The sequence below is a fragment of the Paraburkholderia sp. BR13439 genome, assembly GCF_040948805.1.
Taxonomy (GTDB): domain Bacteria; phylum Pseudomonadota; class Gammaproteobacteria; order Burkholderiales; family Burkholderiaceae; genus Paraburkholderia; species Paraburkholderia youngii.
This window is the reverse complement of the sequence record NZ_JBFPKN010000008.1, coordinates 1-57,671: the sequence shown is the minus strand read 5'-3', so window position 1 is coordinate 57,671 and position 57,671 is coordinate 1. Positions and strand designations below refer to the sequence as shown.

At 65.9% G+C, this 57,671-nt stretch carries 45 protein-coding genes and 1 pseudogene; 16 read left to right on the top strand and 30 right to left on the bottom strand.

Going from position 1 to position 57,671, the window contains the following annotated elements:
* Positions 1-176 precede the first annotated feature (176 nt).
* The 8 genes from hutG to AB3X96_RS17495 form a co-directional block, all read right to left on the bottom strand.
* Positions 177-989 (bottom strand): N-formylglutamate deformylase, encoded by an 813-nt coding sequence (gene hutG / locus AB3X96_RS17530; protein WP_368590670.1) that lies wholly within the window; start codon positions 987-989, stop codon positions 177-179.
* Between the two features lie 49 nt (positions 990-1,038).
* A complete protein-coding gene (locus AB3X96_RS17525; RefSeq protein ID WP_368590669.1) occupies positions 1,039-2,424 on the bottom strand; it encodes a formimidoylglutamate deiminase in 1,386 nt (461 codons plus the stop codon).
* Between the two features lie 20 nt (positions 2,425-2,444).
* Complete coding sequence (hutI, locus tag AB3X96_RS17520; protein WP_368590668.1) at positions 2,445-3,674, bottom strand: imidazolonepropionase; 1,230 nt, start codon at positions 3,672-3,674, stop codon at positions 2,445-2,447.
* An 84-nt stretch (positions 3,675-3,758) separates the two neighbouring features.
* Positions 3,759-4,385: a HutD family protein gene (locus AB3X96_RS17515; RefSeq protein WP_368590841.1), complete on the bottom strand. Its 627-nt coding sequence runs from the start codon at positions 4,383-4,385 to the stop codon at positions 3,759-3,761.
* A gap of 29 nt (positions 4,386-4,414) precedes the next feature.
* The gene (gene hutU / locus AB3X96_RS17510) at positions 4,415-6,103 is read right to left on the bottom strand and encodes a urocanate hydratase (protein ID WP_368590667.1); all 1,689 of its coding nucleotides are present in this window, start codon (positions 6,101-6,103) and stop codon (positions 4,415-4,417) included.
* Positions 6,104-6,193: 90 nt separating this feature from the next.
* Positions 6,194-6,889: a histidine utilization repressor gene (gene hutC / locus AB3X96_RS17505; RefSeq protein ID WP_176108985.1), complete on the bottom strand. Its 696-nt coding sequence runs from the start codon at positions 6,887-6,889 to the stop codon at positions 6,194-6,196.
* A 25-nt stretch (positions 6,890-6,914) separates the two neighbouring features.
* Positions 6,915-8,435 (bottom strand): histidine ammonia-lyase, encoded by a 1,521-nt coding sequence (gene hutH, locus AB3X96_RS17500; protein WP_176108986.1) that lies wholly within the window; start codon positions 8,433-8,435, stop codon positions 6,915-6,917.
* Between the two features lie 273 nt (positions 8,436-8,708).
* Complete coding sequence (locus AB3X96_RS17495; protein ID WP_368590666.1) at positions 8,709-9,632, bottom strand: LysR substrate-binding domain-containing protein; 924 nt, start codon at positions 9,630-9,632, stop codon at positions 8,709-8,711.
* Positions 9,633-9,736: 104 nt separating this feature from the next.
* On the opposite strand from AB3X96_RS17495, the gene AB3X96_RS17490 reads away from it, so the two are divergent.
* The gene (locus tag AB3X96_RS17490; protein ID WP_368590665.1) at positions 9,737-10,639 is read left to right on the top strand and encodes an NAD-dependent epimerase/dehydratase family protein; all 903 of its coding nucleotides are present in this window, start codon (positions 9,737-9,739) and stop codon (positions 10,637-10,639) included.
* Positions 10,640-10,783: 144 nt separating this feature from the next.
* Entirely contained in the window at positions 10,784-10,966 is a 183-nt protein-coding gene (locus AB3X96_RS17485) for a hypothetical protein (RefSeq protein WP_176108988.1), read from the top strand.
* A gap of 91 nt (positions 10,967-11,057) precedes the next feature.
* Here the strand turns inward: AB3X96_RS17485 and AB3X96_RS17480 are convergent, their stop codons facing one another.
* On the bottom strand, positions 11,058-11,804 hold the full coding sequence (locus tag AB3X96_RS17480) for a DUF899 domain-containing protein (protein ID WP_368590664.1): 747 nt from the start codon (positions 11,802-11,804) through the stop codon (positions 11,058-11,060).
* A 179-nt stretch (positions 11,805-11,983) separates the two neighbouring features.
* On the bottom strand, positions 11,984-13,381 hold the full coding sequence (locus AB3X96_RS17475; protein WP_368590663.1) for an NCS2 family permease: 1,398 nt from the start codon (positions 13,379-13,381) through the stop codon (positions 11,984-11,986).
* A gap of 540 nt (positions 13,382-13,921) precedes the next feature.
* Here AB3X96_RS17475 and AB3X96_RS17470 point away from each other — a divergent pair.
* The gene (locus AB3X96_RS17470; RefSeq protein WP_368590840.1) at positions 13,922-14,902 is read left to right on the top strand and encodes a PRC-barrel domain containing protein; all 981 of its coding nucleotides are present in this window, start codon (positions 13,922-13,924) and stop codon (positions 14,900-14,902) included.
* The gene (locus tag AB3X96_RS17465) at positions 14,899-16,164 is read left to right on the top strand and encodes an MFS transporter (RefSeq protein ID WP_368590662.1); all 1,266 of its coding nucleotides are present in this window, start codon (positions 14,899-14,901) and stop codon (positions 16,162-16,164) included. The genes AB3X96_RS17470 and AB3X96_RS17465 overlap by 4 nt, the downstream gene beginning before the upstream one ends.
* A 163-nt stretch (positions 16,165-16,327) precedes the next feature.
* On the opposite strand, the gene AB3X96_RS17460 is transcribed toward AB3X96_RS17465, so the two are convergent.
* On the bottom strand, positions 16,328-16,837 hold the full coding sequence (locus tag AB3X96_RS17460) for a hypothetical protein (RefSeq protein WP_013089052.1): 510 nt from the start codon (positions 16,835-16,837) through the stop codon (positions 16,328-16,330).
* 332 nt (positions 16,838-17,169) lie between these two features.
* On the opposite strand from AB3X96_RS17460, the gene AB3X96_RS17455 reads away from it, so the two are divergent.
* The 5 genes from AB3X96_RS17455 to AB3X96_RS17435 are packed head-to-tail and all read left to right on the top strand — an operon-like array spanning position 17,170 to position 21,751.
* Positions 17,170-18,315, top strand: a complete 1,146-nt coding sequence (locus AB3X96_RS17455; RefSeq protein WP_368590661.1) for a c-type cytochrome — start codon at positions 17,170-17,172, stop codon at positions 18,313-18,315.
* A gap of 13 nt (positions 18,316-18,328) precedes the next feature.
* The gene (ctaD, locus tag AB3X96_RS17450; protein ID WP_368590660.1) at positions 18,329-20,089 is read left to right on the top strand and encodes a cytochrome c oxidase subunit I; all 1,761 of its coding nucleotides are present in this window, start codon (positions 18,329-18,331) and stop codon (positions 20,087-20,089) included.
* Entirely contained in the window at positions 20,086-20,697 is a 612-nt protein-coding gene (locus tag AB3X96_RS17445; protein WP_368590659.1) for a cytochrome c oxidase subunit 3, read from the top strand. Before ctaD ends, AB3X96_RS17445 begins: the two co-directional genes overlap by 4 nt.
* Positions 20,694-21,401, top strand: coding sequence for a heme-copper oxidase subunit III family protein (locus AB3X96_RS17440; protein WP_368590658.1), 708 nt, complete (start codon positions 20,694-20,696; stop codon positions 21,399-21,401). Before AB3X96_RS17445 ends, AB3X96_RS17440 begins: the two co-directional genes overlap by 4 nt.
* An 8-nt stretch (positions 21,402-21,409) precedes the next feature.
* Entirely contained in the window at positions 21,410-21,751 is a 342-nt protein-coding gene (locus tag AB3X96_RS17435; protein ID WP_013089047.1) for a cytochrome C oxidase subunit IV family protein, read from the top strand.
* A 375-nt stretch (positions 21,752-22,126) separates the two neighbouring features.
* On the opposite strand, the gene AB3X96_RS17430 is transcribed toward AB3X96_RS17435, so the two are convergent.
* A complete protein-coding gene (locus tag AB3X96_RS17430; protein ID WP_368590657.1) occupies positions 22,127-22,684 on the bottom strand; it encodes a hypothetical protein in 558 nt (185 codons plus the stop codon).
* Between the two features lie 418 nt (positions 22,685-23,102).
* Here AB3X96_RS17430 and AB3X96_RS17425 point away from each other — a divergent pair, with 418 nt between their 5' ends.
* A complete protein-coding gene (locus AB3X96_RS17425) occupies positions 23,103-23,627 on the top strand; it encodes a hypothetical protein (protein WP_368590656.1) in 525 nt (174 codons plus the stop codon).
* Between the two features lie 141 nt (positions 23,628-23,768).
* Here AB3X96_RS17425 and AB3X96_RS17420 read toward each other — a convergent pair whose 3' ends face one another.
* Together AB3X96_RS17420 and AB3X96_RS17415 are read right to left on the bottom strand one after the other, a co-directional pair.
* Complete coding sequence (locus AB3X96_RS17420; protein WP_368590655.1) at positions 23,769-25,151, bottom strand: MFS transporter; 1,383 nt, start codon at positions 25,149-25,151, stop codon at positions 23,769-23,771.
* A 57-nt stretch (positions 25,152-25,208) separates the two neighbouring features.
* Positions 25,209-26,381 carry a M20 aminoacylase family protein gene (locus AB3X96_RS17415; RefSeq protein WP_368590654.1) on the bottom strand — a complete coding sequence of 391 codons (1,173 nt, stop codon included), beginning with the start codon at positions 26,379-26,381 and terminating at the stop codon, positions 25,209-25,211.
* Between the two features lie 117 nt (positions 26,382-26,498).
* On the opposite strand from AB3X96_RS17415, the gene AB3X96_RS17410 reads away from it, so the two are divergent.
* A complete protein-coding gene (locus tag AB3X96_RS17410) occupies positions 26,499-27,449 on the top strand; it encodes a LysR family transcriptional regulator (protein WP_368590653.1) in 951 nt (316 codons plus the stop codon).
* 37 nt (positions 27,450-27,486) lie between these two features.
* Here AB3X96_RS17410 and AB3X96_RS17405 read toward each other — a convergent pair whose 3' ends face one another.
* A complete protein-coding gene (locus AB3X96_RS17405; RefSeq protein WP_368590652.1) occupies positions 27,487-28,380 on the bottom strand; it encodes a LysR family transcriptional regulator ArgP in 894 nt (297 codons plus the stop codon).
* A 116-nt stretch (positions 28,381-28,496) separates the two neighbouring features.
* On the opposite strand from AB3X96_RS17405, the gene AB3X96_RS17400 reads away from it, so the two are divergent.
* Complete coding sequence (locus tag AB3X96_RS17400) at positions 28,497-29,126, top strand: LysE/ArgO family amino acid transporter (RefSeq protein WP_368590651.1); 630 nt, start codon at positions 28,497-28,499, stop codon at positions 29,124-29,126.
* Positions 29,127-29,142: 16 nt separating this feature from the next.
* Here the strand turns inward: AB3X96_RS17400 and AB3X96_RS17395 are convergent, their stop codons facing one another.
* From AB3X96_RS17395 to bcsB, 9 genes are all read right to left on the bottom strand, one after another.
* Entirely contained in the window at positions 29,143-29,391 is a 249-nt protein-coding gene (locus AB3X96_RS17395) for a hypothetical protein (RefSeq protein WP_368590650.1), read from the bottom strand.
* Positions 29,388-30,959 (bottom strand): cellulose biosynthesis protein BcsG, encoded by a 1,572-nt coding sequence (gene bcsG / locus AB3X96_RS17390; protein ID WP_368590649.1) that lies wholly within the window; start codon positions 30,957-30,959, stop codon positions 29,388-29,390. Before bcsG ends, AB3X96_RS17395 begins: the two co-directional genes overlap by 4 nt.
* Before the next feature lie 50 nt (positions 30,960-31,009).
* Complete coding sequence (gene bcsA, locus AB3X96_RS17385; protein WP_368590648.1) at positions 31,010-33,541, bottom strand: UDP-forming cellulose synthase catalytic subunit; 2,532 nt, start codon at positions 33,539-33,541, stop codon at positions 31,010-31,012.
* Positions 33,538-34,323 (bottom strand): cellulose biosynthesis protein BcsQ, encoded by a 786-nt coding sequence (bcsQ, locus tag AB3X96_RS17380; protein ID WP_368590647.1) that lies wholly within the window; start codon positions 34,321-34,323, stop codon positions 33,538-33,540. Before bcsQ ends, bcsA begins: the two co-directional genes overlap by 4 nt.
* Positions 34,320-34,532, bottom strand: a complete 213-nt coding sequence (locus AB3X96_RS17375) for a hypothetical protein (RefSeq protein WP_176123397.1) — start codon at positions 34,530-34,532, stop codon at positions 34,320-34,322. The genes bcsQ and AB3X96_RS17375 overlap by 4 nt, the downstream gene beginning before the upstream one ends.
* Positions 34,529-36,478 (bottom strand): cellulose biosynthesis protein BcsE, encoded by a 1,950-nt coding sequence (bcsE, locus tag AB3X96_RS17370; protein WP_368590646.1) that lies wholly within the window; start codon positions 36,476-36,478, stop codon positions 34,529-34,531. The genes AB3X96_RS17375 and bcsE overlap by 4 nt, the downstream gene beginning before the upstream one ends.
* A 77-nt stretch (positions 36,479-36,555) precedes the next feature.
* Positions 36,556-40,518 carry a cellulose synthase subunit BcsC-related outer membrane protein gene (locus tag AB3X96_RS17365; protein WP_368590645.1) on the bottom strand — a complete coding sequence of 1,321 codons (3,963 nt, stop codon included), beginning with the start codon at positions 40,516-40,518 and terminating at the stop codon, positions 36,556-36,558.
* The gene (gene bcsZ, locus AB3X96_RS17360; protein WP_368590644.1) at positions 40,497-41,792 is read right to left on the bottom strand and encodes a cellulose synthase complex periplasmic endoglucanase BcsZ; all 1,296 of its coding nucleotides are present in this window, start codon (positions 41,790-41,792) and stop codon (positions 40,497-40,499) included. The genes AB3X96_RS17365 and bcsZ overlap by 22 nt, the downstream gene beginning before the upstream one ends.
* A gap of 3 nt (positions 41,793-41,795) precedes the next feature.
* Positions 41,796-44,183 (bottom strand): cellulose biosynthesis cyclic di-GMP-binding regulatory protein BcsB, encoded by a 2,388-nt coding sequence (gene bcsB / locus AB3X96_RS17355; RefSeq protein ID WP_368590643.1) that lies wholly within the window; start codon positions 44,181-44,183, stop codon positions 41,796-41,798.
* A 394-nt stretch (positions 44,184-44,577) separates the two neighbouring features.
* On the opposite strand from bcsB, the gene AB3X96_RS17350 reads away from it, so the two are divergent.
* Positions 44,578-45,003 (top strand): diacylglycerol kinase, encoded by a 426-nt coding sequence (locus tag AB3X96_RS17350; protein ID WP_368590642.1) that lies wholly within the window; start codon positions 44,578-44,580, stop codon positions 45,001-45,003.
* Positions 45,004-45,260: 257 nt separating this feature from the next.
* Positions 45,261-45,422 (top strand): DUF1328 domain-containing protein, encoded by a 162-nt coding sequence (locus tag AB3X96_RS17345; RefSeq protein ID WP_013089029.1) that lies wholly within the window; start codon positions 45,261-45,263, stop codon positions 45,420-45,422.
* A gap of 25 nt (positions 45,423-45,447) precedes the next feature.
* Here the strand turns inward: AB3X96_RS17345 and AB3X96_RS17340 are convergent, their stop codons facing one another.
* The 5 genes from AB3X96_RS17340 to uvrA form a co-directional block, all read right to left on the bottom strand.
* The gene (locus AB3X96_RS17340; protein WP_368590641.1) at positions 45,448-45,612 is read right to left on the bottom strand and encodes a hypothetical protein; all 165 of its coding nucleotides are present in this window, start codon (positions 45,610-45,612) and stop codon (positions 45,448-45,450) included.
* Between the two features lie 39 nt (positions 45,613-45,651).
* Positions 45,652-46,278: a GNAT family N-acetyltransferase gene (locus AB3X96_RS17335; RefSeq protein ID WP_368590640.1), complete on the bottom strand. Its 627-nt coding sequence runs from the start codon at positions 46,276-46,278 to the stop codon at positions 45,652-45,654.
* A 99-nt stretch (positions 46,279-46,377) separates the two neighbouring features.
* Entirely contained in the window at positions 46,378-46,929 is a 552-nt protein-coding gene (rfbC, locus tag AB3X96_RS17330) for a dTDP-4-dehydrorhamnose 3,5-epimerase (RefSeq protein WP_368590639.1), read from the bottom strand.
* A gap of 116 nt (positions 46,930-47,045) precedes the next feature.
* A complete protein-coding gene (locus AB3X96_RS17325) occupies positions 47,046-48,038 on the bottom strand; it encodes a GlxA family transcriptional regulator (RefSeq protein ID WP_368590638.1) in 993 nt (330 codons plus the stop codon).
* 793 nt (positions 48,039-48,831) lie between these two features.
* On the bottom strand, positions 48,832-54,780 hold the full coding sequence (gene uvrA / locus AB3X96_RS17320; RefSeq protein ID WP_368590637.1) for an excinuclease ABC subunit UvrA: 5,949 nt from the start codon (positions 54,778-54,780) through the stop codon (positions 48,832-48,834).
* 631 nt (positions 54,781-55,411) lie between these two features.
* Between uvrA and AB3X96_RS17315 the strand changes: the two genes are divergently transcribed.
* Complete coding sequence (locus AB3X96_RS17315) at positions 55,412-56,188, top strand: pentapeptide repeat-containing protein (protein ID WP_368590636.1); 777 nt, start codon at positions 55,412-55,414, stop codon at positions 56,186-56,188.
* 317 nt (positions 56,189-56,505) lie between these two features.
* On the top strand, positions 56,506-56,658 hold the full coding sequence (locus AB3X96_RS17310; RefSeq protein ID WP_368590635.1) for a hypothetical protein: 153 nt from the start codon (positions 56,506-56,508) through the stop codon (positions 56,656-56,658).
* A gap of 173 nt (positions 56,659-56,831) precedes the next feature.
* Here AB3X96_RS17310 and AB3X96_RS17305 read toward each other — a convergent pair.
* Positions 56,832-57,460: pseudogene (locus AB3X96_RS17305) on the bottom strand (tyrosine-type recombinase/integrase).
* Between the last annotated feature and the right edge of the window lie 211 nt (positions 57,461-57,671).

Here is a 57,671-nt window from a genome sequence, read left to right as displayed (position 1 = left end):
GGCGCGCCGCGTCGTGAAACAGCCGGCGCACGATACGCTTTGCGCGCTCGACGCCCAAACCATTCCATATGATCGCGCCGATATGCAATCACGGACACATGCTGTTACACCTTCGCGATCCGCTAAGCGATGCACGCCGACGCCGCCTTCACGGCCCCCGTCAGGTCACCTTTGCGTCAGGCTGCTTTCACGCGAGCGAGAGCCGTCGTCACCAGCGCTTCGAGCAACGGCGCGACCTTCGTGGCGAGGTCTTCATCGTATGCATAGGGCAAGCGCTCTTCCATGTACGTGATCTGCGACAGTTCGAGTTGCACCGCATGCACGCCCTGCTCGGGCTGACCATATTGGCGCGTGATATAGCCGCCCTTGAAGCGGCCATTCGCGACCGCCGTATAGCCACCGTGGCGCTCGACCAGCGCGGCCAGTTCGTCGCCTAGTCCCGGCGCCGCGCTCGCACCGTTCGACGTGCCGAAGTTGAAGTCCGGCAGACGTCCGTCGAAAAATCGCGGAACGCGCGAGCGGATCGAATGCGCTTCCCACAGCAGCACCTTGCCGTGCTTCGCCTTCAGCGCCGCGATCTCGCCGGTGAGCGCGTCGTGATACGGCTTCCAGAACGCATCGCGCCGGCGCGCGACTTCGGCGTCGTCGGGCAGATGGCCGTCGCGATAGAGCGGCTCCTTGTCGAACGTATCGACCGGCAAGAGACCCGTGGTGTCCTGCCCCGGGTACAGGTTCGCGCCGTCGGGCGGACGGTTCAGGTCGATCACGTAGCGCGCGTAGGTCGGCGTCAGGAACGACGCGCCGAGAACCTTCGCGAATGCGTACAGGCGATCGAGATGCCAGTCGCAATCGTCGGTGCGTTGCGCGACCGGCGTCATCGTCGCGGCGATGTCGGCGGGGATTTGCGTGCCCAGATGCGGGATCGAGATCAGCAGCGGCAGGCTTCCCTGATGCAGCGAGAAAACCGGCGTGTGGTTCGAAGCAGTCATGTCAGTCCGGAATCAGTGGGATCGGAGAATCGGTTCGTGGTCATCGCCGTTATTTGAGCAGTTCCGCGAGCGCCGCGCGATAGCGCGCATATGCGCGCTCTTCGTCGCGATGCCGGCGATCGTCAACGACCTTGATGCCACCCGCATAGACGTCGCGGATCGGCGTATCGCCGTGCTCGCAGAATACAACGCCCGACAGCCACGCTTCTCGCTCGTGCTCGGCGATGCTCGAATGAGCGGCGTCGAGCACGAGCCAGTCCGCGCGATGGCCGGGCTGCAACGCGCCGACCGCGCGGCCGGTCGCGCGCCCACCGCCGTCGAGCGCGGCCGCATACAGGCGGTCCGCGACATGCGGAGCCTGCGCCGACGCCAGCACGTTGCGCTGCCGGCGCGTCAGACGCTGGCCGTATTCGAGCAGACGCAATTCGGCGCGCCAGTCGACGCCGATATGGCTATCCGAGCCGACGCCGATGCGGCCGTGCGCGTCCAGATAGTCGTGCGCGGGGAAAATGCCGTCGCCAAGATTGGCCTCGGTGGTCAGACACAGACCCGCGACCGCGCCGCTTTTCGCGAGCGCGAGCGTTTCATGCGGATCGACATGGGTCGCGTGCACGAGACACCAGCGGCTATCCACCTCGAAACGATCGAGCAGCCATTGCACCGGCCGCGCGCCTTCGGTTTCGATGCACGCGTCCACCTCGGCGGTTTGCTCGGCGATATGGATATGCACGGGCGCGCTCGCATCGATGCCGCCAAGCAGCGCGCGCAACGATGCTTCCGATACCGCGCGCAGCGAATGCGGCGCCACACCGTAGCGCAGTGCCGCATGTTCGGGGCGCGCAGCGCGCAACGTGCCGAGCAGATCGAGCAGGCTCTCCGGCGTATTGATGAAGCGCCGTTGATCCTCGCGCGGCGCGCGCGCGCCGAAGCCGCTGTACTGATACAGCACCGGCAGCATCGTGATGCCGATGCCGCTCGCCGCCGCCGCATCGACCACGCGCTGAGCAAGCTCGGCCTGATTCGCGTAGCGCTGGCCGTCCTGCGCGTGATGCACGTAGTGGAACTCGCACACCGACGTATAGCCCGCCTTCAGCATTTCGATGTAGAGCCACTGCGCGACGCTCGCGAGGCCTTCCGGCGTGATGCGCGCGGCGAAGCGATACATCAGGTCGCGCCACGACCAGAAGTTATCGGTCGCGTTGGCGCGATATTCGGTGAGCCCCGCCATCGCGCGCTGAAACGCGTGCGAGTGAAGGTTGGGCATGCCAGGCATCAGCGGGCCAGCCGCTTTCGGCATACCGGCCGGCGCTTCGGGTCGATCCGGCGTGACGGCGCTCAGCGTGCCGCGCGCGTCCCATTCGAGCAGCACGTTGCGGCGCCAGCCCTCGGGCAGATACGCGTCGGCGGCGAACAGCGATTGATTGGATTGCGTCATCTCTCAGGTTCCGGTTCGGTTCAGGTCACACTCGACCCGCGCCGCGTATAAACGGTTTTGCCCGCGCGCACAACACGCGCGCACACCGGCCGGCCAATCCAGTAAGCGAGCTCGGCCAGTGAATCGACCGACCACACCGCGAAGTCGGCCGCGCGACCCACCTGCAGCGCGCCGTGCCGATCGCTGTTGCCGAGCGCGCGCGCCGCATGCGTGGTGACGCCTTGCAGCACCTCGGGCACGGTCATGCGAAACAGCGTGCTCGCCATGTTCATCATCAGCAGCAACGAAGTCGCCGGCGACGTGCCCGGGTTGCTGTCGGTCGAGATCGCGATCGGCACCTCGTAGCGCCGCAGCAGTTCGAGCGGCGGCAACTGTGTCTCGCGGATGAAGTAGTACGCGCCCGGCAGCAGCACCGCGACGGTGCCCGCTTCCTTCATCGCGGCGACGCCGGCTTCGTCGAGAAACTCCAGGTGATCCGCCGACAGCGCGCCGTGCCGCGCCGCGAGCGCGGCGCCGCCGCCATTCGACAACTGCTCGGCGTGCATCTTGACTGGCAGCGCGTAGTGCGCGGCCGCGTTGAACACTCGCTCGCTTTGCTCCAGCGAAAAACCGATGCGCTCGCAGAACACGTCAACCGCATCGACGAGGCCTTCATCCGCTAGCGCGGGCAGCATCGTGTTGCAGACTTCGTCGATATACGCGTCGGCGCGGCCCGCGAATTCGGGCGGCAGCGCGTGCGCGCCGAGAAACGTCGTATAGACCGTGACCGGATAGCGCTCGCCGAGTTGTCTCGCGACGCGCAGCATCTTGCGCTCGCTCGCGAGATCGAGACCGTAGCCCGATTTGATTTCGATCGCCGTCACGCCTTCGGCGAGCAGCGGTTCGAGCCGCGCCGCCGCTTGCGTGAACAGCGACGCTTCGTCCGCCGCGCGCGTCGCGCGCACCGTCGACACGATCCCGCCGCCCTGTCGCGCGATTTCTTCGTAGCTGACGCCCGCGAGGCGCTGTGCGAATTCGTCGGCGCGCTGGCCGCCATACACGAGGTGCGTATGACAATCGATCAGGCCCGGCGTCACCCACGCGCCGCGCAGATCTTCGCGCGGCCATCCGGCGTATTGCGCGGGTAACTCGGCGAACCCGCCGAGCCACGCGATGCGGCCGTCTTCGACGGCGATCGCGGCATCGGCGAGCGTGTGGCGAGGATCGCCCTGCGGGCACAAATTCAGGTGATGCCAGACGGTTTGCTTCATCGCGTGCTCTTTGCCGCTCGTTGCGTGTCTGTGGATGGGTTGGCCGTGATGGAGCGCTTGCAATGCCGCATCACGTATGAATCGTTATCGCGTGTAGCGGATCGTGATTGCGAGCACCGCGCCGTCCCCCGTTAGCGTGCAAGCGAGTGCGTTCGGCCCGTCGACGCGCAGCGTATCGCCGGTGTCGAGCCGCACCGCTTGCGCGTAGTCCGCCGCGTGCGCGACCGTGACCGCGCCGCCCGCGCAAAACAGCAGCGCCACGTCGCCGTCGAGCACGCGCGGCGCGTCCTGCTTCGCGCCGACACGCCACACGTCCAGCTCGCCCTGCGCCACGTCGCGCCGCACCATCAGATTGAAGTCGCGCGTCGCGCCAGCGACGAGACGCGCGTCGATGCGCGTCTCGCCGCTAAAGCGCGCGACGTCGAGCGGCTGCCGCAGCACATGCGTCGACATGACGCCCGCGTCGCCCAGCTCATCGAGCAGCATGCCCGCGCCAGACAGCAGCACGAGCGTCCGGTCGACGCCGTCGAAGCGCGAGAACGGCCCGGCCTGCGCGACATCGGCGACGCTCACACGCCACACGAAGTCGGCGCCCGCACCCTGCCCGCCGCCTGGCGACGGAAACGCCGCGACTTCGCGCGTGACGCCGCCGCCGTTTTTCCACGGCGCCGCCACGAGCTCGGCGCCGCGAATCAGCGTGACGCTTGCCATGTCGCCCGCGTGGTGGGCCCGGGTCACGATCAGCGTCCCAGCATCGGCAGATTGAGACCCGCCTCGCGTGCGGTCTGCTGCGCGAGTTCATAGCCGGCATCCGCGTGACGCATCACGCCGGTGGCCGGATCGTTCAGCAGCACACGGCCGAGGCGCTGGTGCGCGGCTTCGGTGCCGTCCGCGACGATCACGACGCCCGAGTGCTGCGAGAAGCCCATGCCGACGCCGCCGCCGTGATGCAGCGACACCCACGACGCACCGCCCGCGGTATTGAGCAGCGCGTTCAGCAACGGCCAGTCGCTGACCGCGTCCGAGCCGTCCTTCATCGATTCGGTTTCTCGGTTCGGGCTCGCGACCGAGCCCGTGTCGAGATGATCGCGGCCGATCACGATCGGCGCCTTCAGCTCGCCGTTCCTGACCATTTCGTTGAACGCCTGGCCGAGACGATAACGATCCTTCACGCCGACCCAGCAGATCCGCGCGGGCAGACCCTGGAACGCGATGCGTTCGCGCGCCATGTCGAGCCAGTTGTGCAGATGCGGATCGTCGGGGATCAGCTCCTTGACCTTCGCATCGGTCTTGTAGATGTCCTCGGGGTCTCCCGACAGCGCGACCCAGCGGAACGGGCCCTTGCCTTCGCAGAACAGCGGGCGGATATACGCCGGCACGAAACCGGGGAAGTCGAACGCGTTTTCCACGCCCATTTCAAGCGCCATCTGACGGATGTTGTTGCCGTAGTCGAGCGTGGCCGCGCCGCGTTCCTGCAGCGTCAACATCGCTTGCACTTGCCTCGCCATCGACTGTTTGGCCGGCGTGACGATGCTGTCCGGCGCGGTCTTCTGACGCTCGCGCCAGGCTTCCACCGTCCAGCCTTGCGGCAGGTAGCCGTGGATCGGATCGTGCGCGCTGGTCTGGTCGGTCACGCAATCCGGCGTGATGCCGCGCGCGACGCACTCGGCGAACACGTCGGCGGCATTGCCGAGCAGGCCGACCGAGATCGGCTTGCCGGCCTTTTTCGCTTCGTCGAGCATCGCGAGCGCTTCATCGAGCGTCTTCGCTTTCCTGTCGACATAGCGCGTCTTCAGACGGAAGTCGATGCGCGTCTCGTCGCATTCCACCGCGATCATCGAGAAGCCCGCCATCGTCGCCGCGAGCGGCTGCGCGCCGCCCATGCCGCCGAGGCCGCCGGTCAGAATCCAGCGGCCCGCAGGCTTCCCGTCGAAGTGCTGGTTCGCGACCGCGAAGAAGGTCTCATAGGTGCCCTGCACGATGCCCTGGCTGCCGATATAGATCCAGCTGCCCGCCGTCATCTGGCCGTACATCATCAGGCCCTTGCGGTCGAGTTCGTGGAAGTGTTCCCAGGTCGCCCAATGCGGCACCAGATTCGAATTCGCGAGCAGCACGCGCGGCGCGTCCGCATGCGTGCGAAACACGCCGACCGGCTTGCCCGATTGAATCAGCAGCGTTTCGTCTTCGTTCAGGTCCTTCAGCGACGCGAGGATCTGGTCGAAGCAATCCCAGTTGCGCGCGGCGCGCCCGATGCCGCCGTACACGACGAGCGCGTGCGGGTGCTCGGCGACCTCGGGGTCCAGATTGTTCTGGATCATCCGGTACGCGGCTTCCGCGATCCAGGTCTTGCAGGTCTTTTCCGCGCCGCGCGGTGCGCGGATCGTGCGAGTCGGATCAAGACGCGGATCGATGTGTTTCGGATTGTTCATGGTGTCCCTCGGAATGCGGAAGATGTTCGATAAAGATTCGGCGGAAACGAGAAGGCGCGAAAAAGCGCGAGAAGGCGCGAAAAAGCAAATTCAGAAATGCCCAGTGAAGCGGTAACGGGTGCCCGGATGCCACAGATTCGCGATCGAGGCGACCTCGCCTTGCGACCACGTACGCCGGTGCAGCACCAGACACGGCTCGCGTTCACTCATGTTCAACAGCTCGCGCGTGATGTCGTCGGCGGCGAGCGCCTCGATGCGGTACTCGACGCGCTGCAGCGGCGCGACGCGCACGAGGTACTGGTTCGGCGTGGTGTTCGTGAAGTCCTGCAGCCCGTATTCGGGCGCGACGGCCGGATTGACCCAGCGTTCCTCCAACTGCACCGGCTCGTCGTTTTCGAAATGCAGCAGACGCGAATGAAATACGGGGCTGCCCGCGCTCACCTGCATCTCTTCGGCGAGCGCCGCATCGGCGATGCTGGCGCCGATGTTCAGCACCTTCGCCTGATAGCGGTGACCGCGCGCGACGATTTCATCGGAGATGCTGCGGATCGCCACCAGGGTCGACTCGTACTTGGGCCGGGCGACGAACGTGCCCGAGCCTTGTACGCGTGTGAGCACCTGCTCCGAGGTCAGCTCGCGCAACGCGCGGTTGACCGTCATGCGCGCGACGCTGAACTCGCGCGCAAGCTCGTTTTCGGAGGGCACCTGGTCGCCTTCGGCCCACTCGCCCGCATGAATGCGCGCGAGGATGAAGTCCTTGATGCCCTGATAAGCGGGTGCGTTCATTGTCGTGATCCGCGCTCTCGACGACTCATTGTTCCGACACGAACGAGAACGGGCTCAGCTTCGCGACCGCGCCGGCCTGCACGAGCTTCGTGACCGCCGCGATATCCGGTGCGAAGTAGTGATCGAGCTCGTAGTGCGCGACGTCCTTGCGCACGAGGTCCATCACCTTCTGCAAGCTCGGGCTGGTCTTGTGCGGCGCGCGCAGATCGACGCCCTGGGCGGCGGCGAGCAATTCGATCGACAGGATGTTCGCGGTGTTGTCGGCGATATCGCCGAGCTTGCGTGCGGCGAACGTCGCCATCGACACATGGTCTTCCTGGTTCGCCGATGTCGGCAGCGAATCGACGGAGGCCGGATGCGCGAGCGTCTTGTTCTCCGACGCGAGCGCGGCAGCCGTCACGTGCGCGATCATGAAGCCGGAGTTGACGCCGCCATCCTTGACGAGGAACGGCGGCAGGCCCGACAGCGTCGCGTCGATAAGGAGCGCGATGCGGCGCTCGGCGAGCGCGCCGATTTCCGCCGCGGCGAGCGCGAGGTTGTCCGCCGCGAACGCGACCGGCTCGGCGTGGAAGTTGCCGCCCGACAGCACTTCGCCGGTGTCCGGGAAAATCAGCGGATTGTCGGAAACCGCGTTCGCTTCCCTCAGCAGCGTTTCGGCGGCCTGACGCATCTGGTCGAGACACGCGCCCATCACCTGCGGCTGGCAGCGCAGGCTGTACGGGTCCTGCACCTTGTCGCAATCGGCGTGCGACACGTTGATCGCCGAGCCTTGCAGCAGCGAGCGATATGCGGCCGCCGCGTCGATCTGGCCTTGATGGCCGCGCAGTTCGTGGATGCGCGCATCGAACGGCTTGACCGAGCCCATCGCCGCATCGACCGACAGCGCGCCGGCGACGAGCGCCGTGCGGAACAGGTCTTCGATCGCGAACATGTTGTAGAGCGCGAGCGCGGCCGACGCCTGGGTGCCGTTCAGCAGCGCGAGACCCTCCTTCGCCTGCAGCGTGAGCGGCTTCAGGCCGACGAGCGCGAGGCCTTCGGTGGCCGGCATGCGCTCGCCCTTCGCGAACACTTCGCCGACGCCGAGCAGGATCGCCGACATATGCGCGAGCGGCGCGAGGTCGCCCGATGCGCCGACCGAACCCTTGACCGGGATCACCGGCAGCACGTCGGCGTTGAACAGCGCGATCAGCGCTTCCATCACTTCACGGCGGATGCCCGAGTGGCCGCGGCCGAGGCTCGAGAGCTTCAGCGCCATCAGCAGACGCACGACCGGGCGCGACATCGGCTCGCCGACGCCGACGGCGTGCGACAGCACCAGATTGCGTTGCAGCAATTCGAGCTGATCGCGCGGGATGTGGGTACTGGCGAGGCGGCCAAAGCCCGTGTTGATGCCATAAGCCGGCTCGCCCTTGGCGGTGATGTCGGCGACGGCCTGCGCACACGCGTCGATGGCGGCATGGCTCGCGGGATCGAGTTGCAGGGTGACCTGCTCGCGTGCGATCTGGCGCAGTTGCGGGAGGGTCAGGTAGCCGGGCTTCAGAATCATGGTTGTCGTCCTGTCTATACAAGTTCAAATAAGTCTAGCCGGCGGGCCTTGTATATACAACTTCTTTTTCAAAATTCCGTGCCTGGGGATTTCCATTATTTGCCGCAGGATTCCGCGCAAGATCGGCAGGTGTGGCCGCGCGTCGGCATGCGGCGGATGCAGGACGCACGGGCCGGCGTAGGCTCTGTGGCTTAACCTACAGTTGTATATACACCTTTGCGGCGCGGCCCGGCCGATATCTGAGTTATAGGAGAGAAGGCGCCGCGACGCGGATCAGAGCTCGACCCGCGCCGCGATGAAATCAAGGAAGCACTGCACGCGCCCCGCGAGCGATGCGCTCTGGTAGTACACCGCATGCACGGCTTGCCGTTCGTCGACGAGCAGGTTGTCGAGAATCGGCACGAGGCGGTTGTCGCGCACGTCGGCGGCGGTCATGAAGTCGGCCAGACAGGCGATGCCCCAGCCGGACAGCGCCAGTTGCCGCAAGGTTTCGCCGCTCGATGCGGTGATCGACGGTTCGATCTTCAGCAGCGCGGCTTCGTCCCGTTGCCCCTTGACGCGCTTCGTTCCCCGGCCCCTTTCCCTCAACGGCCAGCGATTCAGATGCTCAGGCGCCGTAAAGCCGATCAGCCGATGCGTGCGCAACGCATTGAGCGTGCTCGGCTCACCGTGCTCGGCCAGATACGCCGGGCTCGCAAGCACGCGCAGCCTGCTCTCGCCGAGCGCGCGCGCATGCAGCGTCGAATCCTGCAGCGCGCCGATCCGAATCGCGATGTCGACCTTCTCTTCGAGCAGATCGACGATCCGCTCGTTGCTGGTCAGTTCGAGCCGGATCTCCGGATACAGCGCCGAAAACGCGGTCATATGCGGCGCCACGCAATGCAGCATGAACGGCGACGCCGCATCGACGCGCAAGCGCCCCGACGGCCGTTGGCGGCCGCGCGCGACCGACTCCTCGGCCTCTTCGAGCGCGTCGAGAATCGCGCGGGCGCGCCGCAGGAACGCGTCGCCCTCCTCGGTGAGATGCAGACGCCGCGTCGTACGCCGCACCAGCGCGGTGTCGAGCTTCTGTTCGAGGCGCGTGAGCGCGCGGCTCACGCCGGAGACGGTCTGCCCCAGCTTCTCGGCCGCCGCCGTGATCGAACCGCTGTCGATCACGGTGACGAACACCAGCAATTCGTCGGTGGAGGTTTTCATTGTTGATTTCAAATCAAGATTGATTTGAGACTAACACGCTTTTTGCGAGAATCCGCGCGAGCGATACTGCGCACTTGTCCCAGCATTTCCCTCAGGAGAACGTCTTGAAGATTTTCGTTACTGGCGCAAGCGGTTTTATCGGCGGCTCGATCGCGGCGCATCTGGCGCGCGCCGGTCATGTGGTGCGCGGGCTGATCCGCAAGCCCGAACACAGCGCCGAGCTGCAACGGCTCGGGATCGAGCCGGTCGTCGGCACGCTCGACGACCGCGCGTTGCTGATCGCCGAAGCGCAAGCGGCCGACGCGGTGATCAACGCCGCGAGCAGCGATCACGAAGGCGCGGTGCGCGCGCTGATCGACGGACTCGCGGGTTCGGGCAAGGTGTTCCTGCACACGAGCGGGTCGAGCATCGTCGGCGATGCGTCGGGCGGCGAAGCCGGTGAAGCACGCATCTATCACGAAGACGCGCTGCCCACCCCGAGCGCCGACAAGGCCGCGCGCGTCGCGATCGATCAGCTGGTACTCGATGCCGCGCAACGCAACGTGCGCTCGGCCGTGCTGTGCAACACGCTGATCTACGGTCACGGCGCGGTGGCCGGCAGCGCGAGCGTGCAGTTGCCGCGCCTCGTGCGCCAGGCGCAAAAGAGCGGCGTCGTGCGTCATGTGGGCAGCGGCGGCAACATCTGGTCGAACGTGCATATCGACGACGTCGCCGAGCTGTATCGTCTCGCGCTCGATAAAACCCCTGCCGGCACGTTCTATTTCGTCGAAAGCGGCGAAGCGTCGTTTAGCGACATGAGCACCGCGATCGCGCGCGCGATGAAGCTCGGCGCGCCGCAAAACTGGCCGCTCGAAGACGCGAAACAGGAATGGGGCTACGAAATGGCCTCGTACGGTCTCGGCTCGAATAGCCGCGTGCGCGGCGAGCGCGCGCGCAGGCTGCTTGGTTGGCAGCCGCGGCGCACGTCGGTGATCGAATGGATCGAACGCGACATGATGGTGCCGTAAAGCGCCATCTGACGGAGCTTTGCGCGCGTCACTGGCCGTAAACTGTGTAAGCGCGGCCGTTGCGAATCCGTAAGCTCATTTCGCTAGAATCGCGAGCACCTGACGGTGCGATTCCACCGTCGCATCCCCGCTCCGATTCGACCGATGAGCTTCGCGCTGAACTTCGACTGGCTGACCAATCTGATGGCGATTCTGTTCGTCGTCGCGTGTCTGTACGACACGCGCTACGACGAATACGGCGTTCTGACGCTGGCCGCCGCCGCGATGAGCCTCATCGTGATGGCGATGGAATTATTCCTCAAACCCGCCTTCGAGATGGCGCTGTAACGCGCTTTGCAGCGCTCATACGGCGCGAAGGCGGCGCGCCTGCCAGCGCGGCGCGCGCCCCTCGCCCTCTGCGTCCACCCGCTTCACCACTTCACACCGTGTACGATCCGCAGGCCGGGCAAGCCGCGCGCGCGTGATCGTCGTAGCGGTCGTGATGCCTGACCCAGTCGGTCAGATTGCTCTGCTCGTTGCGGCCTTTCGGCGCGATGTCCAAGAGCGCGTAGGTGTTCACGAAGCGCTCGTCGCCGCGCGCGTAGCACGAGTACGTGTGGTACACGTCGCCGCTTTCGTCCTTGTAGAACACGCTGTGGCCATGCTGTTCGTCGATGCCGACGTCCTGCTCGGTGAAGTTGTAGAACGCCTTTTTGCTCGCCAGCTGCTCGGGCGTGAACGACACGTGATAGTCGAAATTGAAATCGCTGCCGCTCGACGACACCCATGGAAAGGTCCATCCCATGCGCCGCTTGAACGCGTCGATCTTCTCGAGCGGCGCGTGCGATACCGTCACATAGCTGACATCGTGATGAACCAGATGCGTGAGAATGCCGGTCATATGGTCCGACAGGAACGAGCAGCCGACGCACCCCTCCTCCCAGTCCGGGCCCAGCATGAAGTGATAAACGATCAGCTGGCTGCGGCCGTCGAACAGTTCCGCGAGCGTCTTGCGGCCATCAGGCGTATCGAACGTATAAAGCTTGTCGACCTTGACCCATGGCAATTCGCGGCGCTTGCGCGCGAGTTCGTCGCCGGCGCGCATATGCGCTTTTTCGTCGGCGAGCAGCGCGCGGCTCGCGGCCAGCCACTCTTCCCGGCTGCCGATGCGATGTTGCGGTTCCATCTGCGTCTCCTTTCCTGCGCATGCAGGTCTTGACCATAAGGTTATGGTTTAGAAGCGCCGGCGCGGAAGTCAAGGACAGGTGGGCACCAGGGACCGGCCAAAAAGATACGCGGCACGCCGCGGATCGAACCGCGACGCACCGCGTCAAGGTGGAGAACCACGACTGCCTGCAACGAAACTCAGATCGCCCAGCCGCCGAGATAAAACCCGACCAGCACCACCGCGATCGCCACGGTGCCGACATTGAGCTTGCGATACTCGCCGCTGACGACGCGTCCGATCACGAGCGTCGCGAAGCCGAGCATGATGCCGGTCACGATGTTCGCGGTCAGCACGATGAACACCGCGCACACGAGCCCGGCCATCGCGTCGACCATGTCGTCCATATGCAGCTTGCTGACGTTCGACAGCATCAGCAGCCCCACGTACATCAGCGCGGGCGCGGTCGCGTAGGAAGGCACCAGCGCGGCGAGCGGCGAGAAGAACATCACGACCAGAAACAGCAGACCGACGACCGCCGCCGCCATCCCGGTCTTCGCGCCCGCCGCGACCCCGACCGTCGATTCGATATACGCTGCCGCCGGCGCGCCGCCGAGCAGGCCCGAGAAGATCGAACTCAGCGAATCGGCGGTCAGCGCGCGCCCGCCGTTGATGATGCGGCCGTTCTCGTCGAGTTGTCCCGCCTGGCCCGCGACCGCGCGGATCGTGCCGGTCGCGTCGAACACGGCGGTCATCACGAGCGCGAGCACGCTCGGCAGCACCGCCATCGACAGCGCGCCCTTCACGTCCATCGCGCCGATCAGCGACGCGTGCCCCGGCGCGCTCAACGACGGCACCGCGAACACGCCGTGAAACGCCACGGCCGGGTCGATCGCGAGCCCGATCGCCGAGATCGCGACGATCACGATCAGGATCGAGCCCGGCACGCGCCGCCGCACCAGCCCGAAGATCGCGGCGAGTCCGGCCACCGACATCAGCGCCGGCAACGCCGTGATATTGCCGAGCGACACCGGTAGCCCCGCGCCCGGATTCTTGACGACGAGGCCGACGTCGTTCGCGGCGATCAGTAGCAGGAACAGGCCGATGCCGATGCCGGTGCCGTGCGCGATGCCGGTCGGCAGATTGCGCAGTATCCACGAGCGTACGCCGGTCACCGAAATCGTCGTGAACACGACGCCCATCAGGAACACCGCGCCGAGCGCGACGTTCGGATGCAGGCCCTTGCCGAGCACGAGGCCGAACGCGGTGAACGCGGTCAGCGAGATCGCGCAGCCGATCGCGATCGGCAGACGCGCCCACACGCCCATCAGCAGCGAGCCGAACGCGGTGGTCAGACACACGGCGACGAATACCGCGCTGGTATCGAAGCCCGCCTTGCCGAACATGCCCGGCACGACGAATACCGAATAAACCATCGCGAGGAAGGTCGTGATGCCCGCGACGATCTCCTGGCGCTGCGTGCTGCCGCGCGCGGAAATGTCGAAGTAGCGGTCGATAAAGCCCTTACCGCGGAATGATTCGGTTTCGAAGGATTCGCTCGCGACGTCGGAATTCGCGAGGGCCTGGGGTTCCATCATGATGAGTGCCTCCTTTATCAGCGCGCTGAAACGGCCGCCAGCGCGGCCGTCATCAGGTTCGTCTCGTGGATTTGTTGGTGTGGGTAATGCTTTTCTGAGTCGAAATGTAGGTGAAGAGAACTATGCGTCCAATCGCATGTATGGCATGCCGGACATGTCGCGCGACTTATAACTTTTGCGCGACGGTCGCTCGCGCCAGCACTGCGCGCGTTTACACCTAGGGCATTCGAGCGGCCGCGAAACGCGCCGAACCCACTTCGGCGATCGCGTTGCAGGCACGCGGCGTGCAGCGCAATATCGCCAGAGCATCGGCGAAACGCCTGCAAGCCAGTCCGTGAAAGCCTGCCCGCGCGGCAGCGCAGGTTAAACTCTGGGCCGTACCCCATTCCAACCGCGGCGGCTCATCGCGCCCGTCCGCACCTGCCCGTGGAGTTTTTCCTGATGACTGGCGGTTTTCCGCGCCCCGCCGGGCGCCTGCCGATTGTCCCGTTTGCACCGCTTGGATCGTTTGGCCCGCTCGATTCGCCTGATTCGCTGGAGATGCTTCGACTGTTTCGCTGGCTATGCACCGTGGCCGCGCTGTTCGCGCTCGCCGCGCTGTCCGGTTGCAGCAGCCTGCTGTGGGGTACGCAGCAGGCGCCGATCGTCGACGCGCGGGTGATGCCGGTCGAGCCGGCGAGCCCGCCGGTCGCCGCGTCCGCGCCCGAGCCGGTCGAGACCGAGGCGAACGAGGGGCCCGAGGAGCCGAAGAAGCCGAAGAAGCCGGTCGTCAAGCCGCACAAGGTCGAACCGCCGCCGCCCGTCGTCGTGCCGGCTCCGCCGCCGCCGCCCCCGCCACCGCCACCGCTGATCGTGCTGCGCACGATCGAGCGCAGCGACGCGCGCGCGCTGCTCGACAGCCCGGTGCAGAAGCCCGACGGCAAGGTGGTCGGCCGCGCGATCGACATGACCACCGACGCGGCCGGCAAGCCGCGCGAGATGGTCGTCAATCTGCAGGGCTTCCTCGGCGTCGGAGATCGCAAGGTGAACTTTCCGTGGGGCACGTTCCACTTCACCCCGACCGCGAAGGGCGCGCCGATCACACTCACCGCGACGGCAGTGCCGGCCGCCGCGAACAAGACGAACGCGCTGGAGCTGGCGCTGCTCGATGCGACCGTCGAGCGCGCGAACGGCGCCAAGGTGGGCCGCGTGGTCGACGTGCTGATCGACGGCTACGCGCAGCCGCAGGCGGTCGTGCTCGACGTCGGCGGCATCGTCAGCACCGACCGGCGCACGATCGCCGCGAACTGGTCGGCGCTGCGCTTCGTCACGCGCGACAAGGAGCTGCATCCGCAGCTCGAGCTGAGCGATGCGCAGATCAACGCGACGCCGCCCTATGTGGCCGACAAGCCGATCCGCGCGGTGTCGCCCGCGCCGCCACCGGCCCCGCCTGCGCAGCCTGCCGCGAGCGCCGCGCCGGCGGCCTCGGCGCCGCCGGCCGCGTCGGCCGTCGCGGTTTCCAACGCACGGGCGGTCCGATGACGGTCCGCACTCAGGTCACGGCGCGAAGTCTGCGCGCGCTCGATTGGCTCAACTTCTTCGTCGCCAACGTGCAGACGGGCTTCGGGCCGTTCATCGCGTCGTACCTCGCGTCGCACAAATGGACCCAGGGCGAGATCGGCATGGTGCTGTCGGTCGGCACGATCAGCGCGATGGTCAGCCAGGTGCCCGGCGGCGCCGCGGTCGACGCGCTGCGCAACAAGAAAGCGGCGGCCGCATGGGCGATCACCGCGATCATCCTGAGCGCGATGCTGCTCGCGATGAGCCCGACCCTGCTGCCGGTGATCGCCGCCGAGGTGTTCCACGGCTTCGCGAGCTGCATGCTGACGCCGGCGCTCGCGGCGATCTCGTTCGCGCTGGTGGGTCGCGCGAAACTCGGCGACCGGCTCGGCCGCAACGCGCGCTGGGCGTCGATCGGCAGCGCGGTCGCGGCCGGTCTGATGGGTCTGTTCGGCGAGTACTACTCGCCGCGCGCGGTGTTCTTTCTGACCGCCGGTCTCGCCGTTCCCGCGCTGATCGCGCTCTCTATGATCCAGCGCACCGACACCATCGAGCTGCCGCAAGCGCTGCCCACCCCTGAGCAGCTCGAGCGCCGCGAAAGCCTGCGCGAGCTGCTGCGCGACCGGCGCATGCTGCTGTTCGCCGCGTGCATCGTGCTGTTCCATCTGTCGAACGCGGCGATGCTGAACCTCGCAGCCGGCGAAGTGACGGCCAGCATGGGCGACAACGTGCAGCTCGTGATCGCGGCGTGCATCATCGTGCCGCAGGCGATCGTCGCGATGATGTCGCCGTGGGTCGGACGCTCGGCCGAACGCTGGGGCCGCCGGCCGATCCTGCTGCTCGGCTTCACCGCACTGCCGATCCGCGCGCTGCTGTTCGCGGGCATCAGCAGCCCTTATCTGCTGGTGCCGGTGCAAATGCTCGACGGCTTGAGCGCCGCGGTATTCGGCGTGATGCTGCCGCTGATCGCCGCCGACGTCGCCGGCGACAAGGGCCGCTACAACCTGTGTATCGGCCTGTTCGGACTCGCGGCCGGCATCGGCGCGACGCTGAGCACGACGGCGGCGGGCTTCGTCGCCGATCGTTTCGGCAACATGGTGAGCTTCTTCTGCCTCGCGGCGGCCGGTGCGCTCGCGGTGCTGCTGGTGTGGGCGGCGATGCCCGAGACGCGCGTGGCGGCGGCGAGCAACGGCGATGGCAATGGCGCGGCGGTGCCCGGGCGTGGGAAGTCGGCGGCTCGGTGAGGCGCGTCAGGTGCTGAACCATTCCGGGGGCGTCGTGCGGCAAGGTTCATGGCTGTCCGGAACGTGACGAAACAAGGCTGCGGCTCGCCTTCTTGCAAACCTCACGGTTCCCCTCTGAAGGCTTCACTGCAAGGGGCACCGATGGCCTCGTCTCGACTGCTTCTCAGGGGAAGATCGGGGTCGTCGGCTCCGCACCTTCGAGATCGGCCTTCGGAAAATGATGCGCGACCATCTGCTCGATCTCCTGTTCGCGCGATCCAGGCACGTCGGCCATGATCAGGATCTGGCCGTCACGTATGGCGCCACGAAAGCGCTCGAGTCGTGCGTTCGGTTCGTCGACGCCGATCATCGTGGCCGTCCAGGCCCCGAAGCCGGCACCTGTCAACGTCAATGCGACGACGGCTCCGCCCGCGATCGTGAGCCCCGCGGGAGGAAACACCAGTGCCACGAGGCCGAGAAGCGCGCCGGTCGCACCGCCGAGCGCCACGCCGCGTTCGAGCGAGTGCACCACGTCGCTGCTTTGCAGTAAGGATGCCTCGGGTAACTGTTCGAGTGCGACACTGTGATTCGCGAGGACATGGATATGTCGCCATGTGATCCGCGCCCGCAGCAAGTCGTCTACGATCGCCTTCGCCGTCGTCGTGTCAGGTACGAGGAAATAAAGACGTCTCATGTCGGCTCTCCATCAATCAAGGAGTCCCCCAACGGGTCGATGCTGTTTATCGTACCCCTGCCGCGTGCCATCGGGAGGCGTAGGTGGCCTGGGGAAATCGATGCACGAGGCGGCCGTTTTGCATTGCATCGCAGCAAGCGACTCCTCCATTCATCCGCCCTATACGTGGGGCGCACTTCCCCCTTGCGCAGCCTTGCACGATGCAGAGGAGAGGACTACCTTTGGTCTAAAGACGTGCCGGCGCGGACAGTACCGAAGTACGGCAAGGCGGCGCCGACGCCCGGAGCCTTTTGTTAGCGGCTCCCAGCGAGTGACGCGCAGCGAGGTGACCTATGTCGCTTGCGATTGCCCTGTTCCTGATCATCGTATTGGCGGTGGGGTTTCACTTTGCCAGCCCGTGGTGGACCACGCCGATCGCCTCGAACTGGGTCCGCATGGACGACATGCTGACGATCACGCTCGTCATTACCGGCGTGTTCTTCATCGCGATCAACCTGTTCATCGTGATCGCATTGGTGCGCTACCGCCATCGCAGAGGTCATCGCGCTGTTTACGAGCCGCACAACAGGCGGCTGGAATGGTGGCTGATCGGCCTGACCTCGGTAGGCGTGGCAGCGTTGCTGGCACCGGGACTCTTCGTCTACGCGGACTACGTACGGCCGCCGTCCAACGTGCTGCAGATGGAAGTATTCGCCCAGCAATGGCAATGGCGCTTCCGCTTTGCGGGCCCCGGTGGCAAGCTGGGCACGACGGACGTGCGCTACATCAGCAACGACAACCCCTTCGGCATGAACCCCGGCGACCCCAACGGCCGTGACAACTACCTGATCGAGACACCCGAGGTGCACCTGCCGTTGAACCGGCCGATCCAGGTCCTGACACGGTCGCGCGACGTGCTGCATGACTTCTACGTACCGCCGTTCCGCGCGCGCATGAACATCGTGCCCGGCATGGTGACCACCTTCTGGTTCACGCCGACCAGGGCCGGGCGTTACGACATTCTGTGCGCGCAGCTTTGCGGTCTCGGGCACGCCAACATGCGCGGCGTGGTGGTGGTAGAAGACGAAGCATCGTTCTCGCGCTGGCTGGCGCAGCAGAGCACATTCGCGCAGCAGCAGGCCCGGGTGCAGGCCGCAACCGCCGCTGCAGGCGGCGGCGCCCAGGCGCTCGCTAACCAGGGCAAGACGCTCGCAGAGGCCAAGGGCTGCTTCGCCTGCCATACCGTGGACGGCAGTCCGCGCGTGGGCCCCACCTGGAAGGGCCTGTACGGCAAGACCGAAACGATGGCCGACGGCAGCACCGCGAAGGTGGACGAAGCCTATCTGCGCGCCTTCATCCGCAACCCGACGGCCCGCGTCGTGAAGGGCTTCGCACCCATCATGCCGAAGTTCGACCTGAGCGAGCAGGAGCTGACCACGCTGGTGACCTACATCCAATCGCTAGGCGGCTCGGCCGCCACCAGCGCAGCCCAACCCTAGCGGAGCAGACGCAATGACCTACGCGCACCCCGAACACGGCCCGCAAAGCTTCTGGACCCGGTATGTCTGGAGCCAGGACCACAAGGTCATCGCCGTGCAGTACTCGCTGACGGCCATCGCCATCGGCCTGGTCGGCCTTGTGTTGTCGAACCTGATGCGCTTGCAGCTCGGCTTTCCGGGCAAGTTCAGCTTCATCGACGCCAACCACTACTACCAGTTCGTCACGATGCACGGGATGATCATGGTGATCTACCTGCTGACGGCGCTGTTTCTGGGCGGCTTCGGCAACTACCTGATCCCGCTGATGCTGGGCGCGCGCGACATGGTGTTCCCGTTTCTCAACATGCTGAGCTACTGGGTCTACCTGCTGGCCGTGCTGGTGCTGGTGTCGAGCTTCTTCGTGCCAGGTGGGCCGACCGGCGCGGGCTGGACGCTGTATCCACCCCAGGCGATCCTGCCGGGCACGCCGGGCGTGGAATGGGGCATCGTGTTGATGCTGGTGTCGCTGGCGATCTTCATCGTCGCGGCAACGATGGGCGGCTTGAATTACGTCACCACCACACTGCAGGCGCGCACGCGCGGCATGACGCTCATGCGCATGCCGCTCACGGTGTGGGGCATCTTCGCGGCGACCATTCTGGCGCTGCTGGCGTTTCCGGCGCTGTTCGTGTCGGCGGTGATGATGCTGCTCGACAGGACACTCGGCACCAGCTTCTTTGTGCCGGCCGTGGTGTCGATGGGGCAGACGCTCAAGCATGCCGGCGGCAGCCCGCTGCTGTTCCAGCACCTGTTCTGGTTCTTCGGGCATCCGGAGGTCTACATCGTCGCGCTGCCGGCCTTTGGAATCGTGTCGGACCTGATCAGCACCCACGCGCGCAAGAACATCTTCGGCTACAGGATGATGGTGTGGGCCATCATCATCATCGGTGCGCTGAGCTTCGTGGTCTGGGCGCACCACATGTTCATCGCCGGCATGAATCCGTACTTCGGCTTCTTCTTTGCCACGACCACGCTCATCATCGCCGTTCCGACCGCTCTCAAAGTCTACAACTGGGTGCTGACGCTGTGGCGCGGCGATATCCACCTGACCGTGCCGATGCTGTTTGCCATCGGCTTCATCAGCACCTTCGTCCTGGGTGGGCTAACCGGGCTCTACCTCGGCAACGTGAGCGTGGACATTCCGCTGTCGAACACCTATTTCGTGGTGGCGCACTTCCATATGGTGATGGGCGTGTCGCCGATCCTGGTGGTGTTTGGCGGCATCTACCACTGGTTTCCGAAGGTGACGGGCCGCATGCTCAACGACACGCTCGGGCGCGTGCACTTCTGGGTTACCTTCGTCGGCACCTATGCGATCTACTTCCCGATGCACTATCTCGGCATCCTGGGCATGCCGCGGCGTTATTACCAGTATGAGGGCTACAGCTTCATTCCGCATTCGGCGCAGACGCTCAACACGTTCATCACCATCGTTGCGCTGATCGTTGCGGCGGCGCAGTTGCTGTTCCTGTACAACCTGGTGTGGAGCCTCGTGCGCGGCAAGCGTGCCGACGGCAACCCGTGGCGCGCCACCACGCTGGAATGGCAGACGCCGCAAACGCCGCCCGTGCACGGCAACTGGGGCGCCGTGCAGCCCGTCGTCTACCGCTGGGCGTACGAATACAGCCCGCCGGGGCGCGCGGAAGACTTCGTCCCGCAAAACCAGCCGCCCGAGACGGCGCCCGAACCGGCACCGGCCCACCCGACGCTGCAACCCGGCGAGGCAAACGAATGACTACACTGCGCCGCTCCTTCGTTCCTGACGCGCCACCTGTCTTGCCGAATGCGAGCCGCATCGGCCTGATCATCTTCATGGCGGTGGCAACGACATTGTTTTCACTGCTGCTGCTCGCCTATGCGATGCGCATGCGCGAGCCCGACTGGCAGCCGATCCCGCATCCGGCGCTGCTGTGGTGGAACACCGGCGCGCTGGTGCTGGCAAGCATCGCCATGCAGCGCGCCCGGCGGATTACCATGCACCGCGCGGCGTGGCTGCTGTCCGGCGGTGTGCTCGCGGCCGTGTTCGTGATCGGACAACTGACCGCGTGGCGCATGCTGTCGGCGGCGGGGCAGACTGTCACCGTCAATCCTTCCAATAGCTTCCTCTACCTGCTCACCGGCCTGCACGGGTTGCATGTGCTGGGCGGGCTGGTGGCCTGGGCCGTGACGATCGCGCGTCTGCAGCGTGGGAACCCGTTCCGGACCCAGCGTGCCATCGCGCTGTGCGCCATCTACTGGCATTTCCTGCTGGCTGTCTGGCTCGTGCTGCTGGCGGCGATGTGGTGGATCACCCCTGGGTTCGTCGCCGCCATCTGCGGGCCGCTGTATGGAGCTGCGCCATGACCACGCCCACGCTCCCGACCGAATCCGCTGTCACCCCGCCCCCCGACGCCGGGCCTGACGGCTGGCGCGGCATCGTCACGGACTGGTCGGCCGACCGCGAGGCCTTCAAGGTGCCGTGGGGCAAGGCGATGATGTGGATCTTCCTGCTGTCGGACACCTTCATCTTCAGCAGTTTCCTGATCGGCTACATGACGGTGCGCATGTCGACCACCGTGCCGTGGCCCGACCCTTCCAAGGTGTTCGGGCTCACTGTCTTCGGCGTGGATGTGCCCTTGCTGCTGATCGCCATCATGACGTTCGTCCTGATCAGCAGCAGCGGCACCATGGCGATGGCTGTCAACTTTGGCTACCGGCGCAACGCGAAGCGCGCCGCCCAACTGTTGCTGGCGACCGCGCTGCTGGGCGCGACCTTCGTGTCGATGCAGGCCTTCGAATGGACCAAGCTGATCGTCCATGAAGGTATCCGCCCCTGGGGTAACCCGCTGGGCGCGGCGCAGTTTGGCGCGTGCTTTTTCATGATCACCGGGTTCCACGGCTTTCATGTGAGTTGCGGCGTGATCTACCTGCTGCTGATAAGACGCAAGATCCTGCAGCCGGGGTTCACCGAGCACGGCAACTTCCAGATCGTGGAGATTGCCGGCTTGTACTGGCACTTCGTCGACCTGGTGTGGGTGTTCATCTTTGCGCTGTTCTATTTGTGGTGAGGCAGACCATGGACCACACCGATCTCGCCCATCGACCCGACGCCGCGCACGGCCAGCAGCATCCGATCGGCATTTACCTGAAGATCTGGGGCCTGCTGTTCGTACTGAGCACGTTGTCGTACATGGTGGATTACTTCCACGTGCAGGGCCTGCTGCGCTGGACCCTGATCATCGTGCTGATGATCGCCAAGGCTGGGCTGATCGTGTCGATTTTCATGCACATGATGTGGGAGCGGCTCGCGCTGGTGTACGCGATCCTGATACCGCCCCTGTGCCTGCTGGTGCTGCTGGTGCTGATGGCTGCCGAAGCGCATCACACCTTCGGCATGCGCGAACTCTTCTTCCATTGATCTCTTCGCCGACCGTTCGACGCGCGCCACCGTGGGGGGCGCCGCCAGCGCGAGCGCATTGCTGCCGATGCGTTCCGCGCGCAGCGCCACGGTCTCGGCGCCGACGGCGATGTTTTGTCGACTGCTGAGTCAGTCCGACATCGGATGGTTCGATCAAGCCGTTCAGCACGGAAACAATGTTCGAAACCATTCAATACTTCCATCGGTCTCGTCAAGCATGGAATCCGCCGCCGGATACTTGCACGCATCAGCGGGGTTCATTCAGCACGGGGGCGTGCAAGGAACGCACCGTTCCAAATGCAAAACGGCCCGACAAATGCCGGGCCGTTCATGTCTCCTCGCTCGCTGAAAATTTCGGCGAAAAACACCTTCGAATCAGGCGTGCTTCTCACTGAATTCGCTGAGCGGCACAGGCTGCTTGAGCGGATCGAAGTCGGCCCACCGCCCTTGTTGCCAGTTGCCGGTCGCGCGTTCGATCGCCGCGCCTCCCGCATCGCGCAGCACCCGTGCGGCGTCCAACTGGTTGTCCGGCGACACGTGTACGGCCACCAGCACGCCGGAACCGCGGATTTCTTCGTCGCCGGCTTCCTGCGTGCGCATCATCGCGCCGACCAATGCACCGACATACGCACTCACCCCGGCTGCGATCAACGACACGATGAGCGGCGCCGAAAACACCGCGAAGATCCCGACGCCGAGCACGGCGCCAACCGCTGCGCCAATCGTGACGCCTATCTCGGCACCCTTCGGCGCCTCTCTCGCGTTTGCGTCGGTGCTGGTACCACCGCCGGGCTGAAAACGTGCGTGCTGGCCGGGCGGATTGACGAAAAACAGGGTGACGTCCTCCTCGACGAAACCGGCATTGAAGAGCCGTTGCACCGCGTCTTCAGCGGCGGGGAATGTCGTAAAGCGTGCTGCGACGATGAGTGACATGTGGCCTCCATCCATCATTGACTAGCGGTAGCAGACTATGCCGCCCCACCTCACCCGTGCCGAGGCAAAGGTGCACGCGGTGGCACGCACCGGGACTATGCCATGGTGCCGCGATCGGTTCCATTCCGTCCACTCTGAACAGTCCGCTATGTAACACTACGCCTTTGCCGCCGTTCTGGTTGATCACTTTCGCGCACACCGAACGGATACGCTTGCGGCCGTTGCCGAAAGCAGACATCAAGGCATTTGATGCTCCACTGCGAGTTAAAGGATTAATTATCGATCCGCTGACACGCTGCACGCCACGTGGTCGCCAGAACGAAGATCATTCCTCGGGGTGACGATAGTCACGCGGCGCTATCAATCTCGCGACACAGAGAACTAGAATGAATTATCCGAATCAATCGGGAGAAAAATCGTGCAACTTCACATGGGTTCCCATCAATTCACACACGGCCAGCCCGACTGGCGGGCAGCCGTGCTGGCAGGCGTCATCGCGGGGGCTGTGTTCCTGGCGTTAGGAGTTGTCCTGATGGCAGTGATGACGGGCGGAAGTCTGCTGGAGCCCCCACGCATGGTCGCTGCGATCATGCTGGGACGAGGCGCATTGCAATCGCCGCAATCATTCTCAATTGGCATCGTGCTCGCGGCCTTTGTGGTGCATTTTGGCCTTGCCATCGTATTGGCGCTTATCCTCGGTCTGATCATGACGTCATTCAAGCTTGACTCGAGCATGGGAATGGCTTCACTGGCGGGTGGCGCTTTCGCTGTAGTCGTTTACCTGATCAATTTCTACGGCATGACGCAGTTTTTTCCGTGGTTTGCAGAAGCGCGCAACGCCGCCAGCCTGTTCGTTCACATCGTCTTCGGTATCTGCGTCGCGAACCTGTACATGAGACTGGAGCGCAACAGGGTCAGGGCGGACGCGGCCGGCCCGTCGTAGTCGGGTCGTAATCAAACGGGCAGGTCCCGAATTCACCGGTGATGCGCGGCGTTCGTATTGACACCGCGGTGCAAATGACAAAAGAGGCGCGATCGAAATAATCACGCCTCTTTTTTACAGCCGTCCGCAGTCCCCGTCACGTCAATCGATCGCCCTGCCCGCGGTCTCGCGCATGAACGGCAACGGCAGCAACGACACGACGCCGCAGCCGATCAGGTACCACGCCGGCGCGAGATTGCTGCCCGAAATCTGGATCAGCCAGGTCGCGAAGAACTGCGCGAAGCCGCCGAAAATCGACACGCCGAGGCAGTACACGATCGACATGCCGGTCGCGCGAATCGCGCGCGGAAACAGCTCGGGCAGCATCACGATGTTCGGCACCGCGGTGAACGTGACGAGCAGCGCAAGGCCCGCGACCACCGCGAGCAGCACCGGCACCGTCGGCGAAGCATTGATCGTCATGAACGCCGGATAGACGGCGAAAATCAGCAACACGCGCGATACCCACAGCACGCGCTTGCGGCCGACCCGATCGGACAGCGCGCCCGCGAACGGCGAGCAGATCACCGTGACCACCGCGCCGGTCCACGCGGCCCACAGCGCGGTCGCCATCGGCAGATGCAGGATGCGGATCGCGTATGTCGACAGATAGAACAGCACGATGTAGTTCGCCGCGGTGCCGCCGATCGTCGTCAGCACGCCGGTCGTGATCGAGCGTGCGTGGTCGCGGAACAGGTCGCGGACCGGCAGCGACGGAGTTTGCGCCACGGGCTGCGCACCCATTTCACCAGCCGCTGCCGCGCCATCTTCGACACCCGGCAGCGTCTCGTCCAGATGCCGCCGGATGTAGATGCCGATCGGCCCCATCGCCATGCCGATCACGAACGGCACGCGCCAGCCCCAGCTTTCGAGCGCGGCCGGCGACAGCGTCGCGGCCAACGCGACGCCGAGAAGCGACCCCACCACCGTGTTCATCCCCTGGCTCACGAACTGCCAGCTGCCGTAAAAACCGCGCGTGCGATCGCTGCCGTATTCGAGCAGCAGCGCCGTCGATGCGCCCACCTCGCCGCCCAGCGCAAAGCCCTGGATCAGCCGCGCGAGAATCACGAGCAGCGGCGCCGCGACGCCGATCGCCGCATAGGTCGGCGCGAACGCGATGATCGCCGAACCGAGCGTCATCAGCCACAGCGTCAGGCTCATTGCGGCCTTGCGTCCGGCGCGGTCCGCGTAGCCGCCCAGCACGATGCCGCCCACCGGCCGCATGATGAAGCCGACGCCGAACGTGCCGACCGCGAGCATCAGTTGCACGAGTTGTCCCTCGACCGGGAAATACAGCTTGCCGATGATCGTCGCGAAGAAGCTGTAGATCGTGAAGTCGAAAAACTCGAGGCCGTTGCCCAGCGTGATCGCGGCGATCGCCTTTGCGTGGCCGACGCGCTTTTGAGGTTGATCGGCGAGGCGCGGCGCATCGAGCGCATCGAGTCCGTTGGCGCTCGCGGGCCGCGGTGTGGCGGAATAGTCCATTTGTGTCTCCATCGTTATCTTCGTGCTGCCAGGGCAACGCGCTCGCGCGCCGCCGCGTCAAACGAGGAACGTCTGCGCGAGCTTGACCCAGTAGGCCGCGCCGGTCGCGAGGCAAGCGTCGTTGAAGTCGTAGCCGGGGTTGTGGACCATGCAGCCGCCCTCGCCGTCACCGTTGCCGATGATCAGATAGCTGCCCGCGCAGCGTTCGAGCAGGAACGCGAAGTCCTCGCTGCCGGTCAGCGGCTGCATGTCGCGTATCAGCCCGTCTTCGCCGAGCCAATCGAGCGCAACCTGGCGCGCGAGCGCGGTCATGGCCGCATCGTTGACTAGCACCGGGTAGCGGCGCTGATAGTCGACCTCGGCGCGCGCGCCGAATACGGCTGCCTGGCCGGTCGCGACCTCGGTGATGCGCTGCTGCAGTTGGTCGCGGACCTCGGGCCGCAGCGCGCGCACCGACAGGCGCATCTCGGCGGTTTCGGGAATCACGTTCGGCGCTTCGCCGGCGTGAATCGCGCCGACCGTGATGATCGACATGTCGAGCGGCGCGATATTGCGCGACACGATGGACTGCAGCGCGAGCACGATCTGCGCGCACACGACGACCGGATCGACCGCCTTGTGCGGCACCGCGCCATGACCGCCGCGGCCGATCACCTTGATGATCACCGTATCCGACGACGCCATGAACGACCCCGGCATGAAGCCAAGCTTGGCCGTAGGAAAGCCCGGCATGTTGTGCATCGCGAACACGGCGTCGCAGGGGAACTGCTCGAACAGGCCGTCGTCGAGCATTTTCTTCGCGCCGGCAAGCCCTTCCTCGGCCGGCTGGAAGATCAGATTCAGCGTGCCGTCGAAACTCTTGTCATGCGCCAGATACCTGGCGGCGGCGAGCAGCATCGCCGTGTGGCCGTCGTGACCGCATGCGTGCATCTTGCCGGGCCGCTTGCTCGCGTATGGCAGGCCGGTGGTTTCGTGGATCGGCAGCGCGTCCATGTCGGCGCGCAGGCCGAGCCGGCGCGTGCCGTTGCCGAGCTTTAGCTGACCGACCACGCCCGTTTGCCCCAAGCCGCGATGCACGCTATAGCCCCACTCCCGCAGGCGTTCGGCGACCAGATCACCGGTCGCGAACTCCTCGTAGGCGAGCTCCGGATGCGCGTGGATGCTGTGTCGCAGCGCGACCATTTCCTGTTCGATTTCGGCGATGCCCGCCGGAATGACCATCGTGTTCATGCCGTCTGTCTCCATGTCAGCGTGAACCGAGCATAGCCGTGCCGAATTTCGAGAGGCAGGCGTAGAATCGTTCCGGGTGCCAACCAGTGGTTGCCCCCTTTCATACTCCCGATTCGCATGAAACTGCATCAGCTCAATACCTTGGCCGCGATCGCGGATACCGGAAGTATCCGGGCTGCCGCCCGCTCGCTGGGGCTGTCGCCGGCCGCCGTGACCAAGGCGATGCGCGAACTCGAAGCCGATCTGCACGCGCCGCTGATCGTGCGCAGCGCGAGCGGCGTCGCGTTCACCGAGTTCGGCCGCGCGCTCGTCGTGCATGCGCGGCTCGTGCTCGGCCAGTTGCAGCGCGCGCAAGCCGAGATCGAGGCATTGCGCGGAGCCGCGGCCGGCAAGCTGTCGATCGGCGTCACGCCGTGGGTCGCGCTGACCTTTCTGCCGCCCGCCGTGCGGCGTTTTCGCGAACGGATGCCGGACGTGCAACTGGAATTTTTCGAAGGCCTGCTCGCGGTCGTGCAGCCGCGTCTGCGCGACGGCAGCCTCGATTTTTCGATCGGTCGGCCGCCGCCCGCGTCGCCGCAGTCGGAGTTTCAGAACACGCCGCTCTTTTCGACGCACGCGGCGGTGGTCGCGCGGCGCGACCACCCGAAGGCCGGATGCCGCACGCTGCTCGACCTTCAGAACGAGGAATGGATCCTCAACTGGGACCCGGCGAGCCGCGAGTCGATGTCGAACAATCTGTTCGTCAAGCGCGGCATGCGGGTGCCGCACACGATCGTGCTCGCGCATTCGCTCGCGATCGTGCTAGGCCTGCTCGCGCACACGGATATGGTCAGCATCTTTCCGTGGCCGCTCGTCGAGGCGATACGCGCGAAGGAAAACCTGTGGGCGCTGCCGCTGCGCGAAACGCTCGACGAAACCATCATCAGCATCACGTCGCGGCGCGGTGCGCCGACGAGCCCGGCGGCCGCCTGCTTTCTCGACTGCCTGCGCGAGACGATCGACGAAGGCGCGCGCTCGCAGAACCCCGAACAGCGCCGGCTGTTTCATTCGATCGAACTGATGCTGTAGCGCTCGGAGCGTTCCTGCATGCGTCTTCGCTGTGTCGTCAATCGAGAAACTCGCCGGCCCGCTTCCTGAGCATCGCGCTGAAATCGTCGAGCCAGCCGATCGACAGCCGCCAGCTCTGCCAGTACAGATCGACGTCGATATGCTTGCCCGGCGCGACCTCAACCAGTTCGCCGCGCTGCAGATGCCCGGCGACCATCCGCTCCGGGCACATGCCCCAGCCGAGGCTCGTCACGCACGCGCGCATAAAGCCGGCGACGTGCGGAATCCAGTGCAGCGGCGGATCGATCTCCGCGCGTGTGATGCGCCGCATGAAGCGCTTTTGCAGCTGATCCTTGGGGTTGAAGTCGACGCAAGGCGTGCGCCGCAGGCTGTCGCGCGTGACGCCGTCGGCGAAATAGCGCGCGAAAAACGCCGGTGAGCACACCGCGAGGTATCGCATGCGGCCGAGGCGCGTGGAGCGGCAGCCCTGCACCGGTTCGGCCTGGGTCGTGATCGCGCCCTGCACGCTGCCGTCGCGGATGCGCTGCGCGGTGTAGTCCTGGTCGTCGATCACGAGGTCGAGCAGCATCTCGCGTTCGACGCAGAACGGCGCGACCGCGTCGATGAACCAGGTGCCGACGCTGTCGTCATTGACGGCGACGCGCAGCGCCGGCCACTGCTCGACGAGCGCGCCGGGCAGTGTCGGCAGGCGGCCGTTCAGCTCCGCTTCGAGCAATTGCACGCGCTCGGTGTGGCGGCACAGCAGCGCGCCCGAGGTGGTGGCGACGCACGGCTGACCGCGCTTCACCAGCACGCTGCCGACGCGCTCCTCGAGCAGCTTGACCCGCTGCGACACCGCGGACGCAGTGATATTCAGCTCGCTTGCAGCACGGTCGAACGAGCCGTGGCGGACCACGGCGGCCAGCGCATCGAGCAAGGGGTAGTCGAGCATTAGCGTTCCTTAATCAGCATTAAGTAAATTAGGTTCTCTTATGTGACGCAATCACGCAGACTAGCGCGGCTGGAATATCCCGTCTATCCCTACTGCTTCCATTTTTCGGACCATTTATGAACTGGCTGTCTTTCTCTCACGGCGCGGCGCTGTGCGCATCACTGATCGTGACGATCGGCGCGCAGAATGCGTTCGTCCTGCGGCAGGGCATCATGCGCTCGCACGTCGGCAAGATCGTGCTGTTGTGCACGTTATCGGATTTCATTCTGATCGGCGCAGGCGTCGGCGGCGCCGCGGTGCTGATGGAGCGCTACCCGCGCTTCGTGCACGCGATGCTCTACGTCGGGCTCGCGTATCTGGCCTGGTTCGGCATCAGCGCGCTGCGCCGCGCGGTACGGCCGGGACACGCGGTGCTCGACGGTTCGAGCGCCGCATCCGCCGATCAAGTCCCGCCCACGCAACGCGCGTTGCCGATCATCCTGATGACGCTCGCGTTCACGTGGCTCAATCCGCACGTCTATCTGGACACGTTTCTGTTGATCGGCACGGCCGGTGCGCGCGAACCTCAAGGCGCGCGGGTCGCCTTCGCGCTCGGCGCGATGACGGTCAGCGCGGTGTGGTTCGTCGCGCTCGGCTATGGCGCGCGCATGCTGGCGCCGCTGTTTCGCCGCGCGACTGCGTGGCGTGTGCTGGATGGCGCGATCGGCAGCATGGTGTTGCTGCTGGCGGTTACGCAGTTGCGTTGAGCGTTCGACGCGGGCCTTATTCCACGCCCGATTCTTGCCGCGCATCTTGCGCGGCCTGCGCTTCGGCTTCGTCGCGCGGCACGAGGTTCATCAGCCGCGCGAGCACCGGCCACTTCAGCAGCGACTGCTCGTAAGCCTCCTTCGCCTGGGCATCGAAATAGCGGCCCACCTCGACCTCCGGCAGACGCAGCGCGAGGCCGCTGATATCGTCGACGGGCCAGCCGCCGCGCGCGGCGTTTTTCGACGTATTGCGCGCCTTCGTCATTTGCCGTCCACCCACACCCCGTCCGGCGTCTTCACCACATAGCCGGACGCGGTCTTCATCGTCACCGTCCCCTCGTTTTCGCCGACCATCTGCGTTTGCGGCAGATTCGTCGCGTACTGCGACAGGCTCACACCCGGCTTGAACGGGCTGTTCGACACCAGATTCGACAGCAGCTGAGCGAGTGCGAGGAAGCTCGACGGATCGTCGATCACCGTGGTCGGCCCATGATTGCCCTGGAAGCCGACCACCCGCACGCCGACCGGCCCGTGCACGATGCGCGGCGTCGGAATCTCGCGCAGGCCCGCGACCTGGTTCGTGTCGCCGCGCAGCGCCGCGCCGTGCTCGGGCACGAACACGATCACCGCGCGCCGCCCGGACGATGCGATCAGATCGGCGAAGCGGTCGAAGTCGCTCATCAGCTTGTTCACGCGCAGTGGATATGAGTCGATACTCGTCAGGTTGCTATTCGGCAGCCGGTTGCCATCGTGCAGGCTGATCGTGTTGTAGTACAGCGCGACCGGCCCGGCGATGCTCGCGCGCTGCGCGTACCACGCGGCGAGCGTCTCGTAGTCGTCGCGAATCGGCGAGCCGTCGAACGCATGCATCGCGACCGGCACGCTCGTGTTCGGAATCAGCGGCACGTTCGGAATGCCGGCGTTGTCGTGGATCAGTTCCAGGAAATTGTCGAAGTGGCCGTCGTGGTTCAGCATCGTCTGCGGCGTGTAGCCGGCCTGCGCGAGATCGGCGAGCAAGTAACACTGCTGTGGCGCGTTCTTGTACAGGTCCGCGTGCGCCTGCTGGCCGCAGCTTGCGCGCAGCACGCGAATCGCGGCCGGCCCGCTATAGCTCGCCGCGGTGCTGAAGTTCGTGAACAGATAGTCGAAGTGGGACAGCAGCGGATGATTGCGCGCCTTCGCGACATCGAGGTCGTCCCACGACAGCGAGCAAATGTGCAGCACGATTACGTCGAACTGCGCGTTCGGATCGGCGGCCAGATGGCCGAAGCTGACCTGCCGTTGCGACTCCTGCGTGCGGAACGCGGCGAGCGCAGCGTTATGGTCGAGCGGCTGCGCGGCGAGCGGGTTGTTCGCTCCATTCGGGCCGGCATTCGCCGCTGCGTTCGCCGACGCTCCACGCAGTTGCGCGAGCACCACCCCGCCCTCGTGCCACAGCGGAATCGCGACCAGCGCGATCAGCACGAAGGTCGCGACGCGCACCCAGCGATTCACGATCAGATAGCCGACGAGCGCGCCGAGCGCGCCGAGCAGCAGCATCGGCGGCAGGAAGCGCTGCGCCAGTTCCAGCCAGTAGCCGTAGCTGAACGTGGTCAGATTGCCGAACTCCTCGGTCAGACGCGAGAACGGCGGCACGTTCGCCTCGTGGTACATCAGGGGCACGCCGAGCGCCAGACCGACCAGGTTGCGCACGATGCGCAGCGCGCGCCGGCGCAGCGTCGAAGTCACGACGAGCGCGAGCGCAAAGCCGAGATTCGCGAGCCACAGCGGCTGCAGATGGCCGCCCGCGAACAGGTACAGCTTGAGGATGAAGTACAGGTTCCACAAAGTCATCGACAGGTTCTCTCTTTGGCCTGCGCGCGACACGATGCGCGCAGGCTGTATCAATAGCGGGTGCGGTCGAGCGCGAGCAGTGTCTCGCAGGCACGCGCGAGCCCGCTCCACAGTCGCGAATAGCCTTCGACGCCCATCGCGAGCACTTCCTTCAAACCACGCAGCGGCGCGTCCTCGCTCGTTTGCTCATGCCAGTCGAGCCACGCGTCGGCGCGGCCGAACGTGCATTGCACGAGCTGCCGTTGCTGTTCGAGCGTGAGGCCGTCGAAGCGCACGCCGAGGTGCCGGCCAACGCAGCGGCTCACGTACACCGGAAAATGGAACTGGCGATCGCCGCGGCTCAGGCACACGCCGAGACTGTCGCCCGGCGCCAGATTCAAACCCGGCTCGACATCGAGACCGAGGCCGCCGGTCGAATAGTCGCTGGTCGTGCAGGCGAGCGTCGAGCCGTCCGCGAGCAGCAGCGTCGCCGCCGCGCGCATCGCGATGCGATGCGTGACGCGCACCTGCTTCGCCTCGCGCGCAACGCTCGAGGCCGCGCCGAGCATCACGAGGTTGTAGAGGGTCCAGAACACGTTCATCAGAATCGTCGCCGTTTCGCCGCTCTGCCCGAACATCAGCCGGTACACGCCGGCCGCGAGTGCACCGCTGTTCAGTGCGAGCAGCACCAGATACGGCTTCGACGTCGACCAGTCGAAGTAGCCCTCGGCGATGCGGCCGCCCTTGTCGGTCACGTTGAACTTGCCGTGCTTCGGGCTGAAGAACGCGATGGTGGTCGGCAACACGATGTACCACGCGAGCACCGACTCGTAGACTTCGGCCCAGAACGAGTGACGGTACTTGCCCTGCATGCGCGAGTTCGCGAGGTTCGCGAGCACGATGTACGGCAGCACGAATCCGGCGATCGTCGTCGCCGATGCGTTGATGAAGTACATCTGGAAGAACAGGTACGCCATCGGCATCGTCAGGAACACGAGCCGCGGCACGCCGTAGAAGAAATGCAGCATCGCGTTGCCGTAGCAGAGCCGCTGGAAAAAGCCCAGCCCGCGGCCGATGAACGGATTGTCGATGCGAAAGATCTGCGCCATGCCGCGCGCCCAGCGCGTGCGCTGCTGGATATGGCCCGCGAGGCTCTCGGTCGCGAGACCTGCGGCCTGCACGGTCGGCAGATAGGCGGTCGTGTAGCCGCGCCGATGCAGCTTCAGCGCGGTGTGCGCGTCTTCGGTGACGGTCTCCACCGCGATGCCGCCCACTTCTTCGAGCGCATCGCGTTTGAGGATCGCGCACGAGCCGCAAAAAAACGACGCGTTCCACAGATCGTTGCCCGACTGCACGAGCCCGTAGAACAAATTGCCCTCGTTCGGCACGCGGCGGAACGTGCCGAGGTTGCGCTCGAACGGGTCCGGCGAAAAGAAGTGATGCGGCGTCTGCACCATCGCGCAGCGCGCGTCGCGCAGGAACGTGCCCATCGTCGTTTGCAGGAACGAGCGCGTCGGCACGTGATCGCAATCGAAGATCGCGACGTACTCGCCCTGCGTGCGGGCGAGTGCGCTATTGATGTTGCCGGCTTTCGCGTGACGGTTGTCGTCGCGGGTCAGATAGCCGATGCCGCAGGCCTGCGCGAAGGCTCTGAATTCCTCGCGGCGGCCATCGTCGAGCAGATAGACGCGCAGCTTGTCGGCGGGCCAGTCGATGCCTTGCGCGGCGAACACGCTCGGCCGCACGACGGAGAGGGGCTCGTTATAAGTCGGGATGTAGATGTCGACGCTCGGCCAGCTCGATGTGTCGGTGGGCAGCTTCGCGACCGCGCGCTTCAGCGGCCACGCGGTCTGCACGAAACCGAGCAGCAGAATCACCCATGTATACGCTTCCGCGCCGAACAGCAGATAACCGAGAATCGCCTCCCCCGGCGTCTGGAACGACAGCGTCTGGGTGACGCGCCACCACACGTAGCGCACCATCGCGAGCATCGCGAGCGCGGTCAGGATCAGCACCGGCATGCGGCCCGGAAAGCGTCGCACGATCAGCGCAATGAATACGAGCACGGCGAAGAACTCGAACTGACCGTCGGACTGCAGTGGCGACGTGCCGATCACCGCCCACAAACCGATACCCGCGACAACCATCAACGGCAGCAGCCAGCGAACATGACCGACGCGCTGCGTCGCGTCTTCGAGCCGCGTGCCCCAGCGCTGCCACGGCAAGCCCGCCAGCAGCGCGTCGACGCGCTCGCGCCCGCGCCGCCCGAGCAACCAGAGCGGCACGAGCCAACGGTCGATCCAGGCGGCCAGCGCCCGCACTGTCGCCGCCGCGCTTCGTGACGACGAACGCGGCGCGCGCACGAACGCGCGCCACAGCCATGCGCGCAGTCGATGCGGTTCGAGCACGCCCCATTGCAGCGCGAAATGCAGCACGGCCGCGCGCATCCAGCGGCGCGCGTAATCGGGCTTGCCCGGCGCGGGCGGCTGGAAGAACAGCCGCACGAAGCAGTCGAGCGGCGTGCGAGTCGCGGGCACGCCAAGGCCGCGCGCGACCCAGTCGAGCGCTCGCGTACGCAACGAACGCGTTTCCCGTTCGCTCATGACCCGCCGTCCCGCCGATCGAGCGGCGCCGTGGCTTCGGTGAGCCACGCGTCGAGCCAATTCGCGAGCCCGTGCAGATCGTGCGACGCCTGCGAATGCGGGGCGTCGTCGAACAGCCACGTGCCGCGCGCGAACGACTCGGGCAACGCGACATCGAGATGCACGCGCTGCGCGAGCGGCAGCTTGTCGCCGAGCGCCGCGCCGAGCATCGCCAGCACGTCGCGCTGCATGTCGCGCGCGGGGTTCAGCCGGTTCACGATGATGCGCAGCTGCGCGCATGTATCGCGCAGCGCCGCAAGCCGCGCGACCAGCGTCGCGCAGGCGGCCGGTTCGGGAGGGGTCACGCACAGCGCGAGGTCCGCGCAACGCAGCGCGTGCTCGGCCTGCTGCGACGGATAGCGCGTGGTGTCGATCAGCACGACGCCATCGCGCGGCAGATCGAGCTCGGCGAGCGCGTCGGCGAGCCAGCGCGGATCGGCGGCGAGGCGTGCGTCGCACTGCGTGCTTTGCGCGGTGGACACCGCGCCGTACGGCACGAACAGCACGCCGTCCGCGTTGCGCCACGTGGATGCATGCCATGCGGTGTCCGCATCGAGCAGCGCCTGCGACAGACCGGCCGCCTCGAGAGCGTCGATGCCTAGCTGCGCGCCGAGCATGTTCTGCGGATCGAAGTCGAGCGCGACGACCTGGCGGCCGCGGCGCGCGAGCAATACCGCGAGCACGGCGGTCAAGGTGGTGCGGCCGGTGCCGCCCGCGGTCGAGACGACGGCGATCGTTTTCATCGCGCCACCTCGTCCTGGGTCGTGTCGAGCGCGGGCAGCAGACGCGCGCGCAGCGCGACCGGCTCGATCTCGCACGGCACCGCGTCGCGCGGATCGAAGCCGCGCATGGCCGCAAGAGCGCGCCGCGCGCCGACGCGCTGCCAGACGATCCACACCGGCAGCGCGACGACCATGCCGGCCACGAAACACATCAGAACCAGTTCGATCATTCGATGCTCCTCGCGCGCACCGGCATCGCGCTGGGTTCGGCGCGACGACGCGGTGGCATGGGGTGGGGTCGGCGGCGCTCAGTAGCGAGCGGTTTCGCTTCGGCTGATCCAGCGGGCCGGGTTGGCGCAGACGTTGGCGCGGCATCGACTTCGAGTTCGGCACGCGCATGAACCAACGCCTCTTCCACTTGCGCGAGTTGCACGGCGGCCTCGTGCGCCGCTTCGCCCGCGGCTTCGTGCGGCGCTGCGGCGAGCGGTGAGCTCAAAGGCGCGCCATCACGCATCGACGCCGCGAACATATCGCTGTAATCGGCGATCCGGTTGCGCCGGTTGGCCGCGTCCAGCGCGTCGAGTTCGGCGCCGATGCTCTGCTCCGCCAGGTGCACGAGCGAATCGGCGAGCTGTTCGACCGGCACATCGATGATCCGCGCCAGCGCGGCGTCCGCATCGGCGAGCCGGCAGGCGAACAGGAACACATACAGATGCGACGCGTCGACGGTCAGCACGTCGCCCGCGCGGCGCGGCACACAGTGCTTCAGCGCATCGACGTGCGCGCATTGCGGCAGCAGCGTCAGCTTCACGAGCACATGCGGCAGTTGCAGCACGCCGCTGCGTGCGAGCACGAGGCGCACGCGCTCGCAGAACGCGCCGGCCGGCAGATAGCCGCGCACGTCTTCGCTCAACGCGGCGCTCAATGCGCTGCGGTAGTCGGCGGCGACCGGCCGCGTATGGAGTTGCCCCTGCAGCGACTGCAGCAGCGACTGCATGCGCGAGAACGGCAGGTCGCGGCCGAGCACGAGGTTCGCGCCGAGCGTCAGCACGAGCAGCTCGTATTGATGGCGCAGCACTTCGCCCCGCTCGACGACGACGATCTTCAGCGCGCGCCCGGCCTGGCGGCGCAGCGCATGAACCGTTGCGCACAGCGCGTCGAGCTGCGCGCCGCCCGCGTAATCGAGCACCACGGTCGCGGCTTGAGCATGGGCGCACGCGCTCAGCACCGCGGCCTGATCGACGCACACTTCCCAATGCGGCGGCAGCCACGCCTCGTGACCTCGCACCACCGCGCGGCTCACGACGACCCGCTGCTCGTCGCGCGCGAGCAGGCGTTCGCCGCGAGCGACGCTGCTGGCCAGCGCATCGGGCGCGACGCTGAGGTGGCCGCTGTCGGTAAAGCGCAGGGAGCGGACCTCGCCCGTCACCAGCGTGCGATCCGCGCGCCAGAAGTCGGCATGCCACAGCAGCTCGCCATGCGTGCGCTCCATCCGTGCGACGCCCGCGCATGCCGCATGGAACGCGTTGCGGCGTGATGCATCGATGACGCCGTCCGGCGCGCCGCGTGCATCGAGTGAATCGTCTTCGCCATTTCCATCGACGCTAAGCAGCAGCACCAGCGTGATACGCCGTGCCGCGCACCAGTTCGCGAGCATGCGGCCTTCGTGCGCGAGCGCGGCGGCATCGTGCCCGTTGAACCAGCGTTCGGCGCCTTCGATGAAATACAGCGAGCCTGCACGAAAACCGAAGCGCTTCAGCGCGCGCAGACCGCCGAACAGTTTGCCGTGCGTCGCGGCGCTGTCGGCTTGCTGCTCCGACTCTTGCGCACCATCGATGGCCGGCATCGCCAGCACGTTCAGATTGCGCGGCCAGCCCGCGGCCGGCGCGTTGGCGCTAAAGCCCAGCTCGCGCAAACGCTGGGCAACGGCCGCGCGTTCACGCGCGAGCACGACCGTCACGTCGCGGGTGAGCGCGGTGCGCGCGCTTTCCCAGATCAGTGTATCGACGCCCGGCGTGTCGCCCCCCGGCGTGCGCGGCGCCGCATAGATCGCATACAGCTTGCCCGCTTCGAGCGCGGCCCATTCGCCCGGCAAGGCCTCGATAGCGAGACGGCCGACCTGCCGTGCGCGACGCTGCGCGCCGGTGCCGCCGAACATACGCAGCCAGCGTCGCATGAAAGTGCGCCCAGGAGTTTGGGTTGGATTCGAAACGGTGTTCACGTCTGCTGTCCCAGGTCTCGTTGCATCGCCGTTCAATAGCTCGAATAAAGCCGTACCGGCTGCGGCGACAGACGGTTGTCCTGCCTGCGCGCATCGAACGTGTAGCGCAGATAGACGAGCGCGGCGCTCGGTGCGTAGTCGTGCGAGCGATCGATGCTCAACTGCGCGCCCAACACCAGATGCGGATCGGCGCGATACTCGACCACCCCCGCGAGCCCATACGAAAACGCGACGCCGCGTGTCGAGCTGCCCGCATTGACGAGACTGTCGAGCCCCGGCGCCGCGCCGAGACCGGCGGGCAGACCGTTCGGGTAGTACGGCGAATCCCGCTCGTACGAATTCGACACGCCGACGGTCGCGCTCAGATCCCACTTCAGCGCGCCATGCCGTCCCAGCCATTCGAGCGGCACGCCGAGCGACAGATAGCGCTGCGGACTGTAGTAGCCGCCCTGCCCGAACGAATAGAAGCGCAGGTTGTTCGTGTAGTGCCATGCGTTGCCGACGAGGCCGGTGCTCACCAGTGAATTCGCGCGCCGGTAGACCGGCATCGTGAAGCCGGTGCGCAGCGTGAATTCCTGATTGCTCGCGACGTTGCGCCCGGTCAGCTCACCCGCGCCGAGATCGGCGAACAGGTTCGCCGCACCGAGATCGAACGATGAATGCAGGTCGATGCCATCGCGGCGCACGCCGCCCCACACGGTGCCGGTCACCGGATCGTGCATGCCGGCATACGACAGCTGGCTGCCGGTTTCCGGACGGCGCGAGCCGCTGACGGAAAAGCTCGCCGGTCCCGCGTCGAAGCGGTAGCGCACCCCGCCGACGAGGTAAGACACGGGGAATCCGAGCGGCGTCGTGCCGAAGTCGAAGCGCCACGCGTCGGACGTGTAGCCCGCGCCGAGCGCGACCCCGGTGGCCGACTGATGCAGATACGGCAAGCCCGCGGCCAGCGTGGCGAGTTGCTGCGGCGACAGGCCGAGCGACGTGCCGAGCTTGTCGGCCGCGGCGAAGGTGCCGAACGTATCGCGCGTGAACGCGTTGGCGTCGCTGACATCCAGCGTGCCCGCGTCGAGATGCACGGTATCGATGTGCGCGAAAAAATGGCCGTCATAGCGATACGGGATCTGCACGTACACCGGCACCTGCCACGCGCGCAGCTGCGAGATGCCCGCGTCGCCGGACTTATATGCGGGTAGCCAGCCGGTCTCGATCGACGGATTGCGGCGCTGTTCGAGATCGTCGAGCGCGGCTCGCGCGGGCGTGCCATCGGGTCCCGCGCGCACGCCCGCCGAGCGTTCCTGCGCGAGCGACAAACGGTACAGCGAAGCGGCATCCTCGTACTGCCCGAGGTCTTCGGCGATGCGGCCGCTTTGCACCGTCACGTCCGGCCGCGTCGGATACGCGACGCGCAGTGCCGTCGTGATCTGCTGGGCGTCGCGCGCTTCGTTCAACGCGGCGAGCCGGCGCGCGGCCGCGAGCCGCGTGTCGACGTCGTCGGGCGCGGCGCCGTCGAGCACATCGTGCACGACGCGCAGCGCGGCGCCGCGCTGGCCGCTCTGCTCCAGCACACGGGCCAGCGCGAGCTGCGCTTCCGGATCGTTTGGCTGCGCGGCGAGCAATGGCGCCAAGGTCGCCCGCGCGGCCCCGTAGTGGCCCTGCACGCGCTGGAGGTCGGCGAGTTCGAGCGCATAGCGTTTGTCGCGCCGACCGGCGGGGCTGACCGCCGCGAGTCGCTGCCCGGCCGCTTCGTAATCCCCATGATCGATCGCTTCGTCGGTTTGACGTAGGGCCGCACGCAGCGCCTGATCCTCGAGGCGCGCGTGTTGCGCAGCGTCCAGCTTCAGCCGCGGATCGTCACGCAACTGCTGAAGCCATGCGGACAGCTCCGCGTCGCGTCGCGCACTGCCGAGCAGATCGCCGTAACGCAGCCGCACGTCCGCGTCGGCCTCGCCCGGATGCGCGTCGATCCAGTCGCGCAGCAATGCGAGGCCGCGCCCGGCGTCGCCCGCGTCGATCCACTGCGCGCCGACCGACGCGAGCAGATTCGGATCGTCGCCGGCCAAAGCGCGTGCGTCGTCGAGCAGGCGGAGCGCGCTCGCGCGATTGTCGCGGGCGAATGCGGCGCGCGCGTCGGCAAGCTTTCGTTGCATTTGCAGATTGCGATCGAGCGCCCGCATACCCTCGGTGCGCTCCTGCTCCGGGATCAGCGCGAGCACCGCTTGCGCGCCGCTCAGGTCATCGAGCGAATTGCGGTAAAGCGCGCTCGCATAGCGCATCTCGGCCGATGCCGCGAGCGCGAGCCCCTCGTCCATCACGTTGCGGCCGAGTTGCGGCAGGCCGAGATCGCGGTACAGACGCGCGAGCGCGAAACGCGTCCACGCTGCGTCGGGCTCGCTGCGCAAGGCGGCTTCATAGCGTTGCGCGGCGGGACCGCGCTCGCCGTCGGCGAGCAACTGGTCCGCCTGTCTGGCCAGCAGATCGGCACGCAGACGAGCGAGGCTCTGACGATCGTCGGCGGCGGTGAAGCGGCTTTGCAACGCGTCGATCAACGGCTCGACCTGCGCCGCGCGGCCGGTGTTTTCGAAGAGCGTCTGGGTGCTGCGCAGCGCTGCCACGCTCGGCGCATGCCCGCTCAGCATGTCGCGCAAGAGCGGCTCGGCCGCGCTCCAGTCGTGCTGCGCGAGCAGCGCGTCGGCGAGCATCAGCTTCGCGTCCGCGTTGTCCGGCTCCATCGCGAGCGCCGCGCGCGCCGCCCGCTCCGCCTCCTGCGCGTGCCCCGCCGCGGCGGCCGCGCGGCCTTGCGCGAGCGTCCCCCAGAATTGCGCGGTGCGCGCGAGGCTTTGCCATTTCGCGCGATTGTCGGGCGCGAGCGCGGCCGCCCGCAGAAACAGCGTGCGCGCTTCGTCGTGCCGCCCGGCCCGCATGCGCGCGATGCCGAGACCGCCGACTGCGTCGGCATCGTCCGGTCGCGCGCTCGCGGCGCGCGCGAGCAGCGGCTCGGCGGCCGCGAGATCGTTGCGCTCGAGCGCCTGCAGACCGCGCTGCTCGGCGATGTAGTCGGGGTTGCGTTCGAGTTGCCGTTGCCCGTCGAGGCGCGCTTCGAGCGTCGCGACACGCTCGCGGAATTCGGTGTCGTCCGGCACGAGTTGCAGGTACGCGCGCAACGCCGGCAGATACGCGAGGTCCACACCTGCCGATTGCAGCACGTGACGCCACGTGTCGAGCGAGGCCGTGCGATCGGAGTCGGGCCGCGTCGCCAGATTCCACGCGATGCGGTTGGCCTCCGCGCGCGTATCGCCGCGCGTGTTCAGCAGATTCGCGAGCACCAGCGCGGCATCGACGTCGGACGGATCGGCGGCGATCCGCCGATGCAGCGCGACCAGCGCCTGCTCGCGGCCCTCGGGCGTGCCCGCGAGAATCTGGTAGTACTCGGCGCCGAGCGAGCCCGACGGCGCGCCGTGCGGAAACAGCAGCTGCAAGCGCCGCGCCGCCTCGGCGGACTGGCCGCTACGCGCGAGCAGACGCACGGTCGCGAATTCCTCGCGGCCGTTGGTGGCGACGCGGAATTCGTCGTCGATCTGCTGGATCGCCGCGCTGCCTGGCGCTTTGGCGCGCAAGCGTGCGAGCGTCGCCTGCGCGGCTTGCGCTTTCCCGAGACGCAATTCGATGCGCACCTGCTCGGCAAGCAACACCGGATCGCCCGGCGCGGCTAACAGCGCCTTGTTGATTGCCTGCAACGCAAGGTCGTCGCGATGTTTCGTCGACCACATGCGCGCGGTCGCGAGCAGGCGTTGCGCGGCGGGGTTTTGCGGCGGCGCTATGGTCGGCTGAGCAGCGGGTGCCGCCAGCGTACCGATGGCAGCCGTGCGCGCGGCCGTCGTGCGCATCGCTTCGGCTTGCCTGGTGTTGCCGTATGCGTGACCCGTGATCGCGGCCGCGCACGCGCACGCGAACACGCCGAAGCGCGCCGCGCGCGTTACTGCGGCGCGGCGCGGCACGACGTGCTCCAGTGCGGATCGAGGGTGCCGTCGGCGGCGAAACGATAGCGGCCTTCGCGCCAGCCGAGCGCGAACAGGCTCAGCACGCTCGTGTAGTAACCGGCGGCCGTCTCGCTATCGAGCGCGGCGACGCGTGCGATCTGCGCATCGGCGAGCGCGCGCTGGCCGCGCGCATCGAGAAACGGCACGGCCGCCGCCGAAAAACCGGCGTTGCCCATGTTGATGCCGGCACGGCCATCGCTCGCGTCGACTTTCTCGGGCGGCGCGCCGTGCGCGGCGATGAAGTTCGCGAACGGCGCGAAGCGCGCGAGCAGCGTCGGCGCGAGCGGATCGCGCCGGTCGAGCATGCCGGTCCACAGGTACACGCGAATCGCGTTATAGGCGCTCTCGGCGTGGGTCTCGGCGTCGGGTGCGAAGCCGCGGTTCGCGCGGTACAACGCCCAATCCGGCGAGAAGCCATGCGGCGCGGTATCGACCAGGATGCGGCTCGTGCTCGCGAGCAAACGCGGCCAGCGCGGATCGTCGGGCAGCCGCGTGGCGAGGCCGCGCAGCACCTGCGGCGGCATGTAGCTCGGATTGACGCGCCACACGTCCGCGCCCGGATGAAAACCGACCGGGCCCGGCAGCAAAGTCAAGCCGAGCCCCGGCGCGTTGGCCGTTTCCTCGTCGAGCACACGGCGGGCGAGCACCGCGCCGCGCGCCGTGTAGCTGCGCTCGCGCCAAGCGTCGCCCGCTTCGAGCAGCGTATAGGCGATCCACAGGTCGGCATCCGACGATGCATTCGCGTCGAGCACGGCCCAGTTGCCGTCGGACGAGCGGCCCCACAGCCACGCCGGCAAACGCGCGGTCAGGTCGCCTTGCGCGAGATGCTGCTCGGTCCAGCGCAGGATCGTGTCGAAGGCCGGGCGGTCATTCGCGACCAGCGCAAAAAACAGTGCATACGATTGGCCCTCCGACACCGTGCGCTCGTCGGACGAACCGACGTCGATCACGCGGCCATCGGCGGAAAGGAAGTCACGCTTGAATTGCTGCCAGCGCGGCCAGGGCGCGGCGGTGCAAGCTGTGATGTCGGCGCGGCTCGGCTGCGGCGCTTGCGTGGCGAACGCGTCGTGGCTGCTCGCGAGCGTCAGCATCGTGGTCAGCACCGTTGCTGAAACGCTCGCCGTTGTTCGCACGAGCCTGCTCGCGAACCTCGCGTGCAGGTCCGCGCCACTTTCAACGCCCACCCCGTCGCGCGCTGCCCGCCACAGCGCCCCGCCCTTCGACTGACTCATCGATCAGACTCCCCGGCGCCGCGCGGCCAGTTCCTGCAACGCGGTGAACGCGCCGATCGCGAGCAGCAAGCCGGCGAGCGCGCCGAGCACGCCGAGCAGCACCGGATGCTGGATCGCCTTGCTCCACAGCCGCGCATACCAGGGCACGTAGCCGACCAGATAGGTGTCGCCGACGCGCATGCTGTCCACCTTGCCATCGCGCAGCAAAGCGACGTCGCCCTGCAATTGCGCGACGCGGTCCGGCTTTTCGAGCATGTCGAGCAGTTGCGACAACTGTTGCTGATCGGTGGCGCTCAGCGCGACGACGCTGCGTCCGTGGCTGTCCGGCAATTCGAAGCCCATCAGCGCGGCCAGCGGTCCGTCGCGTTCGATCCGCGCGCCGCCGTCCGGCCGACGCGCGTCGCTGTGCGGGGCGCCGTCGCGCCGGGCGGCGCTGTGCCACTGCTCGTCGACCGCGAACGAGGCGCGCGCGAGCGGGCCCGACGCGGCGGGGTCGCCCGCCTGCGCGCCGATCGTCAGCGGCAACGCATGCGGCCAGCGCGCGAACCACGGCGCCGAGCCGCTGCCGCCGATCACGAGCAGATCCTTGCCGCTCAGCTGCGCGAGCTCGCGCGGCCGCGCGACCTGCACGCGCAGCGCCGGATAGCCGGTCCATTGCCCCATGTGGCCGAGCATCGTCAGCAGGCTTTCGAGCTCCTGCGGCGCGGCATGCTCGGGAATCACGACGGCCGTTTGCGACAGGTCCGCGTAACGCGTGAACGGAAAGCCGCTGTTCGCGAAGAACGCGAGGTTCGGCATCCGTGCGTAGTGGACGAAGTCCGAGAAGTCGATCGTCGAGTCGGGATCCACCGCGGCCTGCACCGGGTTCGTCGCGACGCCCTGGCAGAGCCCGGTCTTCTGCGAATCGAGATTGAAGCGCAGCTGCAACTGGTTCGAGCTGCCGACCCGGAATGCCGGAATATCGAGCGCGCTCGTCGCACGGTTGGCGTTGTTCGACAGCACCGGCAATTGCAGGCGGCCTTGCGCGTCGTCGGCGGTCGCGAGCGCGAGCCGGTACGACTTGACCAGCTGATCGTTGATCTGCACCGCGAGCGCCGAGTTGTTCTGCACGGTCGGCGCCGTGTAGCGGTACTTCAGATTCAGCGGTACGCCCGCGCCGTTCCACGAGTACAAATCGGCGGGCACGCGCAGGTTCAGACGAATCGCGTCGGGCGTGCTGCCGCGCACCTGCAGTTGCGACGGATCGTCGATCAGTTCCTTGAACGAGACTGGCCGGTCGACCGGCAGCCAGCGTGGCGCGTCGTAGGGCTTCCTCGGCGCGCCGGCAGCGAGCTGCGTGATGCGCACCGCGGGACCCGCTAGCGCGGTCGTGCCGAGCACCAGCGCGGTGCTCGCTTCATCGACTTCGGCGGCGCTGCGGCCGGTCACGATCAGCAGCTTGCGGTTGGGCGCGACGGGATTGTCGGCGACGATCAGCATCGGACCGTTGATCGGCGGCAGCGTGAGGCCGGCGGGCAACTGCTCGCTGCGCGCGACGACGACCGCGTGTGAGTCGGTAGGCAACGTCGACAGCGCCGGAAAGCGCGCCTGCCGGTAATCGGCCTGCGCACCGAACCACGAAGCGAGTACGCCCGCGCTGCGCAGCGTCGCGTTGTCGGCGGCGGCCGGCAGCACGAACGGCAGACGCAGCCGGTTCGCGTCGCGGTGATCGAAGAACGGCGCGGGCAGCAGCGCGAGATCGTCGGGCAACCGGATCGGCGCGGTATCGACGATGAACTCGCTCGACGGACTCACGTCGGCCCACAGCGCCGAGTTCTCGGGGTCTTCGCAATGCTCGAGCGTGTAATGCGCGATCAGGCGCAGACCGATCTGGTTGTAGTCGGTCAGAAAACGCGGATCGAGCGGGATGTCCTGGGTGACGAGCTTGCCGGCGTGCTCGCGATCGAACGGCACGGTCGCGATCACTTCGTTGTTGATCGACACCTTCAGATGCGACATCGCGAACACCAGCGACGGCGAATACGTGTAGCGCAAGCGCAGGCGCGCGGCCGTGACCACGCGATCGAGCCGCACGCCGAGATTGACGGTGCGCGCGTCTTCGACACCGCGCAGCGTCAGCGGCTGATACGCGCCCAGGGTCGCGAATGAAACGCGCGATGTGCTGGAGCCGGATGCGGGCGTCGGGACGCTGGCATCGTTGTCGAGGTAGTTGGCGCTGGGGGTGGCGCTGGGATTGGCCTTGGGGGCACTCGCGCTCGCGACGGTGGGCGCGGCCGGCGCAATCGCCGCGGCGGCGACGACAGGCACCGATGGCGCGGCGCCCGACGCGACGGCATACAACGCGCCGACAACGGCGCTCAGCGAAACGCACAACGACACAACTGGTTTCATGAACAGCTCAGCTTGTTGGACCTGGACCGTGCGCGCGCGACTGCGCCGCCTACGGTGCGAATCCGGTCTGCCGCGCGAACGCGCGAAGTGGGAAAACGGACGGCCGGCACGCACAGGAGAAACACGCGGCGCACCATTCCTCGTATACGGAAAATCCGGCGAAACCTTGAGCGGAACGAGCAACGGGGATGACCAACATTTGAGATTTGAACGCAATCGGCAGCAGCCCTAACCGGTTATGCGTCCTTTCATTTTTCCGAACCCGGTTACTCAGGCGAGAAGGTGCCACGTGCCTGCCGCTGTTGGGCGGCGCAAAGATATCACAATTTGCAACCTCATTGACATCTTGTAACATCCACGGTCATTTGCTGCACATTAAACATCATCCCGAAACATGCCTGATCCGGCCGACTCCCCCACTCACTCGAGCATCGCGCCGCCCGCGAAGCGCAGCGGTCCGCTGCGCGGGTTGTTCGCGTTGCGGCATTCGTACGCCGGCATCGTCGCGACATTGCGCGCGGAAAGCGCGTTCCGTCAGGAAGCCGCGCTCGCGGCGATCCTCGTGCCGGCCGCGTTCCTGATGTCGGTCGACGCCATCGCGCGCGTGCTGCTGATCGGATCGGTGCTGCTCGTGCTGCTGGTGGAGTTATTGAATTCGGCGATCGAGGCCGCCATCGACCGGATCTCGTTCGAGCGGCATGAACTTTCGAAGCGCGCGAAGGACTGCGGCAGCGCGGCCGTGACCATTGCGCTGCTGATGTGTGTGCTGACGTGGGGCGTGTTGTGCGGGCCGCTGGCGTATCACTGGCTGCGTGGATGACGCGTGACGGGTTCTACGTAGTCCGCAGCATGGTTGGCACGTTGCGCGCCTGGCGAGAGGGAATGCAAACGTTAGCGTCGGCTCGACGGTAATTCCGCGTGCCGCGAAATATTCGTCACGCAAACGTTGGCGGCAATGAAACGATGGCACATGTATTGCTGAATTCCGCTCGCCGGCATCTCACCCGTAAAGCCGCGTGACGTACGCAACGGGGCGCCGTTCAAACGTCATTTCAACAATCCACCGGTGGAGGCACCATGCTTCGATACGCTGTGATTTTCTTCATCATCGCCATCATTGCCGCAGTGTTCGGCTTTGGAGGCATTGCCGCGGGCGCAACCGAAATCGCCAAGGTGTTGTTCTTCATCTTCCTGGTGATCTTCCTCGTCACCCTGCTGATGGGCGTGATCCGACGCTGACGGCTGCACACAGCGTTCGGTGAATTCACCCCTCGCCCGATGCGAACCGGCGACGCTGCGTCGGTGCCGCGTTCAGGATTGCACCGCTGCGGTCGCCGTGGCCGTCGTTGCAATACTTGCCGCAGCATATTGCAATAGTTGCCGAAGCATCGGGTGCTTCAACTCCGCTTTTCTTGCGCTGCTGTTCCACTGCTTTTCTCCGCATGCCGCGGACGTATGCGCCATTGCTTCAGGCCGCACGCGCGATCTGCGGCGTCGCATGCAGACGCCGCGACCAGTTCGCGAGCGTGCGCATCGCTACCGGCGGCTTGCTCAGAATCGCGCTGTCGTAGCACCTGTGCGCGAAGCGCATGAAGTCGACGATGCGAAACCCCTGCCCGCGATAGAACGCGATCTGCTGCGTGGCCGGTTGCGGGGTATCGAGTGCGAGTTGCGCATAGCCGCGTGTTGCGGCCCAGTGTTCGGCGAACGCGATCAGCAACGTGCCGATGCCTCGCCCCTGCCACGCGGGATCGACTGCGAACTGGCGCAAGCTCGCAACATCGTCGTGCCTGTATAGCTCGCATGATGCTTCGCCATCCGAAGCATAAAGCGTCATCGTGCCGACGATCTGTCCGTCGCATACCGCGACATGGCAATCGCCGCGCAGCACGCGCTCCCGGGTCGCTTCGATGGTCTGATCCACGCACGTGCAATTGAGTCCCTGCGCGCCGAGCGGCGCGAACGCGCGATGCAGCAGCGCCGTCAACGCAACGAACGAATCGCGCGACGCGTCGAAGCGCCTGAGTTCGACGTGGCCGGCACGACATGCATAGCGGACCGGAACGGATTGCGGACGGCTTGCGCGACGCTTCACGTTGAGCACCTCGTACTGACTGGATGCCCGAAGTGTAGGGTCGGCCGGTGAGCGTCTCAAGAAAAAATGTCGTAAAAACTCTGGCCGATCACCTGTCGTTCACGACATGTTTTCGGCTTCGTACAGACGACGACCCGCCGCATCCTTGCTGCCGAGAATAGGTTGAAAGTCGATCGGCCAGTCGATGCCGATGTCGGGATCGGACCACAGCAGGCAGCGTTCGAGTTCGGGAAACCAGTACTCGGTGGTCTTCCACACGCACTCGGCGACATCGGACAGCACGACGAAGCCGTGCGCGAAACCGGGCGGCACCCACATTTGCCGCTGGTTCCCTTCGCTCAGATACTCACCGCTCCATTTGCCGAAGTTCGGTGAGTTCAGGCGCACGTCAACCGCGACGTCGAAGATTTCGCCGCGCACGACGCGCAGCAGCCGTCCCTGCGGACGCTGCACCTGGTAGTGCAAGCCGCGCAGCACGCCATGCACGGCGCGCAGATGGCGGTCCTGCACGAAGTTGAAACCTTGCGCGACGTCGTCCGAAAACTCGTCCGCGCTGAAACTCTCGAAGCAGAAGCCGTATTCGTCGATGAACACTTCCGGCTCGATGAGTTTCACTTCCGGCAATGCCGTCGCCATGACCCTGTTGCCCATCGCCACTGTGCTCGTAAGAAGGCTGGCCAGCGAACCTACGGCCGCTCTCGCGACCGCGTCCAACAGACGAGGCGCGCCCGCGGCGCGGGCGCGCTATCGCATGCTATTGATACATGCTACGCCTCACTGGCCGCCCGGCTTCGGGCGCGATACTCGGTTGGCGACAAAGCCATGCGCTTGCGGAAGATTTTCGCGAGACGGTCCCCGTTGCCGGTGCCGCTGCGACGCGCGATCTTGTCGACCGGCAATTCGGTCTCGGTCAGGAAGTTGCACGCGATGCGCAGCCGCACCTGCAGCAGGTAGTCCGACGGCGTGACCTGCATCTCGTGCTTGAACCGGCGCAGGAAATTGCGCTCGCTCATTGCGGCGACCTGCGCGGCATCGGCGACTGAGACCGGACGGTCGCAGTTCGCCTCCATCCAGCGCGCGGCCGCGCGAATCTTTTCGGCGACGCTCAGCGTGCCGCCCTCGGCCGGCAGCGGCACCCACGTGGAGGCCATGCCGGGCATCACGCGATCGGCGACGCTGCGTGCGAGTTCCGCGCCCAGGTCGCGCTTGATGAACATCAGCGCGCTGCGCGCGCAGTCGTGACGGTCGTTGGCCGCGCTGAACGCGCCTTCGCTCGCGCTCGCGCCCGGATAGCGGCTCATCAGGCCATCATGCTCGGTCGGCCCGGCCGCTTCGAGCACGAGGCGTCCCTCGCCGATCGTTTCGATCGCGCGGGTGCGCGATTGCACGGCGCGCAGCCAGTTCAGCAGGCGTTCGTCGCGTGCGGCCACGTGGGCGCCGTAGCCACCCGCGATGAACAGCACGTCGAAACCGCCGCCAAAGCGCGTGTCGATGCGATCAGTCCAGATGCGCGCCGACGACGAGCTGGCAACATTGCCGCCTTCCATCGACAGGAACTGCACGTCGTAGGGCGGATCTTCGCCCGAGCGCGTGCCCGCGAACTCATTGGCGGTCTGGAACATTTCGACGACGGTACCGGGGCCGAGCAGCCAGAAGCCGTCGAACAGCAGAATGCCGATTCGCCGCGCTGCAGTACGGACGTTCAATGCAGGCGTGTGAAGCCACGTAATTCTCGTTGTATCAAGGTGCATGTGCGGCATGATGTTCCCCAAACGGGCATACGTTGTGGACCCCGATTTGCCCCGTCAGCAGACGGAACGAGAGAATGCGTTATTACGGCGGGAAAACGGACTAACGCCGCATAAAGGATTAAGCGTGATGTTAGCGGAATGGATCGCTATAGTAAATTTGAAAAGAATATTTCATCACGAATATCCATGTCTGAGGAAAAGCGGTTATTGAGCGATTGATATGAGCGCCCGGCAGGACCGGCAACTATGCAAGGTTGAGCGCAGAGGGTGGGGATATCTTACCGCAAAGCCTTGGTGGACGGCACTCTCGCCCGTTCGGGCAAAGTTGCCGATAATGCGAAGCGTGGTGGACCCATCTTACCGAGTACGTTTCTTGCCGGATCAAAAATGTTTCAATTGTGAACTGCTTATCGTCCCGATTATGTCAGCGCAATTCGGTAGTTTATTCGCAAAGCGTAAAGTTATTCCCCGCGCCATTAGGCATATCGGCGGGATTCGTTCTGGGCCGAAAATTAATATCCAAATGCTGATTTATGGGGGGTTCTAAAAACGTTTCTATTTTGAAACATCGTCGGTCGCTTTCGTATGAATTAATCGCGCGGATGCATCGCGATTGGCGAAGCTCTGACGATTGGATGCAGTGCAGCAATGATGTGTGGCGCGGACGCGACGAAGCGCCGGCCGTTGCAACGTGCAAGGTTGCAACGGCACATCTGAGAAGCGCGTGGAATGCGAGCAAACAGTGGGTTGGGGACCGCAAATCGCGGCCCGCAACGGCCGCGCCGCTGCTCGTCAGGTTGCCTCAGCCATTCGTCCCTTCGCCGGCCAGCGCCGCATTAGCGGCCGTGCGCGCGAGCACCGGCCGCAAAGCCGCACCGGTGTGACTCGCGGCCACACGCGACAGGCTTTCCGGATCGGTTGCCGCGACGATCGTACCGCCGCCCACGCCGCCCTCCGGACCGAGGTCGATGATCCAGTCCGCCTCGGCGATCACGTCGAGATCGTGCTCGATGACGACGACGCTATGCCCGCCATCCACGAGCCGATGCAGCACGCGAATCAGCTTCGCGACGTCCGCCATATGCAGGCCGACCGTCGGCTCGTCGAGCACGTATAGCGTGTGCGGCGGCTTCTGGCCGCGCCGGGTGAGGTCGTCGCGCACCTTGCTCAGCTCGGTGACGAGCTTGATGCGCTGCGCCTCGCCGCCCGACAACGTAGGCGATGGCTGGCCGAGCGTCAGATAGCCGAGCCCGACGTCCTTCATCAGTTGCAGCGGATGCCCGATATTCGTGATCGACGCGAAGAACTCGACCGCTTCGTCGATTTCCATCGTCAACACGTCGCCAATGTTCTTGCCGCGCCACGTGACCGCGAGCGTCTCCGGATTGAAGCGCTGACCGTGACAGACATCGCACGGCACCTTCACGTCGGGCAGGAAGCTCATGCCGATCGTGCGCACGCCTTGGCCCTCGCACGCGGGGCAGCGGCCCTCACCGGTATTGAACGAGAAACGCGACGCGGTATAGCCGCGCGCGCGTGCCTCCAGCGTGCCCGCGAACAGCTTGCGGATCGCATCCCACACGCCGATGTAGGTGGCGGGACACGAACGCGGCGTCTTGCCGATCGGCGTCTGATCGACTTCCAGCACACGGTCGATGGTTTCCCAGCCGGTGACCGAATCGCAGCCCTGCCACTTGTGCGTGACGTTCAGCGGCGCGCGCGGCGCCGAGCGCGCGAGCACGCTCGAGCGCCGGTTCGCGGCCGGTTTCTGTTCGGCCGCCGCACGCGCGCGGCGGGTGGCCGGCGACGACAGCACCGAGCGCCCGACCGCGTCGAGCAGATTGGTCATCAGCACGTCGCGCGCGAGCGTCGATTTGCCCGAGCCGCTGACGCCCGTCACCGCGACGAGCCGCGCGAGCGGAATGCCGACCGTCACGTCACGCAGGTTATGCAACTTGCCGCCATGCACGGTCAGCCAGTTCTCCGGCACCGCGGCTGCACGCTTGCCCGGCGCGACGACCTCGCGACGCGACTGCAGCGGATGCACGATCGGCTGCGCGAGAAAGCGCCCGGTCAGCGAATCGGCCTGCGCGGACAGGTCCGCGACGCTGCCCTGCGCGATCAGCGTGCCGCCGCGTTTGCCCGCGCCCGGCCCGATATCGATGATGTGATCGGCGCGCCGGATCGTGTCCTCGTCATGCTCGACGACGACGAGCGTATTGCCCTTGTCACCGAGCTTGCGCAGCGCGTTCAGCAGGATCTGGTTGTCGCGCGGATGCAAGCCGATGGTCGGCTCGTCGAGCACGTAGCACACGCCTTGCAGGTTGCTGCCGAGCTGCGCGGCGAGCCGGATGCGCTGCGCTTCGCCGCCCGACAAACTCGGCGCCGCGCGATCGAGGCTCAGATAGCCGAGCCCGACCTCTTCGAGGAACTGCAACCGGCTGCCGATTTCGCTGACCACGTCGCGCGCGATTTCGGCATCGCGGCCCGTCATCTGCAGCGTATCGATCCATGCGCGCGTGTCGGACACGGTCCATTGCGCGACATCGACGATCGCCTGCGAGTCGAACGTGACCGCGCGCGCGACCGGATTCAGCCGGGTGCCCGCGCAATCCGGACAAGGCTCGTCGACGAGCCCTTCCGGTTCCTGCTCCTCCGACGGCAAGCTCTGTTCGCGACCGCGATTGTCGTCCACGACGATCGTGTCGTCATACGCGGCGCGCTGCTCGCGCGTGAGCGACAGCCCCGTGCCGACGCAGCTCGTACACCAGCCATGCTTGCTGTTGTACGAGAACATGCGCGGGTCGAGCTCGGGATAGCTCGTGCCGCACACCGGACACGCGCGCTTCGTCGATAACACCTTCACGTCGCCGAGCTTCGCGGTGGACTCGCCGCCGTTGATCGCGTCGTGCAGGCCGTCGAGCGGCGCGAGCAGATGCATGATGCCTTTGCCGATGTCGAGCGTTTGATCGAGCGCTTCGCGCAGCTCGGCTTCATGATCGGCCGAGATGACGAGATCAGCGACCGGCAGCTCGATCGTGTGCTCACGGAACCGGTCGAGCTTCGGCCACGGATCGACCGGCACGAACTCGCCGTCCACCCGCAGATGCGTATTGCCGCGCGCTTTCGCCCATTTCGCGAGGTCGGTATAGACGCCCTTGCGGTTCACGACGAGCGGCGCGAGGAAGCCGACATGCTGGCCCTTGTGATCGCGCAGCAACTGCGCCGCAATCGATTCGGCGCTTTGCGACGTGACCGGCGTGCCGTCGTGAATGCAGTGCTGCAAGCCCAGCTTCACGTACAACAGACGCAGGAAGTGCCACACCTCCGAGGTGGTCGCGACGGTACTCTTGCGGCCGCCGCGCGACAGCCGCTGCTCGATCGCGACGGTCGGCGGAATGCCGTACACCGCGTCGACTTCGGGGCGCCCGGCCGGCTGCACGATCGAGCGCGCGTACGCATTCAACGATTCGAGGTAGCGCCGCTGACCTTCGTGGAACAGGATGTCGAACGCGAGCGTCGATTTGCCCGAGCCCGACACGCCGGTAATCACATTGAACTTGCCATGCGGAATATCGACGTCGAGCGCCTTCAGGTTGTGCTCGCGCGCGTTGACGATGCGCACCACGTCCTCGCCTTCGATCGCGCGGCGCGCGCGGGCCGCGCCCAGTGCCTTCTGCAGCGGGATGCCTTGCGGCTCCGCTTCGGCTGCGACACCCATCGCGCGGTCGTATTGCAGCAACGCCTCGCCGGTATGCGACTCGGCACACGCTTTCACTTCGTCCGGCGTGCCCGCGCACAACACGCGGCCGCCGCCGTCGCCGCCTTCGGGACCGAGGTCGATGATCCAGTCGGCCGCGCGGACCACGTCGAGGTTGTGCTCGATCACGATCAGCGAATGACCGCTCGCGAGCAGCTTGCCGAACGCCTGCATCAGCTTCGCGATGTCGTCGAAATGCAGGCCCGTGGTCGGCTCGTCGAACATGAACAGACGCTTCGCGACCGCCTGCTTCGCGCCACGCGTGCTGCGCGCCTGCGCCGATTCTGCGAGAAAGCCCGCGAGCTTGAGCCGCTGCGCTTCGCCGCCAGACAGCGTCGGCACCGGCTGGCCGAGCTTCACGTATTCGAGCCCGACGTCGACGATCGGCTGCAGCACGCGCAATACTTCGGCGTCCGTGGTGAAGTACGCGGCAGCCTCGCTGACGGTCAGCTCGAGCACGTCGGCAATACTCATCGAGCGCGCGGGCTCGCCTCGCTCGATCTTCACCTCGAGGATTTCCGCGCGATAACGACGCCCGTCGCAATCGGGGCAGCGCAGGTACACGTCGGACAGGAACTGCATTTCGATGTGCTCGAAGCCCGAGCCGCCGCAGGTCGGACAGCGGCCGTCGCCCGAGTTGAAGCTGAACATGCCGGGGCCGTAGCCGCGCTGCTGCGCGAGCGGCGCCTTCGCGAACAGCTTGCGGATTTCGTCGAACGCGCCGACGTAGCTGGCCGGATTCGAGCGCGCGGTCTTGCCGATCGGCGACTGATCGACGAACACGACGTCGGTGACCTGGTCGGCGCCCTTAAGCGACTTGAACGCGCCCGGCGCTTCGGTGGCAAGGCCGAAGTGGCGCGCCATCGCCGGATACAGCACGTCCTGCAGCAGCGTCGATTTGCCGGAACCGGACACGCCGGTCACGCAGACGAGCCGCTGCAATGGAATTTCGACCGTGACGTCACGCAGATTGTGCTCGCTCGCGCCTTCGAGCACGATGCGCGGCGTGCTTGAATCGACCGTGCGACGCGACCAGTGCGCGGCATCCGCGACATGGCGCCGGCCGCCGAGGTATTCACCGGTCAGCGTGCCGGTCGAGCGGATCGCGTCGGGCGCGCCGTCGAAAATGATCGAACCGCCGCGCTCGCCAGGCCCCGGACCCATGTCGATGAGCCGGTCCGCCGCGAGCATCACCGACGGATCATGCTCGACCACGACCAGCGTATTGCCCGCGTCGCGCAGCCGGTGCATTGCCTCAACGATGCGGTTCAGGTCGCGCGGATGCAGGCCGATGCTCGGTTCGTCGAGCACGAACAGCGTCTTGGTCAGCGACGTGCCGAGCGCGGTGGTCAGGTTGATACGCTGCACCTCGCCGCCCGACAGCGTGCGGCTTTGCCGATCGAGCGTCAGATAGCCGAGGCCGACGTCGCAGAGATATTTGAGGCGCGTGCGCACTTCGGCGAGCAGCAGCTTCAGCGCGTCGTCGAGCAACGCGCTCGGCAGCGTGATGTCGTCGAAGAAGCGGCGGATGCGCTCGATCGGCATCAGCATCAGATCGTGCACGGTCAAACCCGGCAACGCTTCGAGCTGTGCGCGCGACCACTGCACGCCGCGCGGCATGAAGCGGTGCTCGGGCGCGAGCACGTCGTTCGCGTTCGCTTTGCTGCCGAGGCGCCACAGCAGCGATTCCGTTTTCAGACGCGCGCCGCCGCAGGTTTCGCATGGCGTGTAGCTGCGGTACTTCGACAGCAGCACGCGGATATGCATCTTGTACGCCTTCGATTCCAGATAATCGAAGAAGCGTTTGACGCCGTACCAATGCGTCTGCCACTTGCCGTTCCAGTCCGGCGAGCCGTTGATGACCCAGTTGCGCTCGCGCTCGCTGAGCTCGCCCCACGGCGTGTCGCGGCGGATGTCGGCTTTCGCCGCGTAGCGCATCAGATCGTCCTGGCATTCCTTCCACGCGGGTGTCTGCATCGGCTTGACCGCACCTTCGCGCAGCGTCTTGCGTGCGTCTGGAATCACCAGACCGAGGTCGACGCCGATCACGCGGCCGAAGCCGCGGCAGGCATCACACGCGCCATAGGCCGAGTTGAACGAGAACAGCGCGGGCTGCGGGTCGGCATAGCGCAGATCGCTTTCGGGACTGTGCAGGCCGGTGGAGAAACGCCAGATGCGCGGCTCGGCGGCCTCGGCCTGTGGTTCGTCCGAGGTAGCCGGCAGCACGTAGATATTGACGCGCCCGCCACCGCGCTTCAGCGATGCCTCGATCGCCTCGATCGCGCGCGCTTTGTCGACCGAGCGCAGCCGGAAGCGGTCGGCGACGACGTCGAGCAGCTTGCGCTGGCCGGTCGGTGAATCGACTTCGCGCTGCGCCTGCACGCGCGTATAGCCGCTCGCCGACAGCCACTGCTCGACCTCCTGCTCGGACGCCGACTCCGGCAATTCGACCGGGAACGTGACGACGAGCCGCGGCTCCTCCTGCGCGGTGCGCTCGAGCAGTTCCGCGTAGATCGTCTCCGGCGTGTCGTGCCGCACCGGGTGCGCGGTCTGGCGGTCGAACAGCTCGGCCGCGCGCGCGTACAGCAGCTTCAGATGGTCGTTGAGCTCGGTCATCGTGCCGACCGTGGAGCGCGAGCTGCGCACCGGGTTGGTCTGGTCGATCGCGATGGCGGGCGGTACGCCGTCGACGCGGTCGACCTGCGGCCGGTCCATCCGGTCGAGGAACTGGCGCGCGTACGCACTGAAGGTTTCGACGTAGCGGCGCTGGCCTTCCGCATACAGCGTGTCGAACACGAGGCTCGACTTGCCCGAGCCCGATGGCCCGGTGACGACCGTCATTTCGCCGGTGCGCACGTCGAGGTCGACGTTTTTCAGGTTGTGCTGGCGGGCGCCGCGAATGCGGATCGTGCCCTGGGTCTTGTTGCTGCTCGGCTTGCCGCTTTGGGGGGTGTCGGCGAGGGTGTCAGGGGTTGCGTCGTTGGAGGACAATTTTTCCGACCGTCTGAAGGAGTGGTTCACCTCTCACGGCCGGCTCTCGCGACCGCGCAAGTTCGGTGCAGCCGGGACGGCGCGACGAGCGCCCGGAAGCCTAGCTGTAGGGGGATACTATACTGTATGTTTATACAGTTTTCCAAGACAGGTAGAGGTGCGCCTCGCGCGTGGTGCCTGGGGAGGGAATTCTGGGACGCGAGCGGGTTTTCGAGGCTGGAAGAACCGCATTGGTGAGACTGGAGGGGATTGGCGTCCCGGCGGATCTGCGGCGGGCGGCAAGTGTCTCATCAAGGCACACTGGGAAGATGCTGGGTCTGCGACAGCCAACGCGGTGAGGCGTTGGCCGAACGCACGGCTCGGATGCGGGAGCGACGCAAACCGACCCGAATGCGACCCTCAAAGGGGAACGGCGGAACGTCAGTTCTCGAGAAGGAAGCGGCCGGCCTGAGAGACTGCTTCAGTGCCAGCCAGATGCTGGTAGAGCCATCAGCATTGCGCGCGGGACTATTTACTCCGCCTAGCGTAAGGGGGGCGGGCGCACCGCACCGGATGGGTTGCACAATTGGCTCGGGATCACCTACGCTTTGACGAGTACCCTGGCTCTGGGCAGCCAAAGAGCGGGCTAACTGTGATCCGTAAAACGCTAAGGAAACCGTCAGCACGCAAGCCCACGCGGCGCAAGCGAAAGTGGCTCGCGTTCCCGCGCGATTTTCATTTCTGGGTCGATGTCACGACATTGCTCGCTTCGCTCGCAACCGTGGGCACCTTGGCCCTTCTAGTGCGAGACCGCGCCAATTTGCAGAACATCGCGGCGTGGACGCAGCTTCAAGGCTACTTTCAAAGCGGCAAGCGCTCGCAATTTAACCAAGGGCAAGGTTTTGCGATGCAGACGCTAGCGAGCAACGGAGTGACGTTGGCCTACATCGAGGCCGATGGCGAGCGCATCATCTCGGCCGACCTGGACGGCGCCGACTTCACCGGCGCCCAGTTGCGGGGAGCGCAATTCGATACCCCCAGTTTGAGCGGCGCCCATTTCACCGGCGCCGTGCTTCGCGACGCATTTATCGATCATTGCAAGGATTGCGGCCACGTCCACTTTGAGGCGGCCCAGCTCAGCAACGCGCGAATCCGCGGGGGCGATCTGTCCGACGCCGACTTTACGCGGGCTGACATTTCCGGGCTTGAGTTCGAGGACGTAAAGCTGGGCGAATTCGCAATTGGCGCGGCCTGCTATACGAAGTACAACCCGCCGAAGTTCACGCACAGGGAAGGTGGAATCGAGCGCAAGGATTATGTCCCCACCGGCGTGATCATGCCGCTGGCCCCACAGAGCGAGCTGTGCATGCTGCAGTGGGGCAAGGCGTGGGGTAAAGAATATGTCGTCCCAGACTGGCCGCCAAAATAAGCGCTCGGCGCTAACACCGCCGGTAACGCAACTCATCAGAAGCGGAAGGCCTCGCGCGCTTTACTGGCTCTCCGCCAGCATCGAGCCGAACCTCGCGTCAAGCTCGTCCCTCGTACACGAGCCCGAGGAAACTGGTCCAGGCCTGCGATGTCGTGTGTCTGCTTGCGGCTGCAGATCCAGACCTTGCGATCGAATTCAAGGCACCAGTCCAGACAGTAGCCGTAAGCTCAACCAATTCGCACCTGGCCGCCGCTGCGCGCAAGAAGCGTCCTGTTCAGTGTGGGCGCGTCGCGGGTAGTCAGGCTGGCAGCAAGTGGATGAGCGACGGCCTCTTCGATCGTGCAGCGAGTAGGAAGAAGGCGTTGCACGTTGTGGAGGGAGCCGGCCACACGGATCTGTACGACGGTCAGGAGTTTGTCGAAGAAGCCGTTTCGGTGCTCGCACGGTTCTTCCAAGCCAAGCTGAACTAAGCCGTTCCGAACAGAAACAGCGATAAGCCGTACTTCATGTACAACGCGGCAGATAATGTTCAGCGGAAGCACTGATCGTCCACTTGCTGGCTCCTTGCGGACGCCTCAACGGGAGGGATGGCGGACCGTTTCTGGCCGGTCAGCGACCGCTCGCAAACCGGCCGCCTGCGCATCTACACCTCAGTTTGCTCCGCCATTTCAAGCGCGTCATCGACCTCGATGCCAAGGTACCGGACTGTGCTTTCAAGTTTCGCGTGACCTAGCAGCAACTGGACAGCCCTGAGGTTTTTCGTGCGACGGTAAATCAAAGACGCCTTTGTCCGGCGCATCGTGTGTGTACCGTGGGCGGTGTCGTCAAGTCCGATGGACGAGACCCACCGATCGACGAGTCGGGCATATTGAGAGGGGTCGACAGGTGCGGAGAGTCGTGAATCCTACTTGTGAACAGGAAGTCGGTCGCACGCAGGCCAGCATGCCTTATCCACGCTGCCACGCTTTCCCGAGTCTGCTCGGTGATCTCGAACTGCACCGGCCGCTGAGTCTGCTGCTCCATGATCGTCGCGCGACTGGCTACGTGCTACCCATGGCAAACGTCGCGCACCCGTAGCTTCGTCAGATCACACGCCCGAAGCTTGCTGTCGATGGCGAGATTGAACATGGCCAGATCCCGCACCTGGGACGAAAGCTGCAGGCGCACGCGGATTGCCCAGATCTCCTTGAGCTTCAGCGGTGGCTTCTTGCCAGTCAGTCTCCCCTTGTTCCACGGTACACGCGACGGGCCGGTGTCGGTTAATGTGCTCATGACAATCTCCTTTCAAATGAAGGGAGATTCAGTCTGTACTTCTGCAATGGGCGCTACCCGACCCTGAAGAGTCGTTCGAGCTCGGTAAGCGGTCAATTAACGACGCCCATCAGAGTTGTTGAACAGGGCAATAGACTTACCGCAGTTCGGCGGGCATGCACCAGGGAAGAAGCGCGGCGTAGTCGTCGACGGTCTGCGCGAGCGGTAGGCA

Bases quoted from the DNA above. Each gene is read 5' to 3' on its own strand.
- AB3X96_RS17375 (WP_176123397.1), bottom strand. From the start codon at position 34,532: ATGATCGAACTGGTTCTGATGTGTTTCGTGGCCGGCATGGTCGTCGCG.
- AB3X96_RS17430 (WP_368590657.1), bottom strand. From the start codon at position 22,684: ATGTCACTCATCGTCGCAGCACGCTTTACGACATTCCCCGCCGCTGAA.
- AB3X96_RS17485 (WP_176108988.1), top strand. From the start codon at position 10,784: ATGAGCTTCGCGCTGAACTTCGACTGGCTGACCAATCTGATGGCGATT.
- AB3X96_RS17525 (WP_368590669.1), bottom strand. From the start codon at position 2,424: ATGACGCAATCCAATCAATCGCTGTTCGCCGCCGACGCGTATCTGCCC.
- hutH (WP_176108986.1), bottom strand. From the start codon at position 8,435: ATGATTCTGAAGCCCGGCTACCTGACCCTCCCGCAACTGCGCCAGATC.
- bcsB (WP_368590643.1), bottom strand. From the start codon at position 44,183: ATGAAACCAGTTGTGTCGTTGTGCGTTTCGCTGAGCGCCGTTGTCGGC.
- AB3X96_RS17410 (WP_368590653.1), top strand. From the start codon at position 26,499: ATGAAACTGCATCAGCTCAATACCTTGGCCGCGATCGCGGATACCGGA.
- AB3X96_RS17325 (WP_368590638.1), bottom strand. From the start codon at position 48,038: ATGCCGCACATGCACCTTGATACAACGAGAATTACGTGGCTTCACACG.
- bcsQ (WP_368590647.1), bottom strand. From the start codon at position 34,323: ATGAAAACGATCGCCGTCGTCTCGACCGCGGGCGGCACCGGCCGCACC.
- hutC (WP_176108985.1), bottom strand. From the start codon at position 6,889: ATGAACGCACCCGCTTATCAGGGCATCAAGGACTTCATCCTCGCGCGC.
- bcsA (WP_368590648.1), bottom strand. From the start codon at position 33,541: ATGAGCGAACGGGAAACGCGTTCGTTGCGTACGCGAGCGCTCGACTGG.
- AB3X96_RS17440 (WP_368590658.1), top strand. From the start codon at position 20,694: ATGACCACGCCCACGCTCCCGACCGAATCCGCTGTCACCCCGCCCCCC.
- AB3X96_RS17420 (WP_368590655.1), bottom strand. From the start codon at position 25,151: ATGGACTATTCCGCCACACCGCGGCCCGCGAGCGCCAACGGACTCGAT.
- AB3X96_RS17445 (WP_368590659.1), top strand. From the start codon at position 20,086: ATGACTACACTGCGCCGCTCCTTCGTTCCTGACGCGCCACCTGTCTTG.
- AB3X96_RS17395 (WP_368590650.1), bottom strand. From the start codon at position 29,391: ATGACGAAGGCGCGCAATACGTCGAAAAACGCCGCGCGCGGCGGCTGG.
- rfbC (WP_368590639.1), bottom strand. From the start codon at position 46,929: ATGGGCAACAGGGTCATGGCGACGGCATTGCCGGAAGTGAAACTCATC.
- bcsG (WP_368590649.1), bottom strand. From the start codon at position 30,959: ATGACTTTGTGGAACCTGTACTTCATCCTCAAGCTGTACCTGTTCGCG.
- AB3X96_RS17405 (WP_368590652.1), bottom strand. From the start codon at position 28,380: ATGCTCGACTACCCCTTGCTCGATGCGCTGGCCGCCGTGGTCCGCCAC.
- hutG (WP_368590670.1), bottom strand. From the start codon at position 989: ATGACTGCTTCGAACCACACGCCGGTTTTCTCGCTGCATCAGGGAAGC.
- ctaD (WP_368590660.1), top strand. From the start codon at position 18,329: ATGACCTACGCGCACCCCGAACACGGCCCGCAAAGCTTCTGGACCCGG.
- hutU (WP_368590667.1), bottom strand. From the start codon at position 6,103: ATGAACAATCCGAAACACATCGATCCGCGTCTTGATCCGACTCGCACG.
- AB3X96_RS17515 (WP_368590841.1), bottom strand. From the start codon at position 4,385: ATGGCAAGCGTCACGCTGATTCGCGGCGCCGAGCTCGTGGCGGCGCCG.
- AB3X96_RS17480 (WP_368590664.1), bottom strand. From the start codon at position 11,804: ATGGAACCGCAACATCGCATCGGCAGCCGGGAAGAGTGGCTGGCCGCG.
- AB3X96_RS17345 (WP_013089029.1), top strand. From the start codon at position 45,261: ATGCTTCGATACGCTGTGATTTTCTTCATCATCGCCATCATTGCCGCA.
- AB3X96_RS17470 (WP_368590840.1), top strand. From the start codon at position 13,922: ATGCTTCGACTGTTTCGCTGGCTATGCACCGTGGCCGCGCTGTTCGCG.
- AB3X96_RS17465 (WP_368590662.1), top strand. From the start codon at position 14,899: ATGACGGTCCGCACTCAGGTCACGGCGCGAAGTCTGCGCGCGCTCGAT.
- bcsE (WP_368590646.1), bottom strand. From the start codon at position 36,478: ATGCGACGCTGGCTGCGTATGTTCGGCGGCACCGGCGCGCAGCGTCGC.
- bcsZ (WP_368590644.1), bottom strand. From the start codon at position 41,792: ATGAGTCAGTCGAAGGGCGGGGCGCTGTGGCGGGCAGCGCGCGACGGG.
- hutI (WP_368590668.1), bottom strand. From the start codon at position 3,674: ATGAAGCAAACCGTCTGGCATCACCTGAATTTGTGCCCGCAGGGCGAT.
- AB3X96_RS17310 (WP_368590635.1), top strand. From the start codon at position 56,506: ATGAGCGACGGCCTCTTCGATCGTGCAGCGAGTAGGAAGAAGGCGTTG.
- AB3X96_RS17495 (WP_368590666.1), bottom strand. From the start codon at position 9,632: ATGAAAACCTCCACCGACGAATTGCTGGTGTTCGTCACCGTGATCGAC.
- AB3X96_RS17435 (WP_013089047.1), top strand. From the start codon at position 21,410: ATGGACCACACCGATCTCGCCCATCGACCCGACGCCGCGCACGGCCAG.
- AB3X96_RS17475 (WP_368590663.1), bottom strand. From the start codon at position 13,381: ATGATGGAACCCCAGGCCCTCGCGAATTCCGACGTCGCGAGCGAATCC.
- AB3X96_RS17460 (WP_013089052.1), bottom strand. From the start codon at position 16,837: ATGAGACGTCTTTATTTCCTCGTACCTGACACGACGACGGCGAAGGCG.
- AB3X96_RS17415 (WP_368590654.1), bottom strand. From the start codon at position 26,381: ATGAACACGATGGTCATTCCGGCGGGCATCGCCGAAATCGAACAGGAA.
- AB3X96_RS17455 (WP_368590661.1), top strand. From the start codon at position 17,170: ATGTCGCTTGCGATTGCCCTGTTCCTGATCATCGTATTGGCGGTGGGG.
- AB3X96_RS17350 (WP_368590642.1), top strand. From the start codon at position 44,578: ATGCCTGATCCGGCCGACTCCCCCACTCACTCGAGCATCGCGCCGCCC.
- AB3X96_RS17400 (WP_368590651.1), top strand. From the start codon at position 28,497: ATGAACTGGCTGTCTTTCTCTCACGGCGCGGCGCTGTGCGCATCACTG.